Source organism: Rahnella bonaserana (assembly GCF_019049675.1).
Taxonomy (GTDB): domain Bacteria; phylum Pseudomonadota; class Gammaproteobacteria; order Enterobacterales; family Enterobacteriaceae; genus Rahnella; species Rahnella bonaserana.
In genome coordinates this window covers 1-56,768 of sequence record NZ_JAFMOW010000051.1, presented here as the reverse complement: position 1 = coordinate 56,768, position 56,768 = coordinate 1, and the positions used below count along the sequence as shown (strand labels likewise).

Annotated in this window: 55 protein-coding genes and 8 pseudogenes; 43 read left to right on the top strand and 20 right to left on the bottom strand. The window is 48.4% G+C overall.

What is annotated here, in order from left to right:
• Positions 1-155 precede the first annotated feature (155 nt).
• From J1778_RS03690 to J1778_RS03660, 7 genes are all read left to right on the top strand, one after another.
• Positions 156-791 carry an AAA family ATPase gene (locus J1778_RS03690; RefSeq protein WP_217172041.1) on the top strand — a complete coding sequence of 212 codons (636 nt, stop codon included), beginning with the start codon at positions 156-158 and terminating at the stop codon, positions 789-791.
• Positions 791-1,069, top strand: coding sequence for a ribbon-helix-helix domain-containing protein (locus J1778_RS03685; RefSeq protein WP_217172040.1), 279 nt, complete (start codon positions 791-793; stop codon positions 1,067-1,069). Before J1778_RS03690 ends, J1778_RS03685 begins: the two co-directional genes overlap by 1 nt.
• A 1,668-nt stretch (positions 1,070-2,737) precedes the next feature.
• Positions 2,738-3,289: a single-stranded DNA-binding protein gene (gene ssb / locus J1778_RS03680; RefSeq protein ID WP_217172039.1), complete on the top strand. Its 552-nt coding sequence runs from the start codon at positions 2,738-2,740 to the stop codon at positions 3,287-3,289.
• 59 nt (positions 3,290-3,348) lie between these two features.
• Positions 3,349-3,549: a DUF905 family protein gene (locus J1778_RS03675; RefSeq protein ID WP_217172038.1), complete on the top strand. Its 201-nt coding sequence runs from the start codon at positions 3,349-3,351 to the stop codon at positions 3,547-3,549.
• A 100-nt stretch (positions 3,550-3,649) separates the two neighbouring features.
• The gene (locus J1778_RS03670) at positions 3,650-5,740 is read left to right on the top strand and encodes a ParB/RepB/Spo0J family partition protein (protein ID WP_217172037.1); all 2,091 of its coding nucleotides are present in this window, start codon (positions 3,650-3,652) and stop codon (positions 5,738-5,740) included.
• Between the two features lie 37 nt (positions 5,741-5,777).
• Complete coding sequence (locus tag J1778_RS03665; protein ID WP_217172036.1) at positions 5,778-6,224, top strand: conjugation system SOS inhibitor PsiB family protein; 447 nt, start codon at positions 5,778-5,780, stop codon at positions 6,222-6,224.
• Positions 6,221-6,712 (top strand): plasmid SOS inhibition protein A, encoded by a 492-nt coding sequence (locus J1778_RS03660; RefSeq protein ID WP_217172035.1) that lies wholly within the window; start codon positions 6,221-6,223, stop codon positions 6,710-6,712. Before J1778_RS03665 ends, J1778_RS03660 begins: the two co-directional genes overlap by 4 nt.
• On the opposite strand, the pseudogene J1778_RS03655 reads toward J1778_RS03660, so the two are convergent.
• Positions 6,684-9,691: pseudogene (locus tag J1778_RS03655) on the bottom strand (Tn3 family transposase). The gene J1778_RS03660 and the pseudogene J1778_RS03655 overlap by 29 nt on opposite strands.
• A gap of 159 nt (positions 9,692-9,850) precedes the next feature.
• On the opposite strand from J1778_RS03655, the gene J1778_RS03650 reads away from it, so the two are divergent.
• From J1778_RS03650 to J1778_RS03640, 3 genes are all read left to right on the top strand, one after another.
• A complete protein-coding gene (locus J1778_RS03650) occupies positions 9,851-10,408 on the top strand; it encodes a recombinase family protein (RefSeq protein WP_217172034.1) in 558 nt (185 codons plus the stop codon).
• Positions 10,409-10,490: 82 nt separating this feature from the next.
• Positions 10,491-11,393, top strand: a complete 903-nt coding sequence (locus J1778_RS03645; RefSeq protein WP_217172033.1) for a LysR family transcriptional regulator — start codon at positions 10,491-10,493, stop codon at positions 11,391-11,393.
• Between the two features lie 171 nt (positions 11,394-11,564).
• Positions 11,565-12,776: an MFS transporter gene (locus J1778_RS03640; protein WP_217172032.1), complete on the top strand. Its 1,212-nt coding sequence runs from the start codon at positions 11,565-11,567 to the stop codon at positions 12,774-12,776.
• Positions 12,777-13,087: 311 nt separating this feature from the next.
• Here J1778_RS03640 and J1778_RS03635 read toward each other — a convergent pair whose 3' ends face one another.
• Positions 13,088-13,987, bottom strand: coding sequence for a LysR substrate-binding domain-containing protein (locus J1778_RS03635; protein ID WP_166643229.1), 900 nt, complete (start codon positions 13,985-13,987; stop codon positions 13,088-13,090).
• 116 nt (positions 13,988-14,103) lie between these two features.
• Here J1778_RS03635 and J1778_RS03630 point away from each other — a divergent pair, with 116 nt between their 5' ends.
• The 3 genes from J1778_RS03630 to J1778_RS03620 are packed head-to-tail and all read left to right on the top strand — an operon-like array spanning position 14,104 to position 16,036.
• Positions 14,104-14,736, top strand: a complete 633-nt coding sequence (locus tag J1778_RS03630; protein ID WP_238484555.1) for a DsbA family protein — start codon at positions 14,104-14,106, stop codon at positions 14,734-14,736.
• 57 nt (positions 14,737-14,793) lie between these two features.
• On the top strand, positions 14,794-15,642 hold the full coding sequence (locus J1778_RS03625; protein WP_238484551.1) for an MBL fold metallo-hydrolase: 849 nt from the start codon (positions 14,794-14,796) through the stop codon (positions 15,640-15,642).
• Between the two features lie 4 nt (positions 15,643-15,646).
• Complete coding sequence (locus tag J1778_RS03620; RefSeq protein WP_133625271.1) at positions 15,647-16,036, top strand: nuclear transport factor 2 family protein; 390 nt, start codon at positions 15,647-15,649, stop codon at positions 16,034-16,036.
• 443 nt (positions 16,037-16,479) lie between these two features.
• Here the strand turns inward: J1778_RS03620 and J1778_RS03615 are convergent, their stop codons facing one another.
• Positions 16,480-17,388, bottom strand: a complete 909-nt coding sequence (locus J1778_RS03615) for a LysR family transcriptional regulator (RefSeq protein WP_217172030.1) — start codon at positions 17,386-17,388, stop codon at positions 16,480-16,482.
• Positions 17,389-17,509: 121 nt separating this feature from the next.
• Here J1778_RS03615 and J1778_RS03610 point away from each other — a divergent pair, with 121 nt between their 5' ends.
• From J1778_RS03610 to J1778_RS03600, 3 genes are read left to right on the top strand one after another with little or no spacing between them, the layout of a single operon-like run.
• Positions 17,510-18,439 carry an alpha/beta hydrolase gene (locus J1778_RS03610; RefSeq protein ID WP_112288739.1) on the top strand — a complete coding sequence of 310 codons (930 nt, stop codon included), beginning with the start codon at positions 17,510-17,512 and terminating at the stop codon, positions 18,437-18,439.
• Between the two features lie 59 nt (positions 18,440-18,498).
• Entirely contained in the window at positions 18,499-19,479 is a 981-nt protein-coding gene (locus J1778_RS03605) for a TIGR03571 family LLM class oxidoreductase (RefSeq protein ID WP_217172029.1), read from the top strand.
• Between the two features lie 14 nt (positions 19,480-19,493).
• Positions 19,494-20,465 carry a nuclear transport factor 2 family protein gene (locus J1778_RS03600; protein WP_217172028.1) on the top strand — a complete coding sequence of 324 codons (972 nt, stop codon included), beginning with the start codon at positions 19,494-19,496 and terminating at the stop codon, positions 20,463-20,465.
• Here the strand turns inward: J1778_RS03600 and J1778_RS03595 are convergent.
• Positions 20,448-21,377, bottom strand: coding sequence for a LysR family transcriptional regulator (locus J1778_RS03595; RefSeq protein ID WP_217172027.1), 930 nt, complete (start codon positions 21,375-21,377; stop codon positions 20,448-20,450). The two genes, J1778_RS03600 and J1778_RS03595, sit on opposite strands and share 18 nt — an antisense overlap.
• A 119-nt stretch (positions 21,378-21,496) precedes the next feature.
• On the opposite strand from J1778_RS03595, the gene J1778_RS03590 reads away from it, so the two are divergent.
• Positions 21,497-22,594: an alkene reductase gene (locus J1778_RS03590; RefSeq protein WP_133625280.1), complete on the top strand. Its 1,098-nt coding sequence runs from the start codon at positions 21,497-21,499 to the stop codon at positions 22,592-22,594.
• Positions 22,595-22,621: 27 nt separating this feature from the next.
• Positions 22,622-23,125, top strand: a complete 504-nt coding sequence (locus tag J1778_RS24780; RefSeq protein WP_338019636.1) for a helix-turn-helix domain-containing protein — start codon at positions 22,622-22,624, stop codon at positions 23,123-23,125.
• A gap of 520 nt (positions 23,126-23,645) precedes the next feature.
• Here J1778_RS24780 and J1778_RS03580 read toward each other — a convergent pair.
• Positions 23,646-23,933, bottom strand: a complete 288-nt coding sequence (locus J1778_RS03580; RefSeq protein WP_217172026.1) for a type II toxin-antitoxin system RelE family toxin — start codon at positions 23,931-23,933, stop codon at positions 23,646-23,648.
• Complete coding sequence (locus J1778_RS03575) at positions 23,930-24,181, bottom strand: type II toxin-antitoxin system Phd/YefM family antitoxin (protein WP_101079625.1); 252 nt, start codon at positions 24,179-24,181, stop codon at positions 23,930-23,932. The genes J1778_RS03580 and J1778_RS03575 overlap by 4 nt, the downstream gene beginning before the upstream one ends.
• Before the next feature lie 90 nt (positions 24,182-24,271).
• On the opposite strand from J1778_RS03575, the pseudogene J1778_RS24775 reads away from it, so the two are divergent.
• Positions 24,272-24,457, top strand: a pseudogene (locus tag J1778_RS24775) (dihydrodipicolinate synthase family protein); the annotation flags it as partial.
• 310 nt (positions 24,458-24,767) lie between these two features.
• On the opposite strand, the gene J1778_RS03570 reads toward J1778_RS24775, so the two are convergent.
• Together J1778_RS03570 and J1778_RS03565 are read right to left on the bottom strand one after the other, a co-directional pair.
• Positions 24,768-25,937 (bottom strand): MFS transporter, encoded by a 1,170-nt coding sequence (locus tag J1778_RS03570; protein WP_217172025.1) that lies wholly within the window; start codon positions 25,935-25,937, stop codon positions 24,768-24,770.
• 161 nt (positions 25,938-26,098) lie between these two features.
• Positions 26,099-27,028, bottom strand: a complete 930-nt coding sequence (locus tag J1778_RS03565; RefSeq protein ID WP_217172064.1) for a LysR family transcriptional regulator — start codon at positions 27,026-27,028, stop codon at positions 26,099-26,101.
• 126 nt (positions 27,029-27,154) lie between these two features.
• Between J1778_RS03565 and J1778_RS03560 the strand changes: the two genes are divergently transcribed.
• Together J1778_RS03560 and J1778_RS03555 are read left to right on the top strand one after the other, a co-directional pair.
• Positions 27,155-27,721 (top strand): NADPH-dependent FMN reductase, encoded by a 567-nt coding sequence (locus tag J1778_RS03560; RefSeq protein ID WP_217172024.1) that lies wholly within the window; start codon positions 27,155-27,157, stop codon positions 27,719-27,721.
• A 42-nt stretch (positions 27,722-27,763) separates the two neighbouring features.
• Positions 27,764-28,288, top strand: coding sequence for a VOC family protein (locus J1778_RS03555; protein WP_217172023.1), 525 nt, complete (start codon positions 27,764-27,766; stop codon positions 28,286-28,288).
• Positions 28,289-28,467: 179 nt separating this feature from the next.
• Here the strand turns inward: J1778_RS03555 and J1778_RS03550 are convergent, their stop codons facing one another.
• On the bottom strand, positions 28,468-28,779 hold the full coding sequence (locus tag J1778_RS03550) for a hypothetical protein (RefSeq protein ID WP_112288749.1): 312 nt from the start codon (positions 28,777-28,779) through the stop codon (positions 28,468-28,470).
• A gap of 195 nt (positions 28,780-28,974) precedes the next feature.
• Between J1778_RS03550 and J1778_RS03545 the strand changes: the two genes are divergently transcribed.
• The 3 genes from J1778_RS03545 to J1778_RS03535 all read left to right on the top strand — a co-directional run bounded on the left by J1778_RS03545 (position 28,975) and on the right by J1778_RS03535 (position 31,120).
• Positions 28,975-29,577, top strand: a complete 603-nt coding sequence (locus tag J1778_RS03545; protein WP_217172022.1) for a site-specific integrase — start codon at positions 28,975-28,977, stop codon at positions 29,575-29,577.
• Between the two features lie 235 nt (positions 29,578-29,812).
• Positions 29,813-30,373 (top strand): hypothetical protein, encoded by a 561-nt coding sequence (locus J1778_RS03540; RefSeq protein ID WP_217172021.1) that lies wholly within the window; start codon positions 29,813-29,815, stop codon positions 30,371-30,373.
• Positions 30,374-30,610: 237 nt separating this feature from the next.
• Positions 30,611-31,120, top strand: a complete 510-nt coding sequence (locus J1778_RS03535) for a GrpB family protein (protein ID WP_013578386.1) — start codon at positions 30,611-30,613, stop codon at positions 31,118-31,120.
• 110 nt (positions 31,121-31,230) lie between these two features.
• On the opposite strand, the pseudogene J1778_RS24555 reads toward J1778_RS03535, so the two are convergent.
• Positions 31,231-31,305 (bottom strand): annotated as a pseudogene (locus J1778_RS24555) (glyoxalase); the annotation flags it as partial.
• A 216-nt stretch (positions 31,306-31,521) separates the two neighbouring features.
• Between J1778_RS24555 and J1778_RS03530 the strand changes: the two are divergent.
• Positions 31,522-32,271 carry a hypothetical protein gene (locus J1778_RS03530; protein WP_217172020.1) on the top strand — a complete coding sequence of 250 codons (750 nt, stop codon included), beginning with the start codon at positions 31,522-31,524 and terminating at the stop codon, positions 32,269-32,271.
• A gap of 122 nt (positions 32,272-32,393) precedes the next feature.
• Here J1778_RS03530 and J1778_RS03525 read toward each other — a convergent pair whose 3' ends face one another.
• Entirely contained in the window at positions 32,394-33,230 is an 837-nt protein-coding gene (locus tag J1778_RS03525) for a MipA/OmpV family protein (protein ID WP_015689968.1), read from the bottom strand.
• 206 nt (positions 33,231-33,436) lie between these two features.
• Here J1778_RS03525 and J1778_RS03520 point away from each other — a divergent pair, with 206 nt between their 5' ends.
• The 8 genes from J1778_RS03520 (at position 33,437) to J1778_RS03485 (ending at position 41,197) form a co-directional block, all read left to right on the top strand.
• Positions 33,437-34,114 (top strand): response regulator, encoded by a 678-nt coding sequence (locus J1778_RS03520; protein ID WP_120162488.1) that lies wholly within the window; start codon positions 33,437-33,439, stop codon positions 34,112-34,114.
• The gene (locus J1778_RS03515; protein ID WP_120162489.1) at positions 34,114-35,502 is read left to right on the top strand and encodes a sensor histidine kinase; all 1,389 of its coding nucleotides are present in this window, start codon (positions 34,114-34,116) and stop codon (positions 35,500-35,502) included. Before J1778_RS03520 ends, J1778_RS03515 begins: the two co-directional genes overlap by 1 nt.
• A 50-nt stretch (positions 35,503-35,552) precedes the next feature.
• The gene (locus tag J1778_RS03510; protein ID WP_183065295.1) at positions 35,553-35,990 is read left to right on the top strand and encodes a hypothetical protein; all 438 of its coding nucleotides are present in this window, start codon (positions 35,553-35,555) and stop codon (positions 35,988-35,990) included.
• A 337-nt stretch (positions 35,991-36,327) separates the two neighbouring features.
• Positions 36,328-37,650: an MFS transporter gene (locus tag J1778_RS03505; RefSeq protein ID WP_119824754.1), complete on the top strand. Its 1,323-nt coding sequence runs from the start codon at positions 36,328-36,330 to the stop codon at positions 37,648-37,650.
• A 17-nt stretch (positions 37,651-37,667) separates the two neighbouring features.
• Positions 37,668-38,831 carry a mandelate racemase/muconate lactonizing enzyme family protein gene (locus J1778_RS03500; RefSeq protein ID WP_217172019.1) on the top strand — a complete coding sequence of 388 codons (1,164 nt, stop codon included), beginning with the start codon at positions 37,668-37,670 and terminating at the stop codon, positions 38,829-38,831.
• The gene (locus tag J1778_RS03495; protein WP_217172018.1) at positions 38,825-39,721 is read left to right on the top strand and encodes a dihydrodipicolinate synthase family protein; all 897 of its coding nucleotides are present in this window, start codon (positions 38,825-38,827) and stop codon (positions 39,719-39,721) included. The genes J1778_RS03500 and J1778_RS03495 overlap by 7 nt, the downstream gene beginning before the upstream one ends.
• On the top strand, positions 39,718-40,611 hold the full coding sequence (locus tag J1778_RS03490; RefSeq protein WP_217172017.1) for a 2-dehydro-3-deoxygalactonokinase: 894 nt from the start codon (positions 39,718-39,720) through the stop codon (positions 40,609-40,611). Before J1778_RS03495 ends, J1778_RS03490 begins: the two co-directional genes overlap by 4 nt.
• On the top strand, positions 40,601-41,197 hold the full coding sequence (locus tag J1778_RS03485) for a bifunctional 4-hydroxy-2-oxoglutarate aldolase/2-dehydro-3-deoxy-phosphogluconate aldolase (protein ID WP_217172016.1): 597 nt from the start codon (positions 40,601-40,603) through the stop codon (positions 41,195-41,197). Before J1778_RS03490 ends, J1778_RS03485 begins: the two co-directional genes overlap by 11 nt.
• Here J1778_RS03485 and J1778_RS03480 read toward each other — a convergent pair.
• Positions 41,180-41,869, bottom strand: a complete 690-nt coding sequence (locus J1778_RS03480; protein WP_217172015.1) for a helix-turn-helix domain-containing protein — start codon at positions 41,867-41,869, stop codon at positions 41,180-41,182. The two genes, J1778_RS03485 and J1778_RS03480, sit on opposite strands and share 18 nt — an antisense overlap.
• A gap of 202 nt (positions 41,870-42,071) precedes the next feature.
• On the opposite strand from J1778_RS03480, the pseudogene J1778_RS03475 reads away from it, so the two are divergent.
• A pseudogene (locus tag J1778_RS03475) lies at positions 42,072-42,366 on the top strand (Rpn family recombination-promoting nuclease/putative transposase); the annotation flags it as partial.
• Positions 42,367-42,463: 97 nt separating this feature from the next.
• Here the strand turns inward: J1778_RS03475 and J1778_RS03470 are convergent.
• Together J1778_RS03470 and J1778_RS03465 are read right to left on the bottom strand one after the other, a co-directional pair.
• Positions 42,464-43,273 (bottom strand): nucleotidyl transferase AbiEii/AbiGii toxin family protein, encoded by an 810-nt coding sequence (locus J1778_RS03470; protein ID WP_217172014.1) that lies wholly within the window; start codon positions 43,271-43,273, stop codon positions 42,464-42,466.
• Positions 43,227-44,228: a type IV toxin-antitoxin system AbiEi family antitoxin gene (locus J1778_RS03465; RefSeq protein ID WP_217172013.1), complete on the bottom strand. Its 1,002-nt coding sequence runs from the start codon at positions 44,226-44,228 to the stop codon at positions 43,227-43,229. Before J1778_RS03465 ends, J1778_RS03470 begins: the two co-directional genes overlap by 47 nt.
• Before the next feature lie 422 nt (positions 44,229-44,650).
• Here J1778_RS03465 and J1778_RS03460 point away from each other — a divergent pair.
• Positions 44,651-44,917 (top strand): annotated as a pseudogene (locus J1778_RS03460) (transposase); the annotation flags it as partial.
• Between the two features lie 12 nt (positions 44,918-44,929).
• On the opposite strand, the gene J1778_RS03455 reads toward J1778_RS03460, so the two are convergent.
• Positions 44,930-46,081, bottom strand: a complete 1,152-nt coding sequence (locus tag J1778_RS03455; protein ID WP_217172012.1) for an IS30 family transposase — start codon at positions 46,079-46,081, stop codon at positions 44,930-44,932.
• A gap of 61 nt (positions 46,082-46,142) precedes the next feature.
• Between J1778_RS03455 and J1778_RS03450 the strand changes: the two are divergent.
• The 3 genes and pseudogenes from J1778_RS03450 to J1778_RS03440 all read left to right on the top strand — a co-directional run.
• Positions 46,143-46,555, top strand: a pseudogene (locus J1778_RS03450) (IS3 family transposase); the annotation flags it as partial.
• A gap of 289 nt (positions 46,556-46,844) precedes the next feature.
• Complete coding sequence (locus J1778_RS03445; RefSeq protein ID WP_217172011.1) at positions 46,845-47,105, top strand: type II toxin-antitoxin system TacA family antitoxin; 261 nt, start codon at positions 46,845-46,847, stop codon at positions 47,103-47,105.
• Positions 47,102-47,581 (top strand): GNAT family N-acetyltransferase, encoded by a 480-nt coding sequence (locus tag J1778_RS03440; RefSeq protein WP_217172010.1) that lies wholly within the window; start codon positions 47,102-47,104, stop codon positions 47,579-47,581. Before J1778_RS03445 ends, J1778_RS03440 begins: the two co-directional genes overlap by 4 nt.
• Before the next feature lie 88 nt (positions 47,582-47,669).
• Here the strand turns inward: J1778_RS03440 and J1778_RS03435 are convergent, their stop codons facing one another.
• On the bottom strand, positions 47,670-48,716 hold the full coding sequence (locus J1778_RS03435; RefSeq protein ID WP_217172009.1) for a tyrosine-type recombinase/integrase: 1,047 nt from the start codon (positions 48,714-48,716) through the stop codon (positions 47,670-47,672).
• 522 nt (positions 48,717-49,238) lie between these two features.
• On the opposite strand from J1778_RS03435, the gene J1778_RS03430 reads away from it, so the two are divergent.
• Entirely contained in the window at positions 49,239-50,171 is a 933-nt protein-coding gene (locus J1778_RS03430; RefSeq protein WP_217172008.1) for a hypothetical protein, read from the top strand.
• Between the two features lie 8 nt (positions 50,172-50,179).
• On the top strand, positions 50,180-50,470 hold the full coding sequence (locus J1778_RS03425; RefSeq protein WP_217172007.1) for a hypothetical protein: 291 nt from the start codon (positions 50,180-50,182) through the stop codon (positions 50,468-50,470).
• A gap of 71 nt (positions 50,471-50,541) precedes the next feature.
• On the opposite strand, the gene J1778_RS03420 is transcribed toward J1778_RS03425, so the two are convergent.
• The 3 genes and pseudogenes from J1778_RS03420 to J1778_RS03410 form a co-directional block, all read right to left on the bottom strand.
• The gene (locus tag J1778_RS03420) at positions 50,542-51,534 is read right to left on the bottom strand and encodes a hypothetical protein (protein ID WP_217172006.1); all 993 of its coding nucleotides are present in this window, start codon (positions 51,532-51,534) and stop codon (positions 50,542-50,544) included.
• Positions 51,535-51,593: 59 nt separating this feature from the next.
• Positions 51,594-52,718, bottom strand: a complete 1,125-nt coding sequence (locus J1778_RS03415) for a hypothetical protein (protein WP_217172005.1) — start codon at positions 52,716-52,718, stop codon at positions 51,594-51,596.
• A gap of 196 nt (positions 52,719-52,914) precedes the next feature.
• Positions 52,915-54,448 (bottom strand): annotated as a pseudogene (locus tag J1778_RS03410) (IS3 family transposase).
• 135 nt (positions 54,449-54,583) lie between these two features.
• Here J1778_RS03410 and J1778_RS03405 point away from each other — a divergent pair.
• From J1778_RS03405 to J1778_RS03395, 3 genes are all read left to right on the top strand, one after another.
• Entirely contained in the window at positions 54,584-55,363 is a 780-nt protein-coding gene (locus J1778_RS03405) for a tyrosine-type recombinase/integrase (protein ID WP_217172004.1), read from the top strand.
• Positions 55,364-55,575: 212 nt separating this feature from the next.
• Positions 55,576-55,821, top strand: coding sequence for a type II toxin-antitoxin system Phd/YefM family antitoxin (locus tag J1778_RS03400; protein WP_120509714.1), 246 nt, complete (start codon positions 55,576-55,578; stop codon positions 55,819-55,821).
• Positions 55,818-56,078 (top strand): Txe/YoeB family addiction module toxin, encoded by a 261-nt coding sequence (locus J1778_RS03395; protein ID WP_217172003.1) that lies wholly within the window; start codon positions 55,818-55,820, stop codon positions 56,076-56,078. Before J1778_RS03400 ends, J1778_RS03395 begins: the two co-directional genes overlap by 4 nt.
• A 203-nt stretch (positions 56,079-56,281) precedes the next feature.
• Here the strand turns inward: J1778_RS03395 and J1778_RS03390 are convergent.
• Positions 56,282-56,768 (bottom strand): annotated as a pseudogene (locus J1778_RS03390) (integrase core domain-containing protein); the annotation flags it as partial.

Genomic DNA, 56,768 nt, shown 5'->3' with positions numbered 1-56,768 from the left:
CACTTGCGAAGTTACGCCGTAACTATTGTTTATTGAAGAAAAAAGTCATATGAATAAGTATTACTTCATACATAATAATTACTCGATAATACTTCACATATATATTTTATGAGTTATCATTTAGGAAATGCTACTTTCGATATCACAGGTGACAAATGATCACGATTATTGGATGCAATAAAGGCGGTGCTGCAAAAACAACAACGGCCATCAATCTGGCGGTTGGTCTGGCTCTTCGTGGAGACGACGTTTGTCTCGTCGATGCAGATGTTCAGCGTTCCGCTTCCAGATGGTATGCAGAGCGCGAAGCCTCAGGCATCACTCCATCCATCACCCTGATTGAAAAACGAGACAACATTTCCCAAACGCTGAGAAGCCTGGATGAAAAATTTGCTCATGTCATCGTGGACGTTGCGGGACGCAATAGCCGGGAGTTGATCACGGGGGGTACCGTTGCTCATCAGATTATCGCGCCTCACCAGTGTTCACAGTTAGACCTGGATACTATGGTTGAACTTCAGCAGCAGCTGGAAAGTATGCGCGATTTGAATCCTGAGCTTAAGGCCTACTGTTATCAAAGTATGGCAACGACTAACCCGCTGTTGCAGGGTAACGAACGACATGAGTTTCTGGAGTATGTGCGTGAGTTTGAAGGGCTCATTCCCTTAGCCGCCACAGCATGTTACCGGAAGGTTTACCGTGATGTTATGTCAGAAGGTAAATCTGTACTCGAGACATCTAACGAAAAAGCCAAGGCAGAAGTTCTGGCATTGCTGAATGAGGTATTTTAATGGCCTTAAAAAAACCCGCATTTTCAAATCGCCGAGTCGTAACAGAAGCTGAAGCTGACGCTCTGGCTAACAGACTGGCCGACCGACCTTATGGTGACGAAAAAGTTGTTGCTGAACCTGCTCAGGAAATTCTGACTAGGACAACTATCTCTTTACCTCAGAACACGCTGCGAGAGATTGAAGATCTTGCTCTGCATAATAAGCGTAATGGTATTAGCCCGAAAAGCGTAAGTGCAATCATTCGTGATGCCCTGGATACTTACCTTAAAAAGGTTTGATACCAAGCAGCATTGGTAACCAAGCGGCTACCAATGCCGTTTTGAATAATCTCAAACATTTCCTTAGCCACCGTGTTCCTTACTGCCTTCTCTCCTTTCCAACGTCTCCCATTGAGCCCAACGTTTCAAGAACACTCTAAATCCAAGGTATCGGATTCATTTCTGAGTGGGTTTAATCATTATTAGGTAATAAATATCAAGTAATAAATCACACTTAACACTGTCCTCCTATGGCTTAGATTATTTGTGAAATACCAAGTATGAAATGTGAGATGTGATTTTTAAGTTAAGGCATAACAAACTACATTACTGAATAAATGATATTTCATACCTCACACCTCACACTTCATAAGTGAAACATCCTATCGATTACTGCACTTCTCCGAAAAACGTTGAAGGCATGCCCGTCTTTGTATGATTTACTCAGGGCGTATGTCACAACACATAAGTGTGAAGTATTAGTTGTTACTTCACCAATTTTTTATTGTTTATACACTATCAACAATTCATACCTATGCAATATGAATTATTACATCATACTTCCTAACTCCTAACTCCTAACTCCTAACTCCTAACTCCTAACTCCTAACTCCTAACTCCTAACTCCTCAGTGACATTTACCATTAGCTTGAAAGGATACTTATCCATAGAGAACAGCATGGGAGACATTGCGAAGTCGAGTGTCTATGCAATCATGCTGATAGAGAGGTATTAAAAGTTCAAAAGTGTTATTTATGAATTCACAATTCACAATTCACAATTCATAATTCATGCATGTGATTAATGCGTGGTGTCGGGTTGATTCTATGGCGGGGGACTTGGGCGTGCGCGTGAGGTAGAGCTCATGACCATGGTAAACGTGTTAATGAATGATAATACTTACTATTTCATAATTATTATTTATGATTAAAAGTATAGCTTTCTGTATTACGTAGCACTTCATAATTTATAATTCACACTTCATATTTACTATTTAACATTTTTTAAGTTCTCTGTGGTGTTTTGCTGAGAGAATAAAATGCGTTCAAATAATGCATGAGGATTCTTAGTGAATAACAGTAAACGGCGCGATAGGCATTGCTGAGGTTGGTTCTTTTTGAACAGAGTTTCATTCATATACATATATAAGTAAATTGCAGTTTCGGAAAATCAGGGGCAGGGCGTCACCTTCGGCACGGCTGTCGTGAACAGAGCCAGGCTGCCTGTCTCTGCCCTTCGGGCTTCCATCCTGACGCAAAACCACGCTTACAGCGGCCAACGGCCGCGCCGCTTCACTGGCCTGCGGTAAAGCAGCAGGCCGCTGTCGGGCAACGGCGATTCGCTGCCGCTCGTCGTCGTTGCGGTGGTATCCGCTACGTCCATCTATGGTGCCGTCTCTCCAGTTAAGCCCCTCTCGCCGGGGCTGACCAAAACACAGCCGCTGTCGTCCGTCCAGGGTAAATAAACGCCCCCAAAACTTTTCCTCGTACCTCCGAAAACTTTCGTGTTCGCCCCGGACGTTCGCCCTCGTCGGTGTTTTTTTACGCCCTTGCGGCGGAGGAACTCTACTGGAGATGTGGTTACACCCAGCCAGAAATCCAGCCGGATACCACAAAACGTCAAGGTCGCGACAAAGCGAATCTTACCGAAGATATGGGCTAAAAGCCCTGAAAGATAAGGAAAGTCATCATGGCAGAACGTGGAATTAACAAAGTCATCATCGTGGGTAATTTAGGTCAGGCACCGGAAATCCGTTACATGCCAAACGGCGGCGCGGTCGCCAGTCTGACGCTGGCCACGTCCGAAAACTGGCGTGACAAAGCCACCGGCGAGCAGCGCGAAAGAACCGAGTGGCACCGTGTGGTCGTGTTCGGAAAGCTTGCTGAGATAGCCGGTGAATACCTGACCAAGGGCGCAAAAGTCTACATCGAAGGTCAGTTGCAGGCCCGCAAATGGCAGGACGCGCAGGGCATCGACCGTTACACCACGGAAATTGTGGTCAAGGCAAACGGCACGATGCAGATGCTGGGCAGCGCACAGGGCAACCGTCAGTCGGGTGACGCAGCGGGTTCACTGGCACCGGCAAATGCGCCGTCTCATTCCGGTGAGCCTGCAGTTGACCCGAAACCAGCAAAAGCCACGCGCGTCAAAAAATCCACCAAAACGGCACCGGCGCAGCAATCCGCACCGCAGGGGGGAGAATTCCCGCCGGTTGATTTTGACGATGATATCCCGTTCTGAAGATGACCTTAGACATTAACCGCCCCGTATTTGCGGGGTATCACAAGGAGTACCGAGTTATGGAAAACCACGATCACGTTCTGCTGCCGGAAGACACTTTTACCCGCCAACAGGCTGAAGCCGTTGCAGATGCTTACGAGAATATCGCGATCGAGGACGATCAGGGCACGTATTTTCGCATTGTCGTTCGCATTGACCGGCAGATGGTGTGGCGGGCGTGGGATTTTGAGCCTGAAGCAGGGGCTGGTCTTAACAGATAAATCATCAGATGTGGTGTGAGAAAGCAGTAAGGCAGTGAAGTGAGGTGCCGGACGGGGAAAACGTCCGGCAGACAAAATCAAAACTTACGAGGTATCAATTATGTCAGTAGCCGAGTCTAAAGCAGTTTCTAAAGCGAGTAAATCCACAAAACGTCCTAAAAATACCGCCGTTAACGAGGCCGTTGAGCAGGCGCTGGCGAATACGCCGGTCCAGATGGTGCCGTTCAGCCAGCTGTCTCTGTCTCCGCTGAATGTGCGTAAAGCAGAGCCGGATGCGGCAAAATTGCAGGAACTGGCCGGCAGCATCAGAGCCGTGGGCGTGTTGCATAACCTTATTGTTCACCGCCTGCCTGATGGCCAGCTGGGTGCCGCCGCCGGTGGACGCCGTTTTCGTGCGCTGAGTATCCTGCTGAACGAGGGGGCGATCGCACCGGATTACGCCGTGCCGGTGAAAACCGTCAGCGATGACGTGGCAGAGGTGGTATCAGCCATCGAGAACTTCCAGCACGAAAGCATGCATCCGGCTGACCAGATTATGGCATTCGCCCGCATCAGTGCCAGCGGCAAAACGGCAGCAGAAATCGGTGGCCTGATGGGGTACAGCACCCAACACGTCCAGAAATTCCTGCGCCTTGCAGGGATGGTACCGGCGTTGCTTGCTGAACTGGCGGAAGACAAGATTAACGTTGACCAGCTGCAGGCACTGTCTGCCTCTGAAGACCACGAACGCCAGCTGGACGTCTGGAAAAATGCTTATGGTTATTATCGCAATCCGAAAGAGCTGCGTGAGGCGGTGCTCAGAGGCGAAGTCTCTGCGGAAGGTCACCGCCTGCTGGAATTCGTCGGGCGGGATGCCTACGAACAGGCGGGGGGCGGGTTCCGCTTTGACTTGTTCACGGACGAAGGATTTCTCACCGATACCGTTCTTCTCGACACTTTAACCCGCCAGAAACTCACCGAAGTCGCGGGCGGTATCGCACAGGCAGAGGGCTGGAAGTGGTCAGAGGGACGAACTGACGGCATAAGCACCTACGGCGACGACGCGCAAAAATACCTGTTACTCAACCTGCCTCACGGTGAACTGACCCCCGAGGAAAGTGCGCGGTTTGATGCGCTGGATAAGCAGCTGGAGGCATTATCTGAGCAGGACGACAGCGATGACGCAGACCACGACGCGCTGGAACAGGCCGCTGACGCCTGTCAGGCCGAAATGTCTGCCATCGAAAAAGCCGCCGAGAACCGCGCATGGACTGACGATGTGCGTGCTAACGGCGGGGTGGTCGTCTTCCTGAGAGGGAACGTTATCAGCGTGCGCCGTGGCGTGATGCTGCGAAGCGATATCCCTGAAGTCGAGAAAAAAGCCGGTGTGAACAACACCATTGCCAGCATCCGCACTGAAGACAGCACATCGGAAATGCCGCAGGCGAAACAGTTGTCGGCTGTAATGGCAAAAAGCCTCTCCAGTGAAAGAACGCTGGCAGTACAGGCTGCACTGGCAGAACAACCGCAAATGGCTTTGGTGATTTTTGTCCATGACTGCCTGAAATCTACTTTCGACCACCGGTCTTATAACCCGTCGACCCTCAAAGTAACACTGCATGCCAAAACCGGACTGATGCTCGACAATGCGCCGACGTCTGCCGACGGTCTGGCCATGCAGCACCTTACTGCGATGCACGATACGTGGCAGAAACTGTTGCCACAGGACTGGCATAAAAGCTGGGACTGGCTGCTGACGTGGGACACGCAGGCGCTGATTAATGTAATGGGCTATTGCCTTGCCAGAACGCTCGACGGTGCGTCAGAACGTCTCAGCGACAAAGATGGCAAGGCGGGTAAAGACCTCGAGCCGGTGGAAAACCTGCTGGGCTTCACGCTGCGTGACTGGTGGCTGCCGACCAAAGCCAACTTCTTTGGGCGCATCAGTAAGGAGCAGATTGCTGACAGCCTGTCACAGGCGGGGCTGGACGGTGCATCACGCGACGCACTCAAAATGAAGAAAGCCGATGCGGCTGAACTGGCTGAAGAGAAAATCCTGCTGACCAGCTGGGTACCTGACTGTCTGCTGCCGGTCGCTGCCCCAATCGCGTTACCGGAAAGTGACGCGGTCACTGCGACTGATGCCGGAGGGCCGGAAACCGACGCAGAAGCCACCGCAAACGCCTCTGAATCTGACAACATTGCCGCCTGACAGGAGATGCCGCTTCGCAAGGGGCGGCAGTAACGACATGACCCGATTGAATGAATTATCGTTTGCCGAGTTACACACGATGAACGGCAGTGAGCTGGAGCAGTACGCAGAGCGCGGTGAGGCTTCCCGTAGCGACCTGAGCCGTGGCGTTGTCCACCAGCTGCACCTGTCCGATAACTGGCTGTGCGACATGGAGCACCGCTGCGAGTTTGGTGCCGGTGCGCCGGTAAATATCAGGCTGAGCATGAAATCTCACCCACCGGTTGTGGTTTGCCTGACCAGCAGCAGCGACGATGTGCCTTACTGGCAGGTGAGCCTGCCTTTTGACTGCGGGGCATCGGTGGCGTGGCTTTGCTGCAGCGAAACGTTTGAGCCTGCGCTCATTTTTGATGCCCTGCGCACACTAGAAACGCTGGTTGCCACCGGACTGAACACCCCTGAGCAACTGGCTGCGGCGCTGCGAAAAACTGGGGGTGCAGTATGATCCCTCGTCACCTTTCGTTAGTGCCCGTGAACCCGTTTCAGGCTGCTGCGCTGCAGGCCATCATTGATGTGGAGGACGGTAGGTGTCGGCGGGGACAATATCCTTATGCCGTGGCGTTGCTCCGCCAGCTGCGCGGCGGGGAGGCCGGTGCTATTACCGCTAGCGATGTGAAACGCGCCTCGCTGAACTACAACCCCAAAGACCGGGCCGGTGAACCGAAAGAACGCTATCTGGCGGCGCTCGATAAACTGGTTGAAAGTCGTGGTGACGTTTGCCCGCTGCCGCTGTCGGGCTGTGCCGTCAGCCAGTATTTTCCTCAAACCGGCTATCGCCTGAGTGAACGTCAGCACCGCCGCTGGGATGTCAGCGACAGCCGCAGGGAAAAACAGCAGGAAAAGGAACGCCAGCAGAAGCGCAGGCGCTATCGGGGTTCGAGGTCCAATGATGTAAAAAACCACGCTAAGAGGTTAATTCATTGTTTGTATTGAAATTTAGCGGTCTTAACTCGCCCTTCAGAATATCTTCCGGTAACGAAAACGTATAATGCCCCAGCATATTTATATGGCCATGTATCAGCGGCGATAATCTTGCCAGATGCTCCTCTTCAGGTGTTTCCCCCGATTTGCGAAGATGTGACAACGCCTCCTGCATGTAAAGTGTGTTCCACAGCACAACCGCATTGGTCACCAGACCCAGAGCACCGAGTTGATCTTCCTGCCCTTCACGGTAGCGTTTTCTAATTTCACCACGTTGTCCGTAGCAAATGGCTCGAGCCACTGCATGGCTCCTTCTCCCCGGTTGAGCTGAGTGAGGATCCGACGCCGGTAATCCTCATCATCGATATAGTTGAGAAGATACAACGTCTTGTTGACCCGGCCCACTTCCATAATCGCCTGAGCCAGACCAGATGGTCGGCTACTTTTCAACAGTGAACGAATAAGCTCTGATGCATGGATGGTCCCAAGCTTCAGTGAGCCCGCCATTCGCATCATTTCATCCCATTGGGATTCTATTTTTGACAGTTCAACACATCCCCGGGCCAGCTCATTCAGGGCACCATAATGTGCCGTTTTATCTGCCCGCCAGAATATCGCCCCGCCTGCATCGGCCAGACGAGGGGAAAACTGGTAGCCCAGTAACCAGAACAGGCCAAAAATGATATCGCTGGATCCTGCCGTGTCCGTCATAATTTCTACCGGATTCAGCCCGGTCTGCTGCTCCAGAAGCCCTTCCAGTACAAAGATGGAATCACGAAGCGTACCGGGAACCACAATGCCATGGAAACCGGAGTACTGATCGGAGACGAAGTTGTACCAGGTGATACCGCGTCCTGAACCAAAGTATTTACGATTTGGTCCGGAATTAACCGTTTTAACCGGTGTGACAAAACGCATACCATCTGCGGAGGCAACCTCACCACCTCCCCAGTACCCCGCGAGCGGCAGCGTGGACTGAAAATCAACCAGCCGTGCATTAGCGCTGACCAGCGTTTCTGCCCTGAGATAATTTTGTTTAACCCAGCTCAGACGATGGCGAGTAAGCGCGGGAATATTATGCTTTATCAGGGGTTCATGCCCTATATTGCAGGCTTCTGCCAGCAGTGTTGCGCACAGACTGACCTGGAGATCCTGCGCCCGAGCACCTGATTCACTGACGTGGCTGAATTCGCGGGTAAAACCGGTTCGGGCATCTATTTCAAGCAACAGCTCAGTCAGATCAACCGGAGGGATCAGTTCTCTTACCCGACGATTCAATTGTATCAGTGCCGGTGGCTCATCCAGTTTATCCAGATTGCTAATCGTCAGTGAGGGATGCTTACCTTCATTGCTTATGCTGACCGCTGCGTTGCAGGCAAAACGTGAAGCCACTGATTTCCATGTGTCATCAAGCCGCGTAGCCAGTTGTTCTGCTGCTTTAGTTCCGTCTGATGGATGACCCAGCGCCCGACATACCGGGATGCGTTGTGCCTGCCATTCAGCTCCCTGAAGCAATTTTTGACGCGGGTCCCCCCACCGGTCACTGTTCTCCAGCCAGAGATCACGACGGCGCAAAGAATCCTGAAGGCGCTCGAGAAGGCACAACGAGTAACCCGCTCGTAGAATCCTACCATCTCTGTCGTAGACCAGACGTTTCCAGGGGCCGGAAATGATTTGCTCTGGTGCATCGTCGAGAATTCGCTTTTTTGAGCCACTCAGTTCGGCCAGATAATGGATTGCTGACAACGTGTGCTCCCCGGCTGGGGCGGCCTGAAAGTGTAAGTCACGCAACATCGCGGACAGGAAGCGCTTCACCCGTCCATATTGTTCCACCATTTCATTCTGAAAATGAGTATCTTGCGGGCGCGCCAGCTCATTTACCTTGCCGACGGCTTCAGCCAGTTTGTCCTTTGGTATGCGGCGAAAAATAGCCTGCCGCAGAGCTGCTTCATCGGTGTTCTCATCAAGTAATAACGTGCATGCCCGTGCCAGTAATAGCGCGGCACGATCAAGATCTTTTAGGGTTCTGAGCCGCTTTTTCTGCCCGATATTTTTTGCAGAACGCGTGATATCCAGAATAAGCATATCCAGCACATCCACGGCCTCGTCAAGCGCCGAAATTTCCTGTGCTTTCACAAACGCAGTAAGCACGGCCAGTCGCCGTTCGTCAGGCATTCTTGAAATGTATTTCACCGAAGCCATTCCGGCATAACGGGCCAAATTCCGCAGCTGGATGGCAGGCAGACCGGAGAAATTCAGCCGGGAAAACTCCATGCTACGCAGTCGGGTATATCGCTCCAGGGCGTCTGTAAATGACGGCCCACTGATAGTGACAGGACCTTTTCGCATCTCCTCCAGCACCGATATACGCTGCCCTTCAGGTATTTCAAGTAAACCGTCCAGTTGTGTTTTCTGCCAGCTGTCAGGCAACAAAGCCAGCCTTCGCCATAATCGTCGACTTGCCCGTTCGCGTACTTCGCCAATCAGCCTTGTCAGAGTCGAGGCTGCGGGTAGCAGGATCTTATTTTGCAGCAACCATGCGGTAGCAAAATCAAACAGCAGACCTGGACGCTCATTGCTGAGCCAGGCGCGAGTATAGAGCAAACGCTTCAGTCTGAATGACCAGGGGAAATCACCAAAATCATGATAATCATAATAGAGCTTGATAAGCCCCTGATGCTCCCAGCGGGTATTTTCTCTTTCTGCATACCGGGAAAGGATCTCTGGTCGGCTGATGTTCAACTGTGCCGCAATGTAAAAACGGATGAATGAGGGAATTTGAAGGGGATCAGGAAGAAACGTTCCCAGAAAGCGCGCCGTAGTCAGCTGAAGTGCAATCCCCAGCCGGTTATGTTTTCCCCGTCGCTGATTAATAAAAGCAAGGTCACGCTCATCCAGATGAAAATACCGAGCCAGCTGAACCTCATTTGGGTCTGCCACATAGCGACCGTAGTTTTCTGTCTGTTCGCTGGTAAGAAAGTCATCACTCATTGCGCATCCTTTCGTAAACGGGCGTTCTGTTCTTTTTTTTACCATCTCAAATATTATAAGTTTTGATACCTCTCAAAACGACTTCAAACATGAGTATCAAAAATCGTGATTTATGCCTTATGATACTACGCAGTATCAATATCGATTTGTGAGACCAATATGGCATTACTGGGATATGCAAGAGTATCAACCAGCCATCAGAAACTGACGGCGCAGATTACAGAGCTGAAATCTGTAGGTGTCAGAGATGATCGAGTTTTTACTGATATGATGTCGGGAGCCACGGACGAACGCGAAGGACTACAACGGCTACTTGCCCGAGCGGAAAAAGACGACATCATCATTTGTACCAAAATGGACCGGCTTGGCCGCAATACCGCAGATATGATCCACATTGTTGATGCTTGCTATAAAAAGGGAATAGCCATTCGATTTTTGGAGAATGGACTGAGTACTGAAGGCACGATGGGGAAAATGGTGATTCAGATCCTTGCCGCTGTTGCAGAGGCGGAACGCGAACGAATATTAGAGCGTACCAACGAGGGCAGAGTGGTCGCGATGGCGGCAGGAGTTAAGTTTGGGCGAAAACCTCATCATGGATCGGGAATGGCTCTGGAACTTATTCACCTTGATACTCCCATTAAGCTGGTGATGGAGAAAACCGGCATTTCTCGGGCAACTTACTTTCGGTTGAAAAGTCATCAGCGCCGTTCCTGATGGTCAGACGCTACAAATGAAAATTTTTCAGGTTCCTGCCTCGGAAGCTCTAAACATCTTCACATAAATAACCCGGGACATAATGGATAATTATAATCAGTTGCTTGCATTTATATGGGCGTATGAATACGGCAATTTTTCTGCCGCCGCGCGGGCAAACGGATTGACGCCTTCAGCAATGAGTAAACTCATCAGCCGGCTGGAGGCGAGATTACAGGTAAGGCTCTTTCATCGCGGGACGAGAACGTTAACGCTGACCGAAGAGGGGCACGTTTATCTTAACAGTGCCCGGGCAGTCGTTGACGCAATGTCTGAGGCTGATTCACTGGCAGAAGATATGCCATCACGCATCAGCGGGCAGCTGAAAATCCGTACCATGACCACCTTCGCCCGTTATCATATCCTTCCATGGTTGCCCGCGTTTATTGACGCCTACCCCGACCTCGACGTTGACATTGAAACGGGGCCGGTTTACCGGGATGACTTTGATAGAGGGCTGGATCTCGCCATTTATGGTGGTGTACTTGCGAGTTCTTCCCGTATCGCCCGTCGTATCGGTGAGAGTCAGTGGATTACCTGCGCTTCGCCGGCCTACATCACAAGGTACGGGATACCCTCCCATCCCCGTGAGTTGATGGAGCATCGCTGTTTCCACTTTAATTTCGATAGCCACTGGAACCAGTGGCTATTCACCGAAGACAATCAGAGCATCATATTCCCAGTGAAACCGGTTGCCTCACTGTCGCAGGGCGATTTGCTGCGAGATCTGGCTATTCAGGGAGAAGGTATAGTCCGCCTGGCTGACTTTCACGTTCACCGGGATATCAGAGAAGGAAGATTAATACCGCTTTTGAAGGCATTCCAGTCTCCTGTCAGAGAGCCGCTCTATATAATTTACGCGAAAAGGCAGCATCTCAGCCCGCGCATCCGCTGTTTTATTGAATTCATGGAAAAACAGATAGCCCTGCATCCCTGGAGCATTTGAATTTTCAGCCAGCCCCTTACTACTTGTCCCCAAGGTCATATTTAAATACTCACTGTGAAAATACGTCACAGTGGGTATTCCTGCTGCTCGAATCCCATCGCTAAGGGATCGTGTTACTGTTTTATGGATTTTTACAGAACGAATCCATTTCCCTGGACAGAAGATATTACTATGTCAGACAAACAAACATCGCATGCAGGGATGGCACTGGCCATGGCTTTCTTTTCCGGCATGCTGAGCAGCAGTCTTCCCACTCCTCTCTATCCCGTATACATCACTTTATATGGTTTCAGCGCTTCTCAAATAATGGCGGTTTTTGGCGTCTACGCGGCTGGAGTCCTTTTAGCGCTTGCATTTACCGCCAGGGTTAACATCAGGCCTGAGCTGTATACAAAACCCCTTTATGCAGGTCTGGCCTGCGTTTTGCTGTCATCACTACTGATGATGCTTGCAGATAACTTTATGATACTTATCCTAGGCCGTTTTGTTACCGGTCTGGGTTCAGGTATTTTAATGGCCTATATTAACCGCTCGCTGATTAAATTATTTGATACGGAAGTAAGTAATACTGCGGCATTGACGGCTTCTGCCTCGTTGATCCTTGGACAGGCTATTGGCCCATTAATTACGGGGGAAATCGTGCATCGCGGTTTTTATGTACTTAAGGCTCCCTACGTAATTCTTTTTATTCTGGTTACAGCGTCAGTATTTGCGATCAGGGGCAGTCGTCTGATGATTAACAGGCACAGTACACCCGTAACCGGTGAACGGAAAAATATCAAAGCTCAAGGTCATAAGGTACTCTCTTTCCGGGACGTCATCGTCTGCTGCATGGCCATATTTCTTTCATGGGCGATGGCGTCCACGTTTATGTCCCAGGGACCCACCCTCGCCCGCACCTACTTCAATGTTACCAGCGTGCAGCTGGTAAGCTATTCACTGTCGGTATTCCTGCTGGTTGCAGGTATCACCCAGATAGTGATGAGAAAAAAACACCATTATTCGTCGCTGAAAATCGGAATTGTTACCCAACTTTCTGCGGTTTTGCTCGTCCTCTGCAGTGTATACAAAACGGATCCCTTCCTTCTTTTCATAGCCGTGATGCTCGAAGGATTCGCCTATGGGGCAATACTGGTCGGTGCCGCCACTATCGTTAATGTGGTCGCCAGACAGAGTCAGCGGCACCACCTGATAAACCTTCTTTACATTGTGGGATACGTGGGTAACTGGCTGCCGTTTTCGCTGAGTGTGATGATGGATCATTTCCCCCAGGAAACAGCCCTGAATGCCTATCTTTGTTTGTGCAGTGTTTTAAGTGCGTGTATTGCTTTATCGGCGTATTTCGCGGGAAGGAGCCAGCCAAAATCATGGGTCGGAGCATAAAATACTAAATAATATAGACGGAAAAAATTATCATCCGGGCCCATCTATGCATGATGGCCGGAAATTGAATGCGAAAAATTCAAACGTAAACTCAATATTAAAGGAAAATAAAGATGTTATTATGAATGCTAATTTCCCGGAAATCGACCACGTCGTCTGAGGAAGACTCCTCCCTTACGAGCGCTCAGCCTTGATGACCTGGTATTGCCATCTTCGTGGAAGAAAACACGTCTACGTTTGCTGAAATTGCCACGATGACCGGTATGCTGCGTATTCCTGAATCTAAGCTGGCATGCAAAAGATAAGCACAATCAGCGCTCTTTATCTTTCTCCATCAATATATTTAAAAATGAGCGAACCTTTGTCGGGCGAAATCGAGATGCGGGAAAAACTGCATGAATCTCACCTGAAGGTAGTTCCCATTCTGGGAGCACCTGAATTAAGCGGCCAGAAATAAGATCATCACTGACAACGTAATCCGGCAACACAGAGATGCCAGCACCTTCTCTCACCGCTTCACGGACCGCCAGTGTGTTATTAATGAATATCGAGGGCTGAACGTTGACACTTTGTTGATCCGATCCATTCAGCGTGAAATGCCACTGAGAAGGTTCACGCAGAGCTGTATTGGCTATAAAAGGCAGTGGTTTGATATCTTGTGGTTTATTAATTTTTTCTACCTGCGGCTGCATATTGCGCGGGGCTATCAGCAACTGCCGGAAGTGCCCGATTTTCCTTGCCTGCAAATGTGAGTCGTCTAACCAGCCCACACGGATGGCTATTTCTATATCTTTGTCCACGATATCAAACTTGTTATCACTTATCACGGCATCAACTTTGCAGTCTGGATAGCGCTGACTGAATGCCGTGATAGCTGGAACGACGACGCTGATCCCATAGTCAAAAGGCGCTGTCAGCCTCAATGTCCCAGAAGGCTCTGCCACCAGTGCGTCTAACTCTGCAAAGGCTTCCTCTGTTTCACGTAGAATAGACGCACAGTGCTCATAAAAGACTTTTCCCGCATCCGTTAAGCGAATGGTACGAGTAGTACGGATAAGAAGAGTGGTGTTCAACTCCTCTTCAAGACGCGCGACCTGATGACTGACTACCGCTTTAGTTATACCCAAACGCTCGGCAGCTGCAGTAAATGAGCCAGCCTCAACCACGGAGACAAAGTAGGCAAGGCGTCTGATATTTCCTAGTTTTCTCACTACCGCATTCCAATTGTATGTTTTTAGATGACAAGCTGTTTACCATGGATGTATTTAATATCCAATAAAAGTTTTCTATGATGAGTTACTTTTAAAAATAGGGGGCACCTGTGAACATGATTCTTAATTACTTATTCGATCCGCTTTGCGGTTGGTGCTACGGCGCGTCACCTGTGCTTACTGAACTAAATGACATTCCGGGCATTAAACTTGAGTTCATGCCAACCGGCCTGTTTTCAGATGCCGGCGCACGTCCCATGAACAATGAATTTGCTGCTTTTGCGTGGGAAAACGACCAGCGAATTTCTAATATCACCGGGCAGCCTTTTTCCGAGATTTATCGCGAAAAAGTGCTTCATGGCCAGCAGAAAAAATTTGACAGTGGTTCAGCCACGCTTGCGATTACTGCAGTATCACTGTCAAACCCTTCGCGGGAAATTGAAGCGCTGAAAGCAATACAACACGCTCGTTATGTTGAGGGGCTTGACGTCACGTCATTGTCGGTTCTTGCGGGTGTGTTAAGTTCTCAGGGTCTGGAAAATGCGGCGAAGAAAGTGTTGGATCCTGCAGCAGACTTGCTCGAAGCAAACCATACTCGTACTGAGCGTGCGAAACGATTAATGCGGGAATTTGGCGCACGCGGTGTTCCCACTTTTATTGCCGAATCCGGCTCAAAGCGCTGGATGCTAAACTCAAGCATATTGTTTTCAAACCCTCATGAATGGATACGTCAGTTAGTGGATTCATAACGTCTGGTGAAAGCAATGCTCACCTAATTACCACTTTAACAGAAGGCGAAAAATACGATGACACTACAAACCAACGTCCCTGATGCAGGGAGGGACATTTCCCTGAGTTGGACACATTTTCCTGCCGGCGAGCACGGTTTTTATCGCTCGCCAGTGCTGATCTCTGGCGATAAGGAAGCCGTACTTATTGACGGTGGTTTTACGCTCGCCGATGGCAGACTGTTGGCAGAGGCTATCCAGAAAACAGGTAAAAAGCTGACCACAATCTATATTAGCCAAAGCGACCCTGATTACTACTTTAGCCTCGGTCCGGTAAGAGCAGCCTTTCCGGAAGCTCGTGTCGTTGCCGCATCGTCGACAATCGACGCCATTAAGAAAAGTGTTGATAAGAAACTGGCAGTGTGGGGCCCACAACTCAAGGACAACGGCCCGCAAACGTTGTCAGACATCGTTATGCCCGAGGTATTTGACGAGGATGCGTTATCTCTCGAAGGCCAGGTCCTCGAAATTATTGATGCTGATGGCCTCGCTAACCGTCGTTATCTCTGGGTACCTTCGCTTAACGCCATTTTTGGCGGTGTACTGGTGTTCTCTGGTACCCATGTGTGGACCGCCGACACTCAAGGTCCAGAGGGTCGCGCACTTTGGATAAAAAATCTGGACACCATGGCATCCAGACATCCCACTACGGTCATCGCAGGGCATATGTTACCTGAGGGTGCTACCGATATTTCAGCAATAACCTATACCCGCGACTATCTTCTGGCTTTTGAGAACGAGCTAAGTCTGGCCAGCGACAGTAGCGAACTGATTGCAGCCATGACAAAACGTTATCCTGATGCTGGCATGAGTGTCGCTTTACAAATTGGTGCAAAAGTCGCCAAGGGCGAAATGAGTTGGGGATAGATTAATGAAGAGTAATGTGGAAATTATACGCGCGACTTATGAAGGTACCTCTGAAGAAAATGGAAAGAACCTGCTTGCTGTCCTGTCCCCCAATGCGACATGGACTGAAGCGGCTGGGTTCCCCTATGCAGGGACTTACACCGGTGCAGAAGAGATAATCGCTAACGTATTTCAGCGACTGGCAACTGAGTGGACAGACTATCAGGCAAAGACGCATACGTTTCTTGCTGACGGTAACTATGTTGCTGCTTTTGGGATTTACTCCGGCGTTTATAAAATAACCGGCAAGGCGATGACGGCATCATTTGCGCACCTTTATCGCCTTGAGGATGGGAAAATTATGACCATGGAGCAGTACGTCGATAGCGCGTCGGTCATGTCGGCGTTAGCATAAAGTTAACACCGTCTGACAGGTTTCTACGCACTTGTAGTCGTTTACTGAATTTGGTCAGCATCCATTGTGGGCAGTTTCAGTAAACCACTACAAGTGCAATCTGACTAAGCCAAAACTTTCTTCAGCCACAGGCTCAAATCATGGAGTTCATCATCACTTACTGTGCGTCCAACAGGATAGGTCTTCCATGATCCCCCAATGACAATTCGCTTTCATACCGCGCGAATTTCGCGGTGTATCAGACTCTCATAATATCCCATCGTATTACGCAGTCCTGTTTCGTCTTCCGAACGAGAAAAATCAGAATGACGTTAATCGTACCAGGCCGGTCTGTCCTGTCCCCCGCCTGCGATAATGCTTGAATTGTTAAGCTTTAACGACCGGCGCTTCTGGATCGTGATTTTCTGGTTCAAGTTAAAAATAATGAGTTTATTATCAAAGCATTATTCCCAGGGTAATCCTTGCTCCCAGCTTTCGACAAGCAGGTCAATAAAGGCCCGAATTCGCGGTGATAAATGTCGTTTACTGGGATAAATGAGCCGAATAGGTTCCGGAGGAAAAGGAAACTCCTCAAGCACAGGTATCAGCTTACCGCTACGCAAATCATCCCCTAGCAAATAGGTCGGTAAGTGAACGATACCAAATCCGGAAATTGCCGACGCCCGCATGGCTTCCGAATTGTCGAGGTTTAGTCGCCCGGGCCCTTCATAAACAAAAGTGCCTTCCGGAGTCGCAAACCGCCAGCTGCGTCTCTTTTCTGCACTCAGAAGAAAAATAGTGTCATGCCTGGTTAAGTCTGCGGGTGTTTCCGGAACGCCCCGTGAAGATAAGTATTCGGGGGATGCACAAGTGACAATATGCTGCGAAGCAATCGTGCGGGTAAGAATACGTGAGTCATCGCGAGGTTCACCTATACGAATGGCAATATCAAAGCCTTCCTCTATCAGGTCAACAAACCTGTCGCTAAAGGACACTTCGGCACGAATTTCCGGCCACTTTTTCAGATAAATATCCAGAATGGGAAGGATATGTCGCTGCCCAAAAGAAAGCGGCGCACTCAGCCGGAGAGTCCCCGTTGGCTTACCCCTGCGCATGGCCATGGCGGCATCGACCTCTTCCAGGTCCTCGAGTATCTGGCGGCAACGATCAAACATGACCCTCCCTTCATCGGTGAGACTCAGACTTCGGGTGGTACGGTTAAGAAGACGAACCCCCATACGCGTTTCGAGCCGGACGATACTTTTACCAATCGCAGAACGTGTAAGCCCAAGGGAACTTGCGGCGTGTGTGTAACTCCCGGCTTTTACAGCCGCGACGAACGCGGCGATATCACCAATGCTGTTGATCTCCATACTATATTTTTCTCATCCAATACGGGCGTTGTTGTACCCTTATATGGGAAGCACATTCCCCAAATGTTGGTATATTATATATTCCTGTTCCACTTTAACGCAAATACAAACAGGAATACCGATGATGAATCAACAAACTAAGAAAGCCGTAAAAGAATGGTCAGAAAGCCTGGCCGGTCTGGGACCAATCCTTACGGGTGAAGATACCGTAACGCCAATGAGTGAAGTGCGTGACGCCTATACCCGTATGTTGGCTAAAAATCCTGCACCCGCAGGTGTTGGCTTTACTGAGGTCGATATGGGGGGAGTGCCGGGAACGCTGGTGACTCCTGAAAATCTAAAAACCGATGCCATCGTTATGTACATCCACGGTGGGGCATACATTGTCGGTGAATCTGCTGGCTATCACGGTATTGGTGGCAACTATGCCAGCATGCTGGGCGCACGGGTTTACATGCCAGATTACCGACTGGCACCGGAGTATCCTTTCCCTACGCCCGTTACCGATACCGTTCGTGCATATGAGTGGTTGATTGAACAGGGCTTTGACGCCAGCAAAATCGTGCTGGCGGGTGAGTCTGCGGGCGGCGCGATGGTGGTTACCGTTATGGTTGCGGCACGCAACAAGGGCCTGCCGCTTCCAGCCGGCGGGGTCGCTATTTCACCCTGGGCTAACCTTGAGCACACGGGTGTCTCTATGACCAACAGAGAAGGCCTTGATCCTCTAAACACCAAAGCAGGTCTTGATTTTCTCGCACGTACGTTCCTCGGCGATGCATTGCCTAACCATCCAATGGCATCACCTGTGTTTGCTGATGTAACGGGCCTGCCGCCGGTGCTCGTTCAGATAGGTGAAAACGAACTGATGCTGACCGACGCGATGCGTCTGGCAACTCATCTGGGTGATAACCGCGTACGCGTAAATCTGGAAGTCTGGCCGGGCATGTTCCACGCCTGGCATTTCTTCTCCACGTTGCAGCCAGAAGCGGTACAGGCGCTTGAGAGTTCAGTCGCCTTTATTGAAAAGGCTCTACGTGATGCAGCGAAGTAATCATCATTGATGATTGACTAAATAACGGGCGCAGCTGGCTGCGCCCGTCAGGAGTGTAAATGCCCCCTCTACAGACACAACCAACCTATCCGTCGGATCTTGCCTCACATAGCGCATATAAGCGCGTATTCCGCCCGGGTAGTCTGACATTTGGCTTTATTATGCCGCTTGAAGGTTATCCGGATTCGCCTTTTCCGACCCTGCAGGATCATCAGGCGCTGGCACAATTTGCTGATGACGCCGGTTTTTCCGCTCTGTGGATGAGAGATGTGCCCTTTTATGATCCACAGTTTGGTGACACAGGACAGATGCTTGACCCCATGGTCTACCTCGGATTCCTTGCCTCTCAAACCACACGCATAACGCTGGGTACCACCGGTATGGTGTTACCCCTGAGGGACCCGATTATATTGGCCAAGCAGGCAGCCTCAGTGGACCAGCTAAGTGGTGGACGCCTTTTGCTGGGGCTATCCAGCGGGGATCGCGCTGTTGAATACCCTGCGTTTGGTGCCGATTACGATAACCGGGCCGAACGTTATCGCGAGGCGTTTGGTCTGATAAAAACCGTCTGTGAGACGTCCTTCCCGGTGGCTGAAACGGCGTACTACGGCAAGCTTTCAGGCAACCTTGATCTTATTCCCAAACCCTTTAAATCCCGCATTCCAATGATTGTGGTTGGTCGAGCACGGCAGGACCTGAGCTGGATAGCAGAGGAAAGCGACGGATGGATATGGCATCTGAGTGATTTCTCAACGCTCCCGGAACTGCTTGAACTCTGGCGTGGCGGTTACGACGACAATCGTTTCAGACCTTATGGCTATGCCACCTTTTTTGACCTGGATGCTAACCCTGACGCGCCGCTTCGCAGATTGATGAATGGCATCACCGTCGGCCGCAATGCGCTGATAAAGCTATGGAAGGAGCAGGAGCGCCAGGGAGTAAACCACGTTGCGTTAAATCTGAAACCGCTGACACGGCCAGCAGCCGAGGTGATGGCTGAAATGGCAGAATTTGTGTTACCCGAGTTTCCTTCTGAATAAATGCAGGGTAATAAATGAACTGTTTATTTCATTCTTCAGTGCAGAGCCTGAATACGTTTTGTGAAGCCTGGTCCGGTAACGCTTGCTCCGACAATAGCCAATGGCTGGACCCCTCGGTCAGATTAGTCAGCAGTCATCGTGGAACCGTTTCCGGCCGTGAAAATGTCACCGCCCTTTTGCAAAATGACTTTGCTGACCTGGACAACGTGTCCGTTACGCTGACAAACACCGTTGAGCGCAGGAACGATAAAGATTACGTCGCCAGTGCATACCTGCACGGACAGGCTTCGCGCACAGGTTCCGGACGTCATAACCCGGTACGGTTCGGGGGGACGGTCGTGATGAGGGCTGGCACAGATGAAGCCCAACCTGTGATCCATACCCTTCACCTCCAGATACACTGGACCTCAGGTGCAAGACAGTTGTTATCGGGATGGCAGCTACCGGCTGAAGAGTCCGGCTGGCATCAGGGATTTCCGCCAGTCGCCATTATCAGTGAACTTGATGCTCCCTGGCATATTGTGCCAGAAAACCACCGTGCTACGGGTGACGAACAGGAGGTGATCGATATCTGGTATCGCTACGCGTGGGCGCTGGACCAGGCAGATTTCACACTTTTCAGCACATGCTTTAGTGAAAACGCCGCGGGTAACTTTACCCCCCTGGGCTATATCTCCGGGAGACGAAATATCATTGCCGCAATGAAAGCCTTCCGGCTTCCGTGGCCCTGGATGCAGCATTTTGGTAAACCTCTGAAAGTATGTGTCCACCCAGATCGCCAGTCGGCCTTCCTGATAATAGGCCGGGTTATTGCCGAGAAGACGCATGATTCAGTGGGTCGCAAAATCTACGGCGCGCATTACCGGGTTGGAATGGAAAAAGACGCTCACAATCAGTGGTCAATTTGCTGGAGCGAATATAATCCTGGCTGGCTTTCAACAGACGATGTATCCAGCATTGATACTGCATTACCGCGCAACAGATGAACGCTGCGCGCTCGACAAGCGTGCCGGCAACTCTTTTTTCAGTTCTTCAATCAAGGCTCTCACTTTAGGAAGGACCGTGTGAGTCCTGGGCCACATTGCAGAAATGGGGGTGGGCGGTGCCTGAAATGTGGGTAGAATTGCACGAAGCTGCCCCTTTTTGATGGCATCACCACATAACCAGTCAGGAAGTTGCGTCACCCCACATCCGGCAATAGCCGCTTCCAGCATGGCTTGACCATTATTAAAACGGTAGGCTGAGGAAACAACATGCCTTACAACGTGTCCCTCTTTGCCCCGGATTAGCCAGTAAGTTTGCCCGTCTGACGGTAACCCTGAAATGCATCTGTGTGATGAAAGCTCACGAAGATCAATGGGGGTGCCTGCTCGTTCCAGATATCCCTCAGAGGCGCAAATGATAAGCTTTTGCTCGCCAAGGCGGGTGGCAACCAAATCACCTGAGTCAGGCAGGGGACCAAGCCTCAGCGCGAGGTCAAAGCCGTCTGTCGCCGGGTCGCGAACCCGATCACTGAAATCAACTTCGATGTTCAGGGTCCGGTATTTTAACGCCATGATATTGAGTAAGGGCATAATGAAAAGATGCCCAAAGGCCACGGGAACCGTCAGCCGCATCAGTCCAGACGGCTCCACTATCCCCGCCTCTATTATGCTTTCAGCATCTGAAATCATATCCAGAGCAGCAGTGCAGCGATTGAAATAGATCTCACCTTCCGGCGTCAGCGACAGGCTTCGCGTACTGCGGTTGAGTAAGCGAACCCCCAGGCGGATTTCCAGACGCTTGATGCTTTTACTGAGTGCAGAGCGCGTCACGCCTAAACCCTCAGCTGCAGCAACGAAACTGCCTTTTCTGACAACTTCAGTAAATTCCTGTACGCCATTGAGTTGTGCCGTCACAAATATTGGTTCCTTTATCTCAACACTGAGGGGCTTTTTGCCCAGGTAATCATGGCCTTTAAATAAGGATAAGATCGTTGCTAACAGATTTTTACCATGAAATGGCGTCAGGAGACAGAATGAGTGAGTTGCTGAATATCTATACAATGAATGGAATAAAGCTTAATAATCGTGTCGTTATGGCACCAATGACCCGATCGCGGGCCTATGACCTTGTTCCCACTGACAGTATGGTCACCTACTATCGCCAGCGCGCAACAGCAGGTTTAATTGTTTCCGAGGGTTCACCTGTTTCAATGGAAGGCCGTGGACAGGCTTACACGCCGGGAATTTACACTGACGAACAGATAGAGGGATGGAAAAAGGTGACAGAGGCAGTACATGCGCAGGGTGGGAAAATATTCATCCAGCTTTGGCACGTAGGACGTTCCTCACACATTGCTCACCAGCCTGATGGGCAGGCCCCGGTCAGCTCCGTCTCACGCGTTGCAGAAGGCTGCACCACTCACATTCCTGGTGATAACTGTCAGTCTGTACGCGTATTTCACAGCCAGCCCCGCGCATTAGCAACGGATGAAGTCCCGCGGGTGACACAGGATTTCGTTCAGGCAGCTAAAAATGCCATCGAGGCGGGTTTTGACGGAGTGGAGATCCACGCAGCTAACGGCTACATCTTCGAGCAATTTATCAATGGTGGACTTAACGACAGAACAGATCGTTATGGCGGTAATATTGCCAATCGTCTGCGGTTTACGCTGGAAACTGTGGATGCTATCTCTGCAGCCATCGGGAGTCATCTGACAGGTATCCGTATTGCACCCTTTGGCCGCCTGCAGGATATGCATAGCTTTGATGATGAGCAGGATACCTGGTTATCTTTAGGTATCGAACTGCGTCGTCGACATCTCGCATATGTGCATTTGAGCGATCAGGAATCTCTCGGAGCTCAGGCCATTCCTGCTGGTTTTCTAACAAAGTTTCGTGAGGCCTACGAGGGAACTCTTATCGTCGCAGGCAGCTATACACAGGCGCGTGCAGAAATGGCACTCAGAGAGGGGTTTGCCGACTTAATTGCATTTGGGCGTCCTTTCATAGCCAATCCAGATCTCGTTAAACGCATGAAAAATGGGTGGCCGATAGCTATTCCTGATAAAGATACGTTCTATACTGGGCGAGATGCAGGTTATATAGATTATCCCACGCATCACGTCGATTAAGTTCCCAGAAGCTGGAACGTATCCGGAATGCCTCCGATCTTAAAACAGCTCCGGTTTTCAGCCATTCGGAGAGGAGGAATTCTATTAATAGTGAATTGCCAAATAAATACCCATATTTCATATGATTACTTCGTTAGAGTGGTTTTTTACATCATCGGCCCCCGAACCCCATTTATAACTGATGAGCATGGCGTAAAACAGGCAGCTGTCATTCCCATGGAGCTGTTTGAGCGTCTGATGCTACAAGCCGATCTTGATGAGCTTTATGAAGACATCACCGTTACTCCTGGTAAGCATGATGACGCACAGATCCCAAATGAAGTGGTCGAAATCATGTTGAGTAAAGATGTCACCATTCAGGCCGCCTGGCGTATTTACCGTGGTCTGACTCAAAAGGATGTTGCCGAAAAACTGGGGATTAAACAGGCCGCTGTATCTCAGTTCGAGAAGTCCGAGAACCCACGAAAAGACAACATCGAACGTCCGGCTCAATTATACCAATGCAAAGTTGAACAACTCACCATGGACTGATGCTGTCAGTCCATTCGTTTATCTGCCTATCTTATTAGTTACAACATTCTTATCACCCCTTTATCTACGCCGTGCAAATCTGAGGCTCCCGAGCTGACCCTGAACATCGCACCGTGCACAGCGGTAACCCCTGAGCGGAACCCGACCGCCCTGAAAAGCCGCGCCGCCCCGGCCGAAGGCCGGGATCAGTGCCGCTTTAATCGACGGATGTTGTAACTACTACATTCGTGTTGCTGTCAGAATGTCGGTTTGGGTAGTGGGGAACACGCCCGTAAGCGCCCAAAGGGCGCCAACGCGGAGATACGCCACGGCTGCGGCAAAGCCTTGCCGTGACCACTCCGACAGCGTACATAAAGTTCTGTGGGATTTTAAGGTGGTTAAGTCTGGCAGGCAGAGTGGGGGATTGAGGATGCCAGGGACTGATAGTCGCCGGTGATGCTGGGACAATCAGCCTCAGATTTGCCAAGAAGATTTACTGTCGCCTGCATGCCCTGGCGGGCATAAAAATCTGCACTGGACGTTATTTTAAACGCTCACTGGCCAACTGATAGACGTCACTGAGTTCTCTTTTACCAACGGCTACGACTGCGATAATCAGGACGTTATCAATTACTTCGTAGACTAAACGGAAGCCCGATGCGCGCAGTTTGATTTTATAACACCCGGGCATCCCGCGAAGTTTGGCCGAAGGAACATGAGGATTTTCGCAACACTTTTTCAGTTTCTTAGCAAATTGTTGTTGAAGCGCCTTATCAAGCTTGTCCCATTCTTTGGCTGCAGATTCACGAAACTTAATCGTGTATGTCATGCAAAATGGTCCAAATCCACTTCAACCAGCGCCTCTTTGCATCGCTCACTAACCAGCTTAATTAATTCCTGATCATCCAGCGCATCTAGCATTTGTTCATATAATTTTGCGGGCACGCAATAAAATGCAGGTTGGTTGCGGTTCAGGATGGCCACAGGATACCCGTCACCTGCCCCTACAGTTCCCATGGGATTTTTTTTTAGTTCGCTGATGCTCGCACTGGTGTCGCTAAGAATAATATTTGGCATGTTGCCTCCTGACTAAGACCTTTTGACAGCTCTTAGTCTAAGGGATGAAAAGACCTATTAACAGGTCTTTTTACTTAAACCACCTATTATAGTTACCAGTCACTCCGTGACGAAGTAGTCTTCTCACTATTTGAGACTGTTACCCGGCACGTGTATGTACCGGTGTGTATCTATGAAAATCCGGGCACTACGCATTTTACCTTTACGGATGAACTACATGGTCGTCTCTCATCACTTGAGGGGGTTAACTCGGTCAAGATCTCAGACGTCCCGGATATTACCCATGTGATTAGGGCGCTGGAGCTGAAGTAATCTCTCCGCAGGACTGGCAGTTTACCGGTCCTTTTGAAACAATTACCGCGATTTTTTACCCGCCGACGAGTCTGAAAAAACCAGTAAGGGGGCCGCTTGGAAAACGGAAAATATCCTACGCTAACCCAGTGACTTAAGCAGGTATGACGGTCCGATTTGTGCCAAAAGCGGACGTTAGTTAACCAGTTAAGTGAAATGCGAATAAATTTTGCGTTAACTGTTATGGCCAGTGAATGATTCAGATGGCTTTCTCACTGGCCAGTCGTAATACCCTCTAATTCAACTCTGCAACATGCCCGGTTTTATCCGTAAGACCGGACAACACCGCAAGTATCAGTGCAATGACAGACAATATAGCGCCTGCCCAATTGGGCGCTTGCAGACCGAATCCCGCAGCAATCACCGCGCCACCCAGCCAGGCTCCCACGGCATTACCGAGGTTGAAAAGACCGATATTAACCGCAGCGGCCAGCGTGGGGGCACCTGCTGCCCGTGCTTTATCCATCACCAGTTTCTGGATAGGGGAAACGGTCGCAAATCCAAACGCAGCCATCAGGAAAATGCACAGAGCTGACATAACCTGGCTGTGCGCGGTAAAGTTGAATACCAGCAACACGACGGCCTGAGCAGCCAGGGTGATATAGAGCATCGGCATCAGGGCGCGGTCGGCATACCGGCCACCAAGCTGGTTTCCCGTAAATAATCCAAGTCCGAACAGCAGCATTAGCCATGCGAGGCTGCTTTCACTGTATCCTGCCAGCTCGCTCATCATCGGCGCGATGTAGGTAATTGACGTAAAGAATGCGCCCGGTCCGAAAACAGTAATGCCCATTGCCAGCAGCACGTTTACGTTTCTGAAGGCGTTTAACTCATGCACAAATCTCTGATTTTGTGCTCTAGGTTGGTGCGGGACGAGCATTCCGATACTGATAACCGTAATGACCCCTATCACGGCTATAGCCATAAAAGCATCACGCCAGGAGAGGTGTTGACCAATCCAGGTACCTGCGGGTACGCCTATCAGGTTTGCGACGGTCAGCCCCATAAACATGAATGCAATGGCCCTCACGCGCTTAGACGGCGCAACCATATCTGCTGCAATAATCGAACCAAGGCCAAAGAAAGCACCGTGCGTCATCGAGGTAATAATTCTGCCCAGTATGGCTATGCCAAGTGTTGGGGCAAACGCCGTCACCAGGTTCCCGGCCACGAAGAGCAGCATCAGGAAAACCAGCATGGCTTTACGCGGGACTTTTGAACCCAGAATAATCAGGGCCGGTGCGCCGACGAAGACGCCCAGCGCATAAGAGGTTGCCAGATAGCCGGCAACGGGAATGGTGACGTTAAAATCAACGGCAATGACGGGGAGCAGCCCGGCAATGATGAATTCAGTTGTTCCGATACCGAATGCACCTATCGCCAGCGCCCATAGAGCTAATGGCATAACAAATATCCTGTAAGTAACATTATGTTTTACGTTTTAACTGCTCTGGCATACGGGAAGGTTTCAGCCCGTAAGGTAATTAAAGCAGCGGGACGATAAGGATATAAGTTTGCTAAAAGGCGATAAACTGCCCAGGTATCTCCTCACTGACGACAAAATGTCTACCTAAGCGAACCGAAATAACCTTCTCCGGCCTTTTTCAGCAGTTCGTCAACGATGAGGCGAACTCTCGGTATGAGGTGCCTTGTTCTGGGCCAGATGACGTTCAACTCAACCGGGATGGGGGCATGGTCTGCCATCACGGAGATCAGGTTGCCTGCGGCGATATGGCTGTTAACCATAGACTCAGGAAACTGCGCTATCCCCACGCCAGCCAGACAGGCCTGAATCATGGCATCTCCGTCGCTTATCTGATGTGCTGTGGGGGATATAAATTTTACTTCACGCTCCCCGACCTTTCGCAGCCGCCAGGCAAGGGGCGCGCCCCGACGGTAGCCCATGATGCAGTAGTGGCTTTTTAAATCCTCCATATCGGCAGGCAACCCGTTCTGTTCAAGGTAGGCCGGAGAGGCGCACAGGATAAGCCGCTGCCGGCTCAGCCGACGGGCGATCAACTCATCGGTGCTCTGTAGCTCCCCAAGGCGCAGAACCAGGTCAACGCCTTCCTCCACCGGGTCAATAAGACGGTCATTGAACGTGAGCGCCAGCCGCAGGGCCGGGTAGCGGGTCATCATCTCGATTAATACCGGCATCATCAGATTCCGTCCGAAAGACGCAGGCATATCAATACGGACCGTCCCGGCGGGATTTTCCTGGCGTCTGCTGAGCGTATTCTCGGCAGAATCGAGAATTTCAAGCGCCGAGAGGCAACTGGTGAGGTAGGCCTCTCCATCACTCGTCAGGCTCAGTTTACGCGTTGAACGGTGAAAAAGACGCGTTCCCAGTCTCTCCTCAAGCCGTGCCACACTTTTACCTACGGCCGATTTGGTAATGCCCAATTGCTCCGCAGCCTCAGTGAAACTGCTCGATTTCGCGGTAATGACAAAGTTAGTAATCCCCCGCAGGGATTCTGCTGACAGTCCGGTAGACATAAAGTTGACTCTGTGACGACTCATAGTGTGTTTATCGATGTGTAATTCTATACCAGGCTTATCGCTATCAGTAAACAAAGCATCGGCAACCGCCGGATAATCCATTTTTAATTACAGGGGACAGCCATGTCATATGAAAAACCACTCAAATTTGTGACTCTTCTGGGAAGCCTTCGCGAAGGGTCTTTAAACGCCAGTTTGTCGCGCAATCTTGCCTCACTGGCACCTGAGCATGTGGAGATTAGTGCACTGGGCTCTGTAGGAGAGTTACCGCACTATGATGCAGACCTTCAGGGGCAGGGCTTCCCCGAGGCGGTGGTGGCAATGGGAAAAGCAATATCGGCAGCGAATGCGCTGATTATCGTCACGCCTGAATATAACTATCCCGTCCCGGGTGTCCTGAAAAATGCGCTGGACTGGCTTTCCCGCCTGCCGGACACGCCAGTTGCCCGCAAGCCTGTTGCCATACTGACGGCGTCACCCGGGGCGATCGGCGGTGCACGTGCCCAGTATCACCTGCGTCAGATTCTGGTCTTTCTGGACGGGCGGGTTCTTAACAAGCCTGAAGTCATGATCGGTCAGGCCACTTCAAGACTGGATCCGGAAAATGACAGCATCACGGATGCGGACACACGCAGCCTGATATCAGCTCAGATCGCTGCACTGGCAAAAATGACGGTCAGCCTGGGCTGAACATCCCATCACTCTTATCCGTAAACCCACTGGGAGAAAATTATGTCTACTGAAACTATTCGCGGTATGGACCACGTTGGCATCACCGTCTCTGATATTGATGAGGCGACCCGCTTCTTTGAAGAAGCCTTTGGTGCAGAAGTTATCTATGACTCCGTTTCACGATCTGACGACGACGTGAAAGGGGAAGAGACGGAAAACATCCTCAATCTTTTCCCGGGAACACGTATCACCACGGTCAGGATGATGACGCTGAAGCACGGTCCGGGGCTCGAGCTTTTTGAGATGAAGGGGCCAGAGCAGAATCAACCTGTGCGGCCAAGCGACTACGGGTTACAGCATTTCGCCGTATACGTTGATGATATTAATGAGGCCATCAGCCTGTTTGAACGTGCCGGGGGGGAAATGTTTACCTCTCCTCAGCCGCTGATGTTTCCAACTGAGGTCGGAGACAACAACTTCTTTTGTTACGGCCGCACGCCGTGGGGCAGCGTCATTGAGCTGATCTCTCTGCCCTCAAGAATGCCTTATGAAGATCACACGTCTTTGCGCCGCTGGAAACCCTGAATTTGACCGGGTGCGTCAGAACAGGCGTACCCATAATATTTGAACGTCCGCTTTTCGCTCATGGCTGACCTTCCTCACATGCGTCATTCGCTCAGTGCCAAGAGCAGACCTCAGCACGTTGAATGAGTTTGGATATTATACAAAATTCGGGTAACCGACAGGTTATCCCGAAAACGAAGCTAAAGCGGCGCAACGTTTTCCACTACATGCTGGAATACGTAGGGATCGGAAAGTAGTTCAAATTCTTCGTCATCTGGGTAAGTCACAGCTACGTGATAGCTTTCTCCGGCAAATGTCTTAACCGATTGTAGATCTTGCCAGTAAGTAGCCAGAAAAAAATGCTCCCAGCCACCTTGGGTTTCTCTACGCACACAAGCGCCTATGTTCCCAGATATGCTCTTAGAATGCTCTACACCTGTTTTCTCAAGGTGTTTCGCAAAAGCTTCAGCATGTTTTAGTGGAACACAACCGTGCCAGGTCCTTACAATCATTAGTGTTTCCTCTTTTAGTGGTAAGAATGTAACCATACCATCGGAAGTCACTTTATGGCGTATTTTCCAATTAGCATGCTTCGTAACTTAAAAACTAATTATTGGGATCAGCCAGCCTCCCTCTTCTTGTATGTCCGCTCATCGCTCATGAGGGACAATCATACTTAAATCTCCCACATTGCAGGAGGTTTGAGCATGAACACGTCACAGTGGAACAAAGACCGTATCATCGGACAAAAAAGACCGCTTCAGATATCTCATATCTGGGGGATTCGAATTAGACTTAAACTGGAAGGCAAAACGCGCGATTTAGCCCTGTTCAACATGGCCTTAGACAGTAAACTCAGGGGCTGTGATCTGGTAAAACTCAAAGTATCAGATGTTGCATATGGCAGTTCTGTTTCGAGCAGAGCAACGGTGTTACAACAGAAAACCGGTAGCCCCGTCCAATTTGAGATAACCAAAGGGACAAGAGAAGCAGTTGCAGCGCTAATAAAGCTGGGTAATCTGCACAGTAAAGACTACTTGTTCCAATCTAGGGTCGGTTCTTGCCAACACATTTCAACCCGGCAATACAACCGTATTTTTCATGGATGGGTAGGAAAGCTTGGTCTAGAAGATTCGCTGTACAGCACACACTCCATGAGAAGAACAAAACCTTACCTGATATACAAGAAGACCAAGAATCTCCGGGTCATCCAACTTCTGTTAGGTCATAAGAAACTGGAAAGCACAGTGCGATATCTGGGCATTGAAGTCGATGATGCGTTAGAGATCTCTGAGTCGATTGAAGTCTAAGGTTGTCAGGGCTGCAACAGCAGCCCTGTGCCAGGCGCGGACATTTCACGATTCTGCTTATGTGGCCAAAATCGGTATTCCACTACACTTTATAGAATTTATATCAATAGGTAAGATAAAATGAAGGTTAATTGGAGTTTCATTCGGTTACACAGACTCACCGTTCAGTTCATGATGTACTCAGAAATTATCACTGTCAGAGTTCATGAAAAAAATACAGGTAAGGGATTATCAGATGCCGTCTCGATACACACTCAATGACCTACTCGGGTTGCTTGTTTTTTCCCGGAAATATCACTTTCTCCACAATGATCTGGACCGCCTGTTCATTGCATGGGCTGAAGACCAAATCACCGAAGGAAATGATTCAGAGACTCTTTTAATTCTCGCTTCACTGGGGCTTGATAACCAACCTGAGCGGACCGAGGTTGAATTATTTATCTCACGGTACATGGCAGAGCAGCGGATAGATCTGCCACCGCTAAAAACAGCAGCATTGGTCTGGATTAAGCTGTTTGTGCGTCAACTTTCCCAGTTTGCGTCCATCCATGATGCAGAACAGAAAATGTATTTTCTGGTGTGTCATTGGCTTGAACCTGACGTAAAGATTTTCGCTGCGGTCGTCGATACCCTGAAATCGCTATACTGGCATCTCTTTGATGAATGGGGGGGACCAGGCACAAGCGAAGCAGCAAGGATGGAGGAGTCAGAATTCTTTGAGCTGATTAATCGTGCGATACTGCCCTATTCCCGTAAAATTGAGGACCCAGATTGGCTGGATCTGCTTGTTCGGTAATTTTTCCCAGCATCCTGAAAGATGCATTTTCTGTGTGCATAATTCCATCAGATTTGACTTCCCTTTCGCATTTTACTTGAGTATATCCAGCAAGAATATCATCGTTCACCCGAGGAACCTTGGCATAAGATCGAACGTGATTTAACAGCCGCTCTGTGCCAGGAGCGGACATCAAATCATGCTATCAACATAAATGATGGTTTAGTAAAACCTCAAAGAAGTTAACCGGAGTAAAAAATGCGTAGGATCATTGTTGTGGAGTATGAAGAGCAATGGCATACCCGATATGAGGCTGAAAGGGGCTTATTACAGAACACGCTGGGGAAGGTAATTTCACAGGTTCATCATATTGGCAGTACGTCTATACCGGGGCTATCAGCAAAACCAATCATAGATATATTGCTGGAGGTATATGATCTGGATGAGCTGGATAAATTAAACTTTGCAATGGAGCGTGCCGGATACTGCGTTCGTGGTGAAAATGGAATTCCAAATCGAAGATATTTCACTAAAGGAGAAGAGCACCGTAGTCATCACGTTCATGCTTTTGGCGTAGGCAATCCTCAAATAGTAAAACATCTGGCGTTCCGCGATTATTTGAGAAAAAACAAGAAAGAAGCTGATGAGTATGCTGAGATAAAGCATGCTGCAGCACTGGCAAGTGAGGATAATATTCCTCTCTATAGTACTCTTAAAGCCGACTTTATCGCTCATCATCTCCGGCTGGCACTTAGAGACTACAAATAACAAAAGTTACTTTTGGCACAAATGCATGATGTGGTGGTACGTCCGCTCCTCGCTCGAAGCAGCCTGATGGGCTTCACCTACAGCAGTTTGGTGCCTAAAGCGGACATTGATTAACCCCGGAGCCAGGGGGTGAAAGTAAATCCGGTAAGCACCCCTTCAGGGCTGAGTAGCCGAGTGACTGTTTGCGCTCATAGTTCTGTGCAATCACTTTAGTTTTTATTCAAAAAAATTGATGAAAAACACATTCACTTACATTTGTTTACTTAAAGCAGGCGATTTTAGAGAATACATTACACAAAGAAAATGTGGCTATTCTCCTGCCGTAAAGAAACAAAAAAAACGTGTCAAAATGATTTGCATATTTAATTTTCCATTTATGTTGTGAAAAGGAATTCAAAATAATGAGACATGTCCATTTTAGTATTTTTTCCATTTTTAATCATCAAGTGATGGCTTCAGCATTTTTGATTGTCTTTTTATTTTCCCCGGCACCATGTGGAGCATATGAGGAGATCGATCTCCCGGACGTGAAGGTTCTTTTAGATCCTCCTGAAATATATAGCAGGGGGGATGTGCTTTATTATAATGGAAAAATTACAGACACTTCTTACGTTGCTGTTTTGAATCTAACCATAAATCATGACATCAAAAAAATATCTATAAATAGCATTGGTGGTGATGCCAGAAATGCTATGGAGATAGGTGACTACATCTACAAAAATGGCCTCAGTGTTGATGTGCGTAGTGTTTGCGCTTCTGCCTGTGCTAACTATATTTTCCCGGCCGGGAAGAATAAATATCTAGGTAATAATTCATATCTTCTGTGGCATGGTGGTGTCAACGGCCCTGAGAGAGAAGTAACAGTATCAGGAAATATTTCTAAAGATGATTTTTTTATGCTTCAGGGATTTAAAAAATTAAAAAATGATGACATTGCATTCTATAGAAGAATTGGTGTGAACATCAGGGTGTCATTTTGTCCGCAATTAAAAGATGACTATAAAGAAAGATTTCCGGAGAAATGGTTTTCATACCCTCCGGAAGACTTGGAAAAATTTGGTATAAAAAACATTCACTATGCCATTTCAGCTTCTCAATGGATTCTCTCCATGAGAAATAAGCACGTTATTTTTGCCAGTTACTGTAATTAAGAGAAACAACAATGCGTGAGTTTTCTTTAAGTGAAATCCTTACGTCCTTTGTGAGTACCGCCCCATCATCTGTATCGGGGCGGATCGAGTGTGTATTTATTGACAGTGCAATCGCACTACGTTCAGAAGCTATATGTCACTTTCAAGCTTCCAGTGGGCGATGCTTTTCGTTGCACAATCGGGCTGTTGCGTGCATCACCAGCCAACTGCGTAAAGCCTGTTGCGGCAACCACGCTCCAGTCTTGGTTGAACTTGTGTGTCCAGTCCATATTCAGTGAATAGGCATAAATCCCGGAACCGGCATCATATTGACTAAACCCCGATGCGGCTGACTGTGATGAACTTACCCCGTAGTAAGTTTGCATATAGTTGCCTGTTCCCCAACTGCTGGTCAGCGCCATCGTCACGGTATTTTCCGATGAGCTATAAAGCGGGCTGATAATGCCGAAATGCAGGGCCGCGCCATTGTCCCGCTGAGAAAATGGCACCTCAGCCTGCAATTGCAAATGAAGCCAGTCGGTGACCTTATACCCCAGACCCAATGCCCCGATAGCCGAGCCTTTGACATCGCCCATACCCCGCAAATCGTCACTGCCATCGCTCAGTGAGTCGCTGTCCACGTCATGATCCTTACGGCCTGCGCGATAGCTCAGCGCAGTACTGTAATCCAGCTTGCCGGTGCTGTTGCCGTAACCGATACCCCGCGTGGTACTCACGAAGAACCCATTATGCATCGAGTAATCAAGCACCAGGGCTGTCGTGACGCGGTTTTCATCCGAACCAGAATAAAGTGGCGTAACATCCACGCCTCCTCCCAACGTTAAGGCGTTACCCTGTTGTGGTTCTGCCGCAAGTGTTGGGGTGGCCAGTAACGCCAGCAGCGCGCCCGGCAGCATTTTTATCAGGGTGCGTCCTGAGAGTGAATAGGGGAACTTATGACGCAGTTCGAAGTTGCTCATTAAAGAAGTCCTTATGGATTCAAACGATTACGATGCAAGCGGGTTTTAAACGCCAGAACGCTCAGTTTGAATACGCACCCTAAAGTTCTCATGAGCTAAAAATGAAGAAATACTTAAGCACGTACCGGTGACACAAACCTGATAAATTTCCTGATACCGTTTTTTTCTTCAGACGTTCTTCATTCACTGTTGATAACGTAACTATTGTGAAAATTCTCCTCATCGAAGACGACCTGGATCTCGGCAACGGCGTACGTATTGCCCTTGCAGATCAAGGATTAGATGTCATATGGGTTCGCCGCAAAGTGGATGCGCTGCATCAACTCGATGCCTGCGTGCCGGAACTTGTGTTGCTCGACCTCGGACTGCCCGACGGCGATGGCATGAGCCTGATGGCGTACTTGCGCCAGCAGCTCAAGGGGATCCCCGTCATCATTCTGACCGCGCGCGGCACTCTGCAGGATCGCCTGTGCGGGCTGGATGCCGGTGCCGACGACTATCTCGTCAAACCTTTTATTCTTGCCGAGTTATTGGCCAGGGTGAGAGCCCTTGCGCGACGCAGTTACGGTTTTGAGAATGAGGTGATAGAAATTCGTGGGTTATCTCTCCACGTGCCGACTCGTCGCGTGACAGTGAGCGCGCGGAATGTTGAGTTGACGGCAAGTGAATACGCGCTGCTTGAAACTTTAATGATGCGCACTGATCGCGTGCTTACACGAAGGTTTCTGGAAGAAAGGATATTCGGCGCAAAAGAAAATATGAGCAATGCACTCGATGTGCATATGGGTAATTTACGTCGCAAAATCGGCGACGGCTATGTACGAACGGTGAGGGGCGTAGGGTATGTCATTGATACTGTGCCGATTCAGAAAGGGGCTGGTTGATGCGAAATTTTTGGCGCCACCTGAGAACTCCAACGCTCGTACGGCGAATTATGATCGCCCAGATGCTACTGCTTACACTGCTTTGGTGTCTTTTTCTGACCTACATTTTGTGGGAGAACTTGCGTAGCCCCCCTATGCTAACGGGCAACAATACCTACGAAACCATTCTTACATTGGTTGATCGTATGGATGATCGCCCGCAGGATCGCAACGCGGTGCTGGAAAAGTTCAGCACCGCGTTGCGGGAAGGTTATGGCGGAGGTGAAGATCCGAAACTGTCAATCAGCCTAATCGTTCGGAAGAATAAAGAGATAATTTATTCATCTGATGGCGCTCCGGCAGGGGTGACAAACACCCTGTATGGGAAAATTCAGAGCATTCAGAGTGAAGGTCGCACCTGGACTAGCCGTACTCTCAAGTCCGGGAGATCCGATGCGGAGGTAACACTTGTCACGCCTGCCGGCGGCTGGAACTTTTTTATATACCTGAACTCGCGTGGATACTACATATTGCCGCTACTGGTGTGCATTCCTTTTCTTTTGTTTCCCGCGTGGCTGTCAATCCGTATTGCAATGCGCCCCTGGAACAAGGTGATAAATGAAATTTCCTTACGAACTTCAGAAGATCTCTCTCCCTTAAAAGAAGTGCCAAAGCACATGGAGCTTCGCCAAATGGTGGACGCTACTAATCTATTTCTCGCCAGGGTGCGAGAGAGTTCTGATAGGGAACGGGTTTTCATTGCAGATGCCGCTCACGAACTGCGTACCCCACTGGCTGCGATGCGAATCAATGTGGAGGCTTTGCAGTCCTATGTAAGCAGCGATAATCAACAGGAGTTGCTTGCAGGGATTATTCGCAGCAACAGCCGTGCAGCGCGTCTTGTCAATCAGTTGCTGCTGATGATGCACAGCGAAGTGCGCATTGACACTGTTATGGAGCCTGTGCCGCTGACAACGCTCATACAAGAGCGAATGGCTGCACTGGCACCGCTGGCGGCTGAGCGCAGGATTGAGCTCGAATTCTACTCTGATGATGAAGTCTGGATCACAGGCGTCAGGGAACGCCTGATGTCGCTGATTGATAATTTAATTGAAAATGCCGTGAAGTACAGCCCTGAGGGCGGACGGGTTGAGGTAGATGTACGATCACTTGATAAATCTGCTCAGCTACGTGTTTCAGATGCAGGGCCCGGCATTCCATTTGAATTGAGGGAGCGCGTGTTCGATAGGTTTTTTCGCGATCCCAATCAGATACAAAGCGGGAGTGGACTGGGGCTTGCCATAGTCAAAGCGGTTGCGCAGCAACATAACAGCAGCGTATGCCTGAGTACGTCTGCAGAAGGTGGGCTCATGGTTACTGTTGACTTTCCAAACCACAAGTCCGCCTGAAAGAAAACATGATTTTGATACCAGCCCAGCGGAGGGCCTCTGTCAGAACAATGGAGTTGAAATTGAAATATTTGACGCTGTCTACACTATTATTTTCTATCTCAATCAGCGGGTGCGCCATAACCGTCAGCGAATTAAAAAGCAGTCAATCATCCTATGACGGCAGCTTCACGAGCAAGACGGAGCCCTCCGATACCTATCGAACCTTAAGACACATGGCAAGGCAGTGCCTGGAATATGAGGCATATTCAGGAAATCCGGTCATCGTATTAAGCGAGTTTGACGGTGAGCGCAATGAAGGTGAGATCAATCAAAAGCTCCTTGCGCAGGGACTGTTGATTAACAACACGCTAATTGAAATAGAAAGACATGATGGGGACAAAGCACAGGTCAGCCTATACACAACCAAGAACATCTTGAGTGTGGGCATCAGGTCGCCAAATATAAGTGATATCAAGCGCTGGGCTGACGGCGATAGAGCTTGCTAGAACGACACTCTCGTCAATACCGTGAAGCATCTCAGGCCATATGACTTAATCCCCCGTTGATTTACACACCGCGATTTAAGTAATGCCTTCATCAGTAATGAGAACAACTGCGAACGTCTGCTGTTCGCTCACAGCTGCCCTTGATCTTTACATTGGTCTGCTTCGTGAGCATAACGGTAACTGCTTCATTATATGAAGCAAAAAATCATTTCAATTTTGATTCATCTCGCTATTCCAACAGTCCATCTCATCTCCCGAGATCTAATCAATATACTCGTCCTATACCTACTAAAAAGTCGTACCAAGACTGAGACCCTACCTACCCTCGGGAGTTGATATGGACAATACAGAGACCCAATACGCCACAGACTACAGCGGGGCTAGAGAAAAAGTGCCAGCCCGGCGCACAGCAAAAATCATGCTGTCAGCCGGTATCGGTCACTTTATTGAATGGTTTGATTTTGGACTTTACGGAACATTAGCCACCATTATCGCGAGCAATTTTTTTGCCAGTAGCGACCCGGCAATTGCACTGCTTAAATCCTTTGCTGTTTTCGGTTCTGGCTTCTTGATGCGGCCGCTTGGCGGGCTGTTCTTTGGCTCGATGGGCGACCGTCTCGGACGGCGTAAAGTGCTGGTCACGGTCATTGTGATCACGTCAATTTCGACCTTTATAATGGGGCTTTTACCCACCTGGCACCAGGTAGGCATAATCGCGCCAGTCTTACTGGTATTCACCCGTCTGGTACAAGGGTTTGCCGCCGGTGGCGAAAGCTCTGGTGTGATTACTTATCTGGCGGAAAGCGCAAAGCCCCACCGCAGAGCCACCTTGACCTGCTGGAGTGAAAACTTCAGCTTTTTGGCCTTTGTCTGCGGTTCCGGGTTGGTTCTTTTTCTCACCCATACCTTAGGTGAGGAAGTGATGAACGACTGGGGATGGCGCATTCCGTTTCTGCTGGCAGCGCCATTAGGTCTGGGTGGCCTGTATATGCGCCGTAACATGGAGGACTCCGCTGAGTTTCATAAACTTAAAGCCGCCGGAAAGATTGAAAAATCACCTTTGCGCACATCTCTTTCAACCTCGATGTCTGCCCTTCTGTTCTGCACAGGATTTGTGATTGTTAAAGCGGTAAGTAGCTGGGTTCTGCAATCTTTTATGCCCGGTTATCTCTCCACCTATTTGCATTACAGCCGGACCGACTCCTATTTAATTACCACCCTCGGGCTGCTCAGCGTCGCAATTTGTATGCCACTCACCGGCTATCTATCTGATCGTTGGGGACGCAGGCCACTGATGCTGATGGGATGTGGCGGATTCATTTTACTGACTTACCCGGCAATGCTGGTGATGAGCCAGGGATCAGTCGGCTCGTCCATTGCGGCGATGAGCATGCTCGGCGTCTTTGTCGCCATGTTTAATGGGGGTTGCGGCGCAGCTATGGTCGAACTGTTCCCGACCGCAATTCGTTACGGCAGTATTGCCATCGCCTATAACCTGACTGTCGCTGTCTTTGGCGGTGTAACACCATTGGCTTCAGCAAGCCTTATCACCCTAACCGGTGACCCCTTATCCCCTGCCTGGTATGTGATGATCACTGCCGCAATCTCGTTTATCGCCGTCTGGTTTGCTAAAGAAACCGCTGGAAAAATTTTGGATTAATGTGCCCAGGAGTCGCAATGAAGATAAGCCATATTGAATGTTTCCCGCTGAAAATTACGCCACAACAAGCCTATCTTGGAGGGAGTGTTGAAGGTCACAACAGCGATTATTACTATCGCCCGGAGTATCGCTGTGTCTATTCGCGAAAGATGGAAACGTGCCTGGTTAAGATCACGACCAATGAAGGGTATGTCGGTTGGGGAGAGGCGCTGGCACCGGTAGTACCTCAGGTGATCGCCGAATTAATTAACCATCTTTTTGCCCCGTTACTGATTGGCCAGTCGCCGTTCGCCAGTGGGGTACTGAACTCTAAAATGTACGATGCCATGCGCGACCGTGGCCATATTACTGGCTATCACATTGATGCTATCGCCGCGGTGGATATTGCCTTGTGGGATCTGAAAGGCAAGATCCTTCAACTCCCGGTCTATCAGTTACTCGGCGGCGCCTATCGCGAGACAATTCCTTGCTATGTCTCTGGGTTGCCCGAACCCGACCTGCCTGCCCGCTGTCATCTGGCGAAGCAATGGCAAGACAAAGGTTTTAATGCCTTCAAACTGGCGTTGGGCTATGGGGTAAGGGAAGACATCGAAAACGTGAACGGGATTCGTGAAACGTTGGGCAACGACGCTGAAATTTTTCTCGATGCCCACTGGAATTACAGTGTGGCGCAAGCCGCTGAATTGGCAGCAGCCTTGCATCCATTAGGAGTCGGTTTCCTTGAAGCCCCGCTCCTGCCTGAAGATATTGCGGGTCACCGTGAATTGCGGGCGAAAAGTCCCGTCGCTATCGCGATCGGGGAAACCGAGCGCACCCGCTATCAGTTTAAGCCGTTCATCGAGCAACGCGCTGCCGATATTCTGCAACCAGATGTTGGCCGTACCGGCATCAGTGAAATGATGCACATTGCTTCCATGGCTGAAGCCTGGAATCTACAGGTTGCGCCTCATCTTAGCGTCGGCTTAGGTCCCTGCATTGCCGCTTCAATCCAGGTTGCAGCCGCGATCCCTAACCTCTTTATGCTGGAGTACCAGCCGCCGGTTTTTGCCATTGCTAATCAGCTACTCAACACACCACTGGTGTGTGAGCAGGGACATTACCAAATACCTGAAGCCCACGGTCTGGGTATTGAAATTAATGAAGAACGTGTTCGTGAATATGTCATGGGGGCAACATGTTAAAGGGTAATGTGCCAATTCTGGCAACGGCATTTGATAAGCTAGGTAACGTTGATTTCACTTCAATTGAAAAACTGGTGCGGTTCTTGTTGAACCAGGGTATTGACGGCCTGGCGCTGTTTGGCAATGCCTCAGAAGGCTATGCGCTAACCAGTGGAGAGAAAGAAGCGCTATTCCATTGTGTAAAACGACTGACCGGAAACTTACCGCTGGTCGCCGCTGCGGGAGGAGCCAGCTCAGCCGTTGCCATCGAGGATATTAATCGCGTTAAGCAATGGGGCGCTCAGGTGGCGATGGTCAACCCACCCTCAGTGGTTAAACCCGGCCCGGATGAGATTTTCCATTTTTATCGCGACATCTGTCATGCCTGCGATATAGAGATAATGATCCAGGATGCGCCAATGATGACAGGGGTGACGATACCGGTCGCCACGCTGGTCAAACTCTGCCAGGCGTTTGCCGCGATCAAATACATTAAAGTTGAACAACCGCCGACCACTCTCAAAATCACAGCGCTCAAAAATGCCCTCGGTGATAGCGTCGGCTTGTTTGGTGGGCTGAATGCCGGCTTCTTATATGAAGAGCTTCGCCGCGGCGTGATTGGCACCATGCCTGCCTGCGAGTTTCCCGATGTGATCAATGCCATTCTGCGGGCCTTTCCGCGCAGTGAACAGGAAGCACAGGCGCAATTTTATCGCTATCTTCCCTTCCTGCGTTATGGGGTTCAACCGGGTATTGGCGTAGCCATCCACAAAACCGTTTTGCATAAAGCTGGCATTTTTGCCACGGACTACGTTCGCGAACCGGCAAAACTGATAGATGATATCACACGGGATGAATTGCAAAACCTCACTGCTGCATTGCCACTGGCAGTCTTCGGAGCGAGCCAATGAACTACATTGCGGTAGATTGGGGTACCAGTAATTTCCGCGCGCTGAGTGTACGTAATGGCGTCGTCACACGCATGGTTGAAGACACGTGCGGGGTGGGAAAATGCCAGCGCGAGCAGTTGCCTGATATTCTGCGCCAGCAATTGCTGCGCCTAAAGGATGCCTGGGACGCACAGCTCCCGGTTATTCTGTGTGGCATGATTGGCAGCAATATCGGCATTGCCGATGCCGGATACCTGGAGCTGCCACTCAGTTTTGCCGCCTTACTTGGCAAAGGTCGCGAGCTTAAGGGTGTACTCTCCAATCCTCTCACTCTGCGCCCGGGTATATGCGACCGCCGCGTTAATGAAGTGTGCCGGGGTGAGGAGATGCAACTCGCGGGTGCATTAACGTTAACCGATGCCAGCCGCTTCGCCGCCGTGGGGACGCACAGTAAATGGATAACTGTTGATCGCTCGAAACAGCAGGTTGAGAGCTTACGCACCCTTATGACCGGTGAACTTTATCATTTAGTTGTTCACCATTCAGTGGTGGGTAAAGGTCTGCCCGAACAAATAGATTCCACGTCGGCATTTATTCATGGGGTCAACACTGCGCAATCTTTTGATTACCCTGCCAGTGATATTATTACCGAGCTGTTTCGTATCCGCGGGCGATATATTCTTGGTGCGATAGAGCCACACCATGCTGCAAGCTACCTTTCAGGTTTACTGATTGGCTACGAAATCCTGACCGGGCAGCAAGAGAGTGAAAGTATCTGCTTTATCGGCAATCGCACCTTGTTGTCACTGTATCGCCAGGCCTGCGATGTGTTATCTGTCAGTTGCACCACGCTTGAAGCTGAAACCACAATCATTGCCGGACTGAATGAGGTTTTTCGCGATGATCAATAGTGCAAAAGTCGTCGCCATTCTGCGGGGGATCACCGCAGAGGAGGCGATAGAACATGTCGCCTGTCTGCTGGATTATGGCATCAATACGGTGGAGATCACCACCAACTCCCCTGGCTGGGATCAGAGTGTGCAACAGATTAGTCGCCAGTTTGGGGACCGGGTGCGTGTGGGTGCCGGGACGGTGCTCACGCCTGAGCAGGTGAAAACCAGTGCCTTACGCGGAGCAGGATTTATTTTAACGCCCAATCTCGATTTCCGTGTTGTCACTGCTGCAAAGCGTCATGGTCTGGATGTCTGCGCCGGCGTTTTTACCAGTAGCGAAATATTCTCGGCCTGTGAGATGGGAGTGGATGTGCTGAAAATTTTCCCTGCTGCGGCGCTGCCGGTTAACTACCCGCAATTGATCAAGGGCCCGCTGTCACAAGCAAGCCACTTCTGCGCAGTGGGGGGTGTTGATATTGAAAATGCAGCCGATTATTTACAGTATTACGACAGCGTAGGTATCGGTTCTGCACTCTACCGTTGTGGGCAAAGTGTGGTGACTACGGCTGAACGCTGCCAGCAGTTACTACAGGATGGGAAATGATCCTCTACTGATTTTCTGTGCTGCAGTCATTAAAAATTGGCGAAAACTATCAATATTGAGTTTGTCACCCTGAATATTAGACAATGCTATGGCTGCTTGCATGCCAGGAATAATACACGCCAGTCGGTAATCTGTCTGGCTGTATACTTTTTCAAATACCTGATGTCGCCTTGCCTCTTGTATATCATTTTTCAACAAATTGTGGTCATGGACACCAATGCGAGCGACTATTTCTTCATCACTCATGGCTGAGAGTAGTTTAATGCCAATGACTGAATCATGAATCGGATAGGACTCATAATTCCCGATAGCACGGGCGATACTTTTCCCACCACGGGTATGGATTAAATACGTCACATTCTTCCCGCTTAATATACCAACAACAATAGAAACAGAGTGACTACCAATTTCCTCTAGCATTCCCAACACTGCGCTATAAAAGGTTGAGTTATGTATCGCACGGGCAGAGAGCTGGTGGATACCCATCCCTAAACTATATTTTTTTCGTATATCTTGCTCCACCATTTCCAGTGACAATAAAGTTTGCATCAACCGAGTGACTTTTGCTGAATCCAGTTCCAAAGTCCGCCCCATCTCCCTGATACCTAAAGCACGATTTCCGGAGGACAATAATTTCAAACAACGAAATGCATCATAAACTGTGTTGTTCATCTCATACCTCAATTATGGGAAAGTGATATTTTTTCCCCCATTTAAACAGTGCTAAATAGCTTCGCAAAATAGTAGATCACTTAGAGGGGGCTCAGCCCGGATTGTGCGATCTGGGGGCCGCTTGGAAAACGGAAAATATCCTACGCTAAGCCAGTGACTTAAGCAGGTATGACAGTCCGCTGTGTGCCAGGAGCGGACGTTGCTGGCATTCAGGCTCATCAGATACGCCGTTGCCGCCATGCAACGGCATCTTGAGGCGGGTCACAAAACTGCCGCTGGTCATCCCAATCCTGTTCTATACCGAGAAACGCAGCCCGTATCCGTATTCCACTAATTGGCTGCAGGAATTTGATGAAACGGAACTTGCAGGAAAACTCTACGGCAACGCTTGTCCACTGGTAGATGTGACGGTCATACCCGACCGCAGTATGGCAACGCTAACTCTGCTGCAAAAACATATCCGCCAGCGCAGATTGCTGGCTGTACACAGCCAACTCCGAAACAGTAGTTATCTGGTCGCATTGGCGGCTTTATTTCTCTTACCATGGAATTCCCCTCGTCACCAGGACAGCCAGCAATCTCTGCAACACTTGGTTATTCACTATGAAGTCCGGTCCAGAAATCTAAAACCCTCTCCTCGATGGCATCAGTATTGTCTGTCATGGTCTGACGGACAATTGCATCAGTGAGTGCATCTGCGTCAAGTTTAAAAAGTTCGACTATAGAATCTGGAGTACTGATCATCGCGATATCTTTTCCCAGCAATAACGCCCCCATACGATCAACATCCCAGTCACGCTTGTCACACTCAGCGGAATTTTCAAACGCACGCTCATTCTCAATCTGCCCGTACTCATTGATAATTTTATAAAGGTCTACCGCATCTTTTCCATTTGCCATTCCACGATCCCGCCAGGCGAAAAGTTTGAGCAAGGCGAGACCAGGCAGGGAGCAGAAAGGGATTTGTTCCCCAGCTTGCATTGTTATCGATACTGTATGCCCGAAGGCTTCCTCAAAGCCATCAACAGCCATCACAACCTCGCGATCCGGTGGCCAGGCAACTTTATTTGCTTCGGCAACGCCGCCAAAAGGAATGATGTCCAGTTCATTACCCTCCAGCACTAATCGGTGGGCATTCCCTTTTATAGTTTTTGCGCCAGCCGCAGTTAATGCCTGCTTCAGGTTGTCAAACAGCTGCCATTCCTGAACAAATACCGCAAAATCAATATCACGAGTCCGCCGGCCGACCGCTCTTCCATACACATGATGTATCAGGATTTCGCGCGCAGTCGCACCCGCAATAAAGTAAGGGATACCCTGAGCGCTGCAGATTTGGTTTATCTGTAACAGCAAGGTTTCAGTAACTGAAGAGAGCGGAATCTTTAAGGTTAAGATATTTGTCATTGATGATCCTTGCGACTTCACGACTTCTGTCGTCGCCACCATCCAGCAAATCCCCAAGGCAAAGCATGGCTTTAGCTCGTGAATTGAGAGTAAGTGCCCCCCAGAAACTCGCAATAATTTGCAAACCTGGTTCTCGTGCTGGTCTTAAAGCCAGCCTGTTTCGACGCTCCACTAATGAATAGGGCGTATAGATTATACCCGTCACAGGTACCAAATAGCCGCCGCTTAATGAGGCAGCGGCAAGCTCACCGCTCGCATACTCTCCAGTTTCAAGAGGCAGATGCTCCCAGGAACTAGGGGCTTCTAAAGTCAGCAGATCAAGCCGCGGTTTTAAAGAACGGGCGTAATCATTAATCCACATAGCACTAAGTCCGTCAGTATCTATCAGGCGTCTACCGGTTTTCGCCTTTCGATAATGTCGCCTCTGTTCAAGAATATCAAAGGCTTTACTAACCATTCCCAGTGAAATACCCGAGAGCTCTGCCAACTGACGGTACGTTTTATTGAGCGCATCAGGTTCAGAAAGCAATACAAACAGTAGTTTCATCACACCTTCAGGGAATATCCCTCCGACTGCAACATTTGTTTTTTCTTCCTGCTTTCCCTGAATAATGATGCAAAGTCCCGGCACATCAATGTGCGCATTTCCGGCACTGTCGATAAAGTTAATGCGGTTTTGCATACAGTAGTCCGCCAACGGCGGAGAAAGTCGATTGCAAATGAGCAGCACCGGCAGACCATTCACTGATTGGTTAGTGCGCCTTTCAATGCCGGCGAGAGTCTCAATTCGATGTACTGTTTTTATTTCAAGAGTAAAGTTTTTTCTCCCCCCTCCCGCGGTGGTCAGCGTAACTCTTCCATCAGTGTCATCGTCTTCCTGAGCAAGCTCATATTCTAACAAGATGCCAGGGGGCATCGTATCGGCAACTTTTGTGATAAGTCGTTGAGGCCTCATTTGTTCACGCCTTAATTTTGTTCACGAATCATGAACAAAAACATACTATGAACAAAATGAGGTTTATGCAACTCTCTATGAAGTGATCCGGCATGATTTATTGAAATGAATTCTTGAAATTCATTCCCGTGGAGCTAGCAAATTATAGTGCCGATAGATTAAATACTTGCCGACCCCCATGAGCAGCAGACGCTGCTTTTCTAAACAAAGGTTGAAGTATCCCGCAAAGCTGGAAAACAGTTCTTTTTCGGATTTAGATTTAAATTGAGGGATGTGCTGTCCGCCTAGTGCCAAAGCGGACGCGGAACACCACTGTTCGGATGCCAAAATTTAATAAACCACTTCAAACTATAGTGGCATAGTGAATTTGGCCACCTGAATAGAGGTGATATCATCACCTCATAGTCAAAACAGGTGACATTATAACCGGACGTAACAAACGCAATTTTAGCCCCGAGTTTCGCCTCGAGGCTGCCCAGCTTGTACTCGATCAGCATTACACCGTTGCCGCCGCTGCCACTGCGATGAATGTCGGCAAATCCACGATGGATAAATGGGTTCGACAACTGAAAGAAGAGCGAGCGGGAAAATCACTCATAGCTTAACCCATGACACCTGAGCAGATTGAGATACGTGAGTTGAAGAAAAGACTTCAACGCGTTGAAATGGAATGGGATATATTAAAAAAGGCTACTGTAGATTCAATCTGTCAAAGCAACACCCCTTTCAATTATCTCTTTCGGTGTTTTGAACTTCAGTGTCTTTCTTGGTCTGTTGTTTAGCTGAGCCGCAATCTGATCCAGCTCATGTTGAGTATATTGGGCAAGGCATGTCTTTTTGGGAAAGTACTGTCTAATTAGCCCATTAGTGTTCTCGTTTGTTCCCTGCTGCCAGGGACTCTGAGGATCGCAGAAGTAAACTTTAACTCCGGTGCTGCCAGTAAATTCCAGATGCCTGGCCAGCTCAATTCCTCTGTCCCATGTCAGTGATTGCCGGAGTTCAGGCGGCAAGCTCAGGAATTTGTCGGTAAGAGCCTGATTCACTGAGAAAGAATCTTCGCCCCTGAGTCTAAGGATTATCGTATAACGTGATTTTCGGTCTACAAGTGTGGCTATATGCGAGTTTTTTGTGCCTGATACTAAATCGCCTTCCCAGTGCCCCAGAGAGCGTCTGTTATCGATATGCCGGGAGCGTTCGTGAATTGGCGTTCCGTTCACTATGTTGATCGTACCTCTTTCACCTTTGCGGGTACGGCGTCTGCCATGACGAAGGCTATGCGACCGGCGCAGATGCTGTACATTCAGGTGGTGTAGCGCTTCACGGCTACGAAAGTACAGCGTTTTATAAATTGTCTCAGGTGATATTCGCAGTGTTTTTTGACGCGGCTTCGTTCGCCTTAACCATCCTGATATTTGCTCATGAGACCACTTCATCTCCAGCTTTTCCAGAACAAGCTCTCGCAACGGTAAATTCTGATCCAGTAAGCACGGTTTTGGTCTTTTCGCCATCCTGCTGGCCCGGTTATTAGCATCAACAGCTTTGTAATAGCGCCTGCCTCGATTACGCTGAACTTCACGTGAGATCGTCGAAGGACTACGATTTAGCGCAGTCGCTATCGCACGAATGCTCATTTTGGCTGACAAACTGGCTCGTATTTCCTCGCGCTCAGACAGCGTCAGGTGAGCTACAGCCCGCTTGCGCTCATTGGGTTTTATGCCGCCAGTATCTCTTAACATAGTGAAGATTGTTCCTGGTTTCGAACCCAGAATATTAGCTATTTCACTGAAGCCTGTTCCGTTCTTCCACAGTTCAAAAACAGATGCTTTTTCCTTTGCTGTAAATGTCCGTCTCATTCAAAAACCCTCCGCAACCCCATGTTTTCACATGACTGTTGCGTTGACCAATTGAATCTACAGCGCGGTACTTTGCAAGAGAGCCCGACTAAAGTACCGCTTCATCAACGATCACCGTGATATCTGGTCGATCGCTGCGATGTGTCGGGTTTTGAAAGTTGCCCGTGCCGGATTCTACGTCTGGCTTCATTGTCCTGTCTCTGCAGGAGAAAAGGATAACCAGCGATTATTGCAATTAATCCGCGACTCATATGCACTGAGCGGCGATGTTTACGGCTATCGAAGGGTTCACTGCGACCTACGTGAAGTCGGTGAAGCGTGCAGCAGAAACCGGGTAGCCAAGATCATGAAACAAAACAGGATACGGGCTGTACAGGTTACAAGATACCCCGTGGAACCAGAGGACGTCCGTCACTGATAGCACCTAACCGCCTGCAGCGGAAGTTCACGGTAATGAAACCCAATCAGGTCTGGTGTAGGCAGGGTAACAGTAACTCCAGAAAGTGTAGCCCCCGGAGAATAACCGGATCTACTGCAAATTAACGAGCAGATGAAGGCGACAATGCATCCGACCTGGGCAGGCGTTCTGCAAGAGCCGCTGTATCTTATACCTAAATTCTTGCTCCTATTGGCGAAGTTCTTCTAAGCAATCAGACTCTCAAAACCCGGCAGTTCATTGTTAAGAAGTTTACTCCGGGAGTGTATTGACAATAGATACACAACACTTTAATGTATATCCATTGTCAATACAGGAGGAAACAAAATGCGTGACGCTGCGATTAATTTGCGTGCCTTACCGGAACAACGTGATCTCATCGATCAGGCTGCCACTCTGTTAGGTAAAAACCGATCTGACTTTATGCTGGAAGTCGCGTGTGAGCGCGCACAGGCTATTCTGCTCGACCAAGTCTTTTTCCAGCTAGATACTGAAAAATTCCACGAATTCACAGCGATGCTTGATGCACCTCAAAAGGCAAATCAGGGTTTGGAACGTCTTATGGCAGTGAAAGCACCCTGGGCATGAGTTTACAATTGTCTGCTCCTGAACCACTTACAACTGAACATATCCTTGATGCGTTTGGTTGTGGGGAATCAATGTTAGATGAATGGTTAAAACGGCGTGCTCTGACAAACCATTTAAACGGTGCAAGTCGTACTTTTGTTGTCGCGACTCTCGATAAAAGTGTTGTGGGTTATTATGCCCTTGCAGCCGGCGCTGTGTCGCACAGGGAAGCAACAGGGTCAGTTAGGCGTAATATGCCTGATCCAGTTCCAGTCATAGTATTAGGAAGATTGGCGGTCGACCTGCGCACTCAGGGAATAAAGCTAGGTGCCTCATTGTTACAGGATGCCGTTCTTCGAGTTCACTCAATTGCCCAAAATACAGGTGTCAGAGCATTGCTCGTACATGCACTTCATGAACCGGCTAAACAATTTTATGAACACTACGGTTTTACGTCATCGCCAATTAATCCGATGACATTAATGCTACGCCTTTAGAATTTTCAACGACCTTTAAGCGCATCATGTGTAAAATCAAAAAAAGAATGAAGTAACACTTCATATTGATGAAGTATGAATTATTCTATTATGCATTGTTATGATTCAGAGTACTGTTTTCCATAAGATCGGTCATAGCGCCTTCATGAGCCTGAAGATTGCGAATATAACGCATTAATGTTTCAGGCTTTTTCCAGGTTCCTTCCTGCATAATCTGTGCGACAGCATAACCACGTCCAGCCATATCCTGCGCAGCTCCTACGCGGGCGCTGTGACCAGTCCAGGCTGAGTAACGCCCTTTGTTTGGAATGATGGTTTCACCTACACCAATCGTACGCCAGGCCTGAGCGAAAATAGATTCAATCGCAGGCGTGCTAAGCGGACGGGTGACCGAAAGAGTTGCACTCCCAGATCGGTGCACCGGACAAAAGAGGAAGGCGTCAGGTTCTGAATTGATACCAGACACCGACAGCCATTCTGTTAGCCGGCGGGATGACTGCGAACTTAGGGACTTGATCAGGCCACCAGTTTGGACAATTGTTTTGGTGTAACTCACATTAAGTATGATCCTGCCATCAGTTGCCCGGGAGATATCGCGAACGCGGAGACGGGCTAATTCACTGATACGCAGCAGCGTGCTGTAAGCTACATGCAGAAATGCTAAATCACGTTTAAGGCGAAGCGATGTTGAGTCAGACCAGAGCGCATCAAGCTCAAGCAGATTTTCAAGCCGAAAGGGCACGGCCTGGCCAGTACGTTCACCCGTGACAACTGCGACACGATTTATTTTCTTAACAGCCCGGAAAACCAGCGGTGAAGAATTAGGAGGTGTCAGGCCAGCATTACGGTGTAACATCGAAATCAATGAGCCATGCGTCGCAATCGTTGAAGAGGCCCGGCCATTATCCTGCAGCCAGTTCAGGTAATCGCGAAGGTCAGCCGGAAGCATAGGCAAAAATGAACGTCCATTCTCTGCCGACCATTTATGGCAAATACGCATCACGCTCATTAGTTGTCGCCACGTATTGGGAGAAAAAGCCTCCTTATCCTGAACAAATTCCTTAAGTCTGGCCAGAACATCCTCTTCAGCCTGGATAGCCGGCAATGCCTGGGGGATCGGTGTTAATTTGCCCATATATAGCTTAAAAAACACACTCCCGGTCACTGACGATGCTACGTGGATTCTGAGAAACACGCAGGGCATTTACCTTGCAGATTTCACGTAGCGTAACCTGCACGATCTACAGAGAAAATCATCTGCATTTGTAACTACTGGATAGATTACCAGCTCATACAGTAGATGGCTAACTTTATATAAGTCCCATTATATAAAGTTGAAAAGATAAAATTTATAACTTCAATGCAATTAATTAGCCTAAATTTTCCGGCGGGCTGCGGAAGTTATTTCAGATAAGCCGTTTTACCGCACAAATAATTGTGGGCAGAGAAGGGTGGATTACTTAAAAACGCAATATCTATGGTTCCTCGGGGTTGCCAAGTACTAGATGAAGGATTTGTAAGGGGGTGCGGCATTTGCGGATCTTTACCCGTTTTGCCGCAAGTGAAACGAAACATGATGATTTTGTAATATTTGCATTTACTATTTATTACATTGATGTGATTATGCTTTAACTGATTACACGGCGAGACTTTTCCCATGAGTGAGAACAAGCTTAAGTTAGTACAGTGCAGGATCCCGGTATCTCTTGACGAAAAATTGAAACAGCTGGATTTGAACGTCAGTGAGGAAATTCGTAAAGCACTGAACTGGAGCGTATATAAAAATCTTTCGTTAGAAAGCGGTCTGAATGTTTCGGTTACTTACTCTCCGAGGGAACCGCGTGATAAGTTTCGTCAGGAAGAATATTTAATTTACGCCAAAATAGAGGGATTGACCGCAGGACTGCTCGAAGAAACAATTAATTTTTTACTTCCTGAATTTAATTCTGAGAATGTTGAGCCAATGCGTATTTATCCTATAGCTCAGTATCGTGCAATTTTTCCCGGATGCCGGAGTCAAACGAATAACCGATTGCTTGGAACGAAAGTTGTAAATTTAGAATGGAATGCCGTACTGATTTTTATGGATAGCGAATTGGCAGAGGATCCAGAAACGTTGCTTGAGCTCGTCTGTAGGCGGACCGAGGAAGCAATTCGTAAAGCAGCTTTCGACCAACTCTATATTAATATGAAGGAAATGAGAGTTAGAGATAAGGGTGAACTAGAAGAAGGTATATTCAAACGCTATCACAACTGTGTCATAAATTACACAAGACCAGAAAATTTTGAAGCGGGTGCCTGGCAGTTCGAGGTCGTATTATCACAAGAGGCTATGGACAATGACGACCTTATTGGCGACTACTTTTTCGTTCCTAAATTGCCGAACCGCCTAATTCTTGTTGACGGTCAGTATGCACGCGCAGCCATGAATCCAAAAACAAATGAATATGAGATCACTATGCAATTTATTAACGGTAAGTCCAAGGCGCATGTTTACACGAACGGCATTTCAGAAAATGAAAAACCAACCTCTTTGAAAGAAGTTTGTGATGCTATTTCAGAATCTATTAAGCACGCTACCGGAGTTTAAAATCTCATATGCGTATTGAAATCACTCCTTTCCCTTTATCTCTAACATACAAAATAATCCAATATTGTGGAACTATCTATATCAAAGATAATATATCAAACAAAGAATTTAGGTTTAATAAAGGAGTTTTATATTACGTCAATGGCCGTGACGCAATTTATGATATTTTACAAACAGGGGGGGAGGTTGAGTTAAGCACAAACCAAGTCATCACGTATTTAATGATGTACGTATCACTTTGTGTTACCGCCCCACAACATCATGCGTTGATTGATGAGTTTTTCAAAAAATGTTATTGATTTATAATCTTCACTTATATGATTGGATTTAAAGGTCGCACTTATCCGCGACCTTCAAATTTTTAAAGTGATTATTGCTCGTGATTAATCTGTAGTAATGAGTTTTCATCATTTATTATAAAATATGCTTCTTTAATACCTTCGATGCTTAGTGATTCATCAAAATATTCCGCTACTGTAGTATTTATATCTAAAGCGGATTCTAACTTATTATCCAGGAGTGCGTATAGTTCAACATCATTTTTTTCATGTTTCATATGGTCATAATAGTTCATTGATGTGTATCTCCTATCCTCTACATATCTTACTATATGATTTTTTATTCTTGAATACTCAATTTGTATGATGTTAATAAGTGGCTGAATCCTTTCATATAGTCCAATCCTAGCCATATTTATATAGCGAGGGTTTGCTTTACCAGATATCATTATCTCAAATATTTCAATTGTAAGTAACACTTCAAATGTTCTAAATGCGTTATGGTTACGAAATTCGTCCATTGTGCATATTAGTTGCTGTATATTCATATTGTTTCTATTGATATTACTGTATTTATCTGCAAATTCCTTTGCATGAAATTCATAGAGCCCACCGACATCTTTTTTTAATATTGCTAACGTATTGAGTGATAAATGTGAATATTCAGTACCTTCTAGAATAGCAGGCATTTTTCTAGAAATATCTTTGAACATAAGAAATATATTTCTTACTGATGCTTTGTGAATTTCTAATTGATAATTTAGAAATGATTCGAATTTTTGTGATAAAACATTCACACGATTTGCAAGAATACCGTAATTTGTTAGTTTTAAAAGAAGTCGAGTGGCTTCTTTGTCTAAATCGACTTCCATAAGGCCAGCTGTACCGTTTATCTTTCCATCATAGATAATACTTGTCGTATGTAAGCCAGCTAAATTCCCATTAGAAAGTTTCATTAGAGAACCTTCTTTACCTTCAGGGAAGACAACTCGATAGACTCCACTTTTTAATGATGAGATAGGTTTTAAATCAGGGTACTCGCTTAAAGAGAGTAACTCAGGCAACATAACTTCTTTATTAATCATAAAATATCTCTTTATATTTTCGAATGAAATAAAATTATTTTTTGAAAGCTATTTGAGTTTTACTCAGTTATTGGGTAATAAAGTTTTAACAATCTATTTTTTTCATTCTCAAATTCCAAATCAAAGTTGATACCATCCCCAACTGATTGTTGTAACTCATGTAATTTTTTGACTACAACCCAGGAATTATAATGGATAAATGGATTTAAACCCATAACGTTTCCTGCGTTATGATCGTTTATTGTCTTATAACTCATTATCTGGGTAAGTTTATTTAGAGCTTTATCGTTTTCCCAATCAGAAACAAATAACAACAGTGCGGATAATGCCATTAGTGGGTTACTGTTGCTTACCGCAGGAATCGAATGACTCATACTGCTTCTTAAGCGAGGATTTGCTTTTCTAATTTCTAAAGCAAATATCCTTGCAATGGCATATTTATCAGAAAGAATGGTTCGGTCAAATGTAACGGAGTTTGATTCTTTAACTGCTATGCTGCGTGATTTTTTAAGAACAGATAGAAGTCTTAAATTATAAAGTTCACTGTTATCTTTGAAATTAGGTGCTAGTTGTGGGAATTTATAATGAAGAGATTCGTAAACTTCTTGGTTTATATCGAAACATTCATCTTTGATAGCATTTGCATCAAAAGTATATTCTTTGCTGTTACGTTTATTTCTAACCATAAAGGCACGAGTTATATTAACCAAATGAGGGCTGACTTCAAATGTGAAATCCCCATTCTGTCTCAACTCAAGAAACCATTGTCGCATATTTCTGATATCTTCTTGGCTGAATATACTGTTTTCTATTCCGCAACATACCATCCACGCAACAGCTTGTGTAATTGGTGAGTTTGATTTAGAAAAGTCAACCTGTCCTTCATTTGTTATTGTGTTTTGTTTATCTGGGCCATTATAAAAATCACAGAATGGTAAGTGTGCATCGTTGCCTTCAGCATCCCTGAAGGCGAAGTAAGCCTGTTTGATCACTTTACCTGTACTAGATACCGATTCATTAACATAATGGCCTCCAGTGGCATTACATGCTGGGCATTCAATATCTTCTTTCACGAAATCACGAAATGAGATTTTTTTTCCAACCTCGTGCTCATTAAAAAGGCGTGTAAGTTGCGTAGAGTCGAGTTCTCGCTTAAATGTTTTAGAGTAAGCAGTTATTGGCATTGCATTCGCTCCTTTCAGGGGGGAGTATTATATCATGCATATGTTCATTTTAACTTGAGCCTTACAGGCGAACGTTATTAACACTTACTCATGATATACAAAACCTTATTTAACATAATGCGCGTTAACCGTACCGCGTTTGTAAGTCCCATTTGATAATGTCACTTTTGGAGATGCGGATGTTTTGTTGGACTGATTATGTTGTGATCCCCAGATGCTTCCGGTACTTAACCGGACTCATTGCACCCAATGATAATTTAATTCGCTTCTCGTTATACCAGCGTATGTACCTGTCCAAGAGGCAGATAAATTCTTCCTGCGTCGTGCTCGCCCAGTTTCTGCCATAGTACATTTCATTTTTGACCCGCCCGAAGAAGCCTTCACACGCCGCGTTATCCGACGAGCAACCTTTGCGCGACATGGACCTTTTAAGACCTGATGCATTAATACGATCCAACCAACCCGGCCATCTATAATGGCCGCCTCTGTCGCTGTGTATCACCGGTTTTTCATTTTCTCTGAGCGTATCGAGCGCGTCGTCGAGCATGCCATTCACCAGTTTTGCGTCCGGACGTGTTCCTATCGACCAGCTCACCACTTTGCCATCAAAACAGTCGATTACGGGCGACAGATAGACCTTGCCCGCCGGCAGGTGGAACTCAGTAATATCAGTCAGCCACTTCTCATTTGGTACGCAGGATCGAAAATTTCTGGCAAGGAGATTTTCAGGTGCCGGCCCTATTTCTCCGCAGTAAGAGCTGTATCGTCGTTGCCTGGCTTGCTTAACAACGAGTTGCTCCTCAGTCATTAGCCTGCGGACAACCTTTTCAGAGATGCAGAGCTTGTTCTCTCGGAGCATCGCGTGCAGACGCCGGTAGCCATAGCAGCGGTAATTTCCTTCAAAGATCTTTGCCATGGCTATGCGTATTTCCGCGTACTTATCATTTAGACGCCGGCTCGCTTTGTGATAAAAATAGCAACTCCGGGCAAGCTTCAGAACACAGAGCAGTTCAGCGACGGAATAGATTTCCTTAAGGGCATCAACGACCTGGGTTTTCTCCCTGTTCTTCAGGGTCAGGACGCTGATGCCCATGTCTTTTTTTTTATCAGTTCATTCGCCTTTGTCAGGATATCGCGTTCAAGCTGCAACTGATGAACCTGCTGTTTAAGCCGCGTGATTTCATCAAGTAATGCATCCTGGTTTTTATTCTGAGTTGATGTTTTACGTCTTCGCATGGATCGATAAGCCTCATCGTCGAGCAGGTCTTTCTTCCATTTGTACAGGACCGGGACGCTCACGCCTATGTTTTGAGCAACTTTAAGGACGGTTCCGCTTCGGTTGCAAAGCTCACGGACTGCTTGAGCTCTTTCTTCCTGACTGAAGCATTTATTTGTATTTGAGCGGACAATCAGAGGGCGCCGGTTTGGATATATTTCTTCAATCCAGCGTTTAAGTAATACGCCGCTGGAATAGCCGATGGCTCGCCGAGTAAACGCCAGACAACCACCATGCGTCAGGAATGTTCCACAGCAGCGATTTTTTGTGCCTGTGAGTATCGCTGTCTCGATTTTAATCCTTTTGGTAAGTCGCCAGTTTCTTCATAAATTCGCACCCAGCGACCGAGCTGTTTTATGGATGGATATCCCAATTCTCTGATGACCATAGAGGCTTTTTTGCCATATCGATAATAGAGTTCAACAGCCCGAACCCTGTCCTCATATGAATGCATTAACTCTCTCCCGAGAGTCCAAGTAATCGTCCGCACCCCCGGGGGTGAGAGGCTAATTTTTACGTAGCGCGATCTCGGCCGTTTTTGGCCACACGTGATGACATTTGCGATGCTGTTTGAAGAGGAAGATGACCGATGACTGAGTTGACCACGCTGCCGGGACCGGAGCGTCGCCCCATGTTAATGGTGCGTCCGGAAGATCACCGGCGCGCGCTGGCCCTTCGGCAAATGGCGATGGCCTATGCCGATCTGCCAAGATACCTTTTATTGCCAGAGGTCAGCGCCCTGCTCCACTACTTACCCGACTGGTCACAGCACGCCCTGGTTTCCACGCTGTGGAACACCGGCGGGCGGATCAATGAAGTGCTCGCGTTGAAAAGGCGGGACTTCCGACTTAACGGCGATTACCCACACGTGGTGATCCGCACCGCTAAGCAGCGCCGCGCCGGTACCGGCCGTCCGGCCAAGGGAAAATCAGCAAACCGCGTGGTGCCTTTATCCGATCCGGGGTTTGTGGACGAACTGCGCCGGCTGTTCGCCAGCACGCGTGAGAGGATTGAGACCGATGAGAAAACCGGAGAACGCCGTCCGCTTCCTATCTGGACGGCCACCGACAGAACGGTTAGAAACTGGTTAACCCGGGCGGGGGATGAGGCAAGGCGTGACGGCGTCACATTTTCGGTACCAGTCACCCCACACGTATTTCGGCACAGCTACGCCATGCACCACTGCTATCAGCATACGCCGCTGAAAGTGCTGCAGGCACTGCTCGGCCATGAGAAAGCGGAAAGTACCGAAGTGTATACGCGGGTGTTTGCGTTAGACATTGCGGCCAGTCAGCAGATCACGTTTAGCATGCCTGAATCACAGGCAGTGATGTTGTTGAAAGAAACGTATCAAGAGAAGGTTTTTTGACACAAAAATGACTCCATTAACACACTGTTACGGCTCTATATTGGTACCATCTTAGTTTGTAATGAATACGTGTCTTAGCCCGTGAATATAACGAGTACATGATGCATTGTGTCCAGCCTTATGAGAAGCCAGGGGCAATGCGAGATGACATACTTGTACTTAAATAAGTACATTGCTATTATGTCAGCAAATTGCTTTAAGGAGACTGTTCAATGCGTCATATCACTTTTACAGAAGCCCGTACTAATTTCGCGAACGTACTGAATCAAGTCAGCGATGACGCCGATACCGTCGTTATCACCCGTCGTGGCAGTCGTGACGTAGTGATGATCGATGCAGACGAATACAGCAGCATGGTTGAGACGCTTTACCTGTTCAGTAACCCGGCAAACGCTGCGCATTTAGAGGAATCATTGAACCAGTTAGATCGCGGTGAAACTGTTGAAATTGATGTATGAAAACCGTATTCACGGCGCGTGCCGCTGAGGACTATCGATACTGGCAGGATAACGACCCGAAGAAGTTTGAACGCGTGCGCCAACTTATTAAAGCCGTGCATGTTGACGCGTTCGTCGGGATAGGTAAGCCCGAGCCTCTAAAGCACAAAAGGCCATTATGGTCACGACGTATCGACCGTGAACATCGGCTTGTCTATTACGTCAAAGACGGCGAAATTATTATCATCTCCTGTCGTTTTCATTACACCGGCATCTGATAGGCCCGCATTATGCGGGCTTTTTTGTGCCTGTAGGGGCAAACGCATCTGAAAAGTAAGATCGTTAGAGTCGCATATTTCTTTGATATCCTGTTCGCCAATGAAGGGGCATACTTGCGCCTTCAATGATTTTTTATGTCAGTATCTATTTCTACAGTATTTGTCTGGCACAACTGACCAGCCCCCAGGATTAGATACAACCTTCAGTTAGTAATGTCGGTTGGTTTTTCTTCATATTTCCCGTTTCGCAAACCAGCTGCAAATTCAGCTGTAGTCTGGTAATTCAGCGATGAATTAGGACGGCACTCATTATAATCTTGTCGCCAGTTATTAATGATTTTCCTGGCGTGAACAATATCGCTGAACCAGTGTTCATTCAGGCATTCATCGCGAAAGCGTCCGTTAAAAATCTCAATAAATCTGTTCTGTGTCGGCTTGCCCGGCTGGATAAGTCGCAGCTCCACGCCATGCTCAAAGACCCATTGATCCAATGCGCGGCAGATAAATTCCGGCCCCCGGATCGGTTCTTATCGTCGCCGGATAGCGGCGAAACAGTGCAATGTTGTCCAGAATACGCGTGACCTGCACGCCTGAAATCCCGAAAGCGGCGGTAATCGTCAGGCACTCTTTCGTGAAATCATCCACGCAGGTCAGACACTTGATCCTGCGACCCGTGGCCAGTGCGTCCAT

Coding starts and splice junctions, on each gene's coding strand:
- J1778_RS03690 (WP_217172041.1), top strand. CDS start 156: ATGATCACGATTATTGGATGCAATAAAGGCGGTGCTGCAAAAACAACA.
- J1778_RS03685 (WP_217172040.1), top strand. CDS start 791: ATGGCCTTAAAAAAACCCGCATTTTCAAATCGCCGAGTCGTAACAGAA.
- ssb (WP_217172039.1), top strand. CDS start 2,738: ATGGCAGAACGTGGAATTAACAAAGTCATCATCGTGGGTAATTTAGGT.
- J1778_RS03675 (WP_217172038.1), top strand. CDS start 3,349: ATGGAAAACCACGATCACGTTCTGCTGCCGGAAGACACTTTTACCCGC.
- J1778_RS03670 (WP_217172037.1), top strand. CDS start 3,650: ATGTCAGTAGCCGAGTCTAAAGCAGTTTCTAAAGCGAGTAAATCCACA.
- J1778_RS03665 (WP_217172036.1), top strand. CDS start 5,778: ATGACCCGATTGAATGAATTATCGTTTGCCGAGTTACACACGATGAAC.
- J1778_RS03660 (WP_217172035.1), top strand. CDS start 6,221: ATGATCCCTCGTCACCTTTCGTTAGTGCCCGTGAACCCGTTTCAGGCT.
- J1778_RS03650 (WP_217172034.1), top strand. CDS start 9,851: ATGGCATTACTGGGATATGCAAGAGTATCAACCAGCCATCAGAAACTG.
- J1778_RS03645 (WP_217172033.1), top strand. CDS start 10,491: ATGGATAATTATAATCAGTTGCTTGCATTTATATGGGCGTATGAATAC.
- J1778_RS03640 (WP_217172032.1), top strand. CDS start 11,565: ATGTCAGACAAACAAACATCGCATGCAGGGATGGCACTGGCCATGGCT.
- J1778_RS03630 (WP_238484555.1), top strand. CDS start 14,104: ATGATTCTTAATTACTTATTCGATCCGCTTTGCGGTTGGTGCTACGGC.
- J1778_RS03625 (WP_238484551.1), top strand. CDS start 14,794: ATGACACTACAAACCAACGTCCCTGATGCAGGGAGGGACATTTCCCTG.
- J1778_RS03620 (WP_133625271.1), top strand. CDS start 15,647: ATGAAGAGTAATGTGGAAATTATACGCGCGACTTATGAAGGTACCTCT.
- J1778_RS03615 (WP_217172030.1), bottom strand. CDS start 17,388: ATGGAGATCAACAGCATTGGTGATATCGCCGCGTTCGTCGCGGCTGTA.
- J1778_RS03610 (WP_112288739.1), top strand. CDS start 17,510: ATGATGAATCAACAAACTAAGAAAGCCGTAAAAGAATGGTCAGAAAGC.
- J1778_RS03605 (WP_217172029.1), top strand. CDS start 18,499: ATGCCCCCTCTACAGACACAACCAACCTATCCGTCGGATCTTGCCTCA.
- J1778_RS03600 (WP_217172028.1), top strand. CDS start 19,494: ATGAACTGTTTATTTCATTCTTCAGTGCAGAGCCTGAATACGTTTTGT.
- J1778_RS03590 (WP_133625280.1), top strand. CDS start 21,497: ATGAGTGAGTTGCTGAATATCTATACAATGAATGGAATAAAGCTTAAT.
- J1778_RS24780 (WP_338019636.1), top strand. CDS start 22,622: ATGCCTCCGATCTTAAAACAGCTCCGGTTTTCAGCCATTCGGAGAGGA.
- J1778_RS03580 (WP_217172026.1), bottom strand. CDS start 23,933: ATGACATACACGATTAAGTTTCGTGAATCTGCAGCCAAAGAATGGGAC.
- J1778_RS03575 (WP_101079625.1), bottom strand. CDS start 24,181: ATGCCAAATATTATTCTTAGCGACACCAGTGCGAGCATCAGCGAACTA.
- J1778_RS03570 (WP_217172025.1), bottom strand. CDS start 25,937: ATGCCATTAGCTCTATGGGCGCTGGCGATAGGTGCATTCGGTATCGGA.
- J1778_RS03565 (WP_217172064.1), bottom strand. CDS start 27,028: ATGTCTACCGGACTGTCAGCAGAATCCCTGCGGGGGATTACTAACTTT.
- J1778_RS03560 (WP_217172024.1), top strand. CDS start 27,155: ATGTCATATGAAAAACCACTCAAATTTGTGACTCTTCTGGGAAGCCTT.
- J1778_RS03555 (WP_217172023.1), top strand. CDS start 27,764: ATGTCTACTGAAACTATTCGCGGTATGGACCACGTTGGCATCACCGTC.
- J1778_RS03550 (WP_112288749.1), bottom strand. CDS start 28,779: ATGATTGTAAGGACCTGGCACGGTTGTGTTCCACTAAAACATGCTGAA.
- J1778_RS03545 (WP_217172022.1), top strand. CDS start 28,975: ATGAACACGTCACAGTGGAACAAAGACCGTATCATCGGACAAAAAAGA.
- J1778_RS03540 (WP_217172021.1), top strand. CDS start 29,813: ATGCCGTCTCGATACACACTCAATGACCTACTCGGGTTGCTTGTTTTT.
- J1778_RS03535 (WP_013578386.1), top strand. CDS start 30,611: ATGCGTAGGATCATTGTTGTGGAGTATGAAGAGCAATGGCATACCCGA.
- J1778_RS03530 (WP_217172020.1), top strand. CDS start 31,522: ATGAGACATGTCCATTTTAGTATTTTTTCCATTTTTAATCATCAAGTG.
- J1778_RS03525 (WP_015689968.1), bottom strand. CDS start 33,230: ATGAGCAACTTCGAACTGCGTCATAAGTTCCCCTATTCACTCTCAGGA.
- J1778_RS03515 (WP_120162489.1), top strand. CDS start 34,114: ATGCGAAATTTTTGGCGCCACCTGAGAACTCCAACGCTCGTACGGCGA.
- J1778_RS03510 (WP_183065295.1), top strand. CDS start 35,553: ATGGAGTTGAAATTGAAATATTTGACGCTGTCTACACTATTATTTTCT.
- J1778_RS03505 (WP_119824754.1), top strand. CDS start 36,328: ATGGACAATACAGAGACCCAATACGCCACAGACTACAGCGGGGCTAGA.
- J1778_RS03500 (WP_217172019.1), top strand. CDS start 37,668: ATGAAGATAAGCCATATTGAATGTTTCCCGCTGAAAATTACGCCACAA.
- J1778_RS03495 (WP_217172018.1), top strand. CDS start 38,825: ATGTTAAAGGGTAATGTGCCAATTCTGGCAACGGCATTTGATAAGCTA.
- J1778_RS03490 (WP_217172017.1), top strand. CDS start 39,718: ATGAACTACATTGCGGTAGATTGGGGTACCAGTAATTTCCGCGCGCTG.
- J1778_RS03485 (WP_217172016.1), top strand. CDS start 40,601: ATGATCAATAGTGCAAAAGTCGTCGCCATTCTGCGGGGGATCACCGCA.
- J1778_RS03480 (WP_217172015.1), bottom strand. CDS start 41,869: ATGAACAACACAGTTTATGATGCATTTCGTTGTTTGAAATTATTGTCC.
- J1778_RS03470 (WP_217172014.1), bottom strand. CDS start 43,273: ATGACAAATATCTTAACCTTAAAGATTCCGCTCTCTTCAGTTACTGAA.
- J1778_RS03465 (WP_217172013.1), bottom strand. CDS start 44,228: ATGAGGCCTCAACGACTTATCACAAAAGTTGCCGATACGATGCCCCCT.
- J1778_RS03455 (WP_217172012.1), bottom strand. CDS start 46,081: ATGAGACGGACATTTACAGCAAAGGAAAAAGCATCTGTTTTTGAACTG.
- J1778_RS03445 (WP_217172011.1), top strand. CDS start 46,845: ATGCGTGACGCTGCGATTAATTTGCGTGCCTTACCGGAACAACGTGAT.
- J1778_RS03440 (WP_217172010.1), top strand. CDS start 47,102: ATGAGTTTACAATTGTCTGCTCCTGAACCACTTACAACTGAACATATC.
- J1778_RS03435 (WP_217172009.1), bottom strand. CDS start 48,716: ATGGGCAAATTAACACCGATCCCCCAGGCATTGCCGGCTATCCAGGCT.
- J1778_RS03430 (WP_217172008.1), top strand. CDS start 49,239: ATGAGTGAGAACAAGCTTAAGTTAGTACAGTGCAGGATCCCGGTATCT.
- J1778_RS03425 (WP_217172007.1), top strand. CDS start 50,180: ATGCGTATTGAAATCACTCCTTTCCCTTTATCTCTAACATACAAAATA.
- J1778_RS03420 (WP_217172006.1), bottom strand. CDS start 51,534: ATGATTAATAAAGAAGTTATGTTGCCTGAGTTACTCTCTTTAAGCGAG.
- J1778_RS03415 (WP_217172005.1), bottom strand. CDS start 52,718: ATGCCAATAACTGCTTACTCTAAAACATTTAAGCGAGAACTCGACTCT.
- J1778_RS03405 (WP_217172004.1), top strand. CDS start 54,584: ATGACTGAGTTGACCACGCTGCCGGGACCGGAGCGTCGCCCCATGTTA.
- J1778_RS03400 (WP_120509714.1), top strand. CDS start 55,576: ATGCGTCATATCACTTTTACAGAAGCCCGTACTAATTTCGCGAACGTA.
- J1778_RS03395 (WP_217172003.1), top strand. CDS start 55,818: ATGAAAACCGTATTCACGGCGCGTGCCGCTGAGGACTATCGATACTGG.